This window comes from Streptomyces wedmorensis (assembly GCF_000716445.1).
Classification (GTDB): domain Bacteria; phylum Actinomycetota; class Actinomycetes; order Streptomycetales; family Streptomycetaceae; genus Streptomyces; species Streptomyces wedmorensis.
Genome location: NZ_JNWK01000018.1, coordinates 57,672 through 108,309 on the forward strand (window position 1 = coordinate 57,672; position 50,638 = coordinate 108,309).

Consider the following 50,638-nt stretch of genomic DNA (forward strand, 5'->3'; position numbering starts at 1 on the left):
ACCGCTCGAGCTCGGCCAGGTCCATGACGGTCCGCTGGTTCTCCGCAACGACTGGCGTGCACGGATCAACCAGGCCGCTCATCAGCACCGGCCCGGCGCCGAGGACCTCTCCGTCGAGGAGATCCGCCAGTGGATCGCCAAGGACCACGGCTGGACCGGCCTCGACAAGAACGTCAGCAGCCTGATCATCGCCACGTACGCGCTTCTCGACGACCGTGCCTGGATCTTCCACGGCGGCAGCCCCCTGCCCCAGGCGCCCGACCTGAACGACATCGGGGCGGGCCATGGCCTGCGCGCACAGCAGCTGCCCACGGACGAGGAGTACACGACCGCCAGGGAAAGGGCTGCCAAGATCTTCGGAGTGGCGGTCCAGCCCACCCTCTTCGCGCGGAACGTGAACAAGCTCCACACCGGCGTACGGGAAAAGATCAGCCAGTACGAGCAGGCGGTCTACGGGGTCCGGACGTCTCTGATCCGGCATGCGGAAGCCCTGGGGCTGGATTCGGACACCAGCGCACGGGCGTCGTCCGCGAAGGACGCCGCGGATCTCCTCGCTCGCCTGGGGCGTCACCACGAAGCGACCGCGACGGTCAGGGAACTTGCCGGTGTCTCGTATGCCACATCGGACGCGGCGCTGGCCACGGCCATCACGTCCGCCCCCGAGGTGCTCAAGGCGCTCGACGACGCCGACTGGCAGCTTCTCGACAGTGTCCGTGGCTTCGCCGGGCGGCGGGACAACGTCGGCGAGCGGGCCGAGCGGTTGATCGGGGAGATCGCCGAGGCCGCCGCCGCGAGTGAATTCGAACGCTCGCTGGTCCCGGTCCTGGACTCCATCCGCAGCAAGGCCGTCGCACTGGTCAAGGACGCCGCTCGGCTGGCTCAGGTGGCGGAACCGGTAGTACCGCTGCCCCCTGTCGAGCCGACCCCGGACGATGTCCGCCTCACCCAGCACGGCACACCACCCGTATCGTCCACACGCTCGACGCCGGGACCCGGCGCCTCCGTGGGCACGGGGGGTGCGGCGGGCTCCCGGACCGTACGCCTGCAGCCGAGCCACATGGAGAACGCCCTGAGCAAGGCGATGGACAACCTCTGGGACGAGATCCTCGCCTACTCCGCCGCCAACCCCGGGATGGCAGTCGAGATCACCTGGCAGGTCGTGCCGCCGGAGGAGAGCCGGTCCGCAGGCGCCGAGGCGCAGTCCTGATGGCGGTGCGGCCGCTCATCGACCGCAGAATCGTCGAAGCACTCCTCGAGACGGAGCTGCGGCGGGCCAAGGACCGCCGTCTCCTGTTGGTCCACGCCCGATACGACAGCGCGGCCCCCACCGACTTCACGGTCCGGATCGACGGTCGGCAGCGCCTGGTGCGGGTCACCGACCAGGATTCCGTTCTGGGAATCGTCGACGCGTGGCAGCGGCTCCTGGCCGAGCCCGAGCCCGACAGGCTGCTCGTGGTGACGAGCGATGTGCCGGCCACTGCTCTGGGCTGGGACCTGCGTGCCCATGCCGTCGGACGCCGCAGCCTCACGGTCGACCGGGCCGAGATCGTCAAGCAGCTCTTCGGGGCCGCCGACCTCGACCCTCGCGTGATCCGTGAGGCCTGGTTGCTCGACGCCCTGATCGATGCCGAGCCCGCCGACGGTTGGCCGCGTGACGGATCCGTCCTCACACGGGATGCCGCCGTAAAGGCACTTGTCGGTGAACGTCTGGGGCTGGGTCGTGCAGCAGGGGGGCACGCCCCCGATCTGGACACCAATGCGTTGCTGGCCTGGTCCCGGACCACTGCGGGTCCGGCTCGCTTCCGAGAGCTGGCCGCATCGGAGCGCGACGGGCTGACCGACTGGCTCAGCGGCGTGATCGGGTCGGCCGCACCCACACTTCTCGCGCTCATCGCGGACGGCAGGGGACAGGACGCCTTGGCCCTCGGTGTCCTCGGCTCCGTATTGAGCGCGCCGGATGCTCCGGCCGGAACGAGCTTCGCGCTTGGAGGCCTGTTCGGTTCGACCCTGCGTTCGGTGGACGACCTACCCCCCTTCACCTCCTCTGTGATCGGCACGCTCGCACGATGGATCGGCGAGGCCGAAGCCAACAGCGCTTCGGGCGCCGAAGCACGGCAGCGTGTCTACGCGGTACTCGACCGAGCCGACCAACTCGCGGCCGAAGCCGGACTGGGGCAGGCTCTGCGGGTCGATCCCCTGCTGCCCTCCGGACTCAAGGCGCGCTTGAGAGATCTGGCCGCCGCTCTGGCGACCTCTGCCGAAGAGGCCGAGGCAGCGCTGAACCACGTCCTGGCCCATCAGCTGGCCCGCCTGCACCCGGCCAGCTGCCATGCCGCACGCATGGCGGTGCGCGTCCTGCGATGGCTCGACGGGCCGACTCCTGTCGTGGCATCGGTGGGACAAGGGGTCAGCGAACACTTTGCTCAATGGGGGTGGGTCGACCGTGCGCTTGCCGTCCTGGCGGAGGGTGACCCGCTCGGGGAATCAGCCGTGGGCCAGGCGTACCACCTGCTCATCGGGAAGGCCCGTGACCGGCGCGCGGCCATCGACGAGCAGTTCGCTGCCCGATTGTCGGGTTGGGCCCTGACCGCCTCGACACAGGCGCCGGCGGGCGCTCTCCTCATCGAGGACGTGCTCACCACCCTCGCCGTACCACTCGCCGGAGCGGGCAGGACGGCAGCGGCTCCGCTCGTGCTCGTACTGGACGGCATGAGCGCAGCCATAGCGGCGCAGCTCGGGGACGAGATCGACCGTCGTGTCTGGACGGAGATCGTCCCGGCGCCGCAAGGGGCGGAGGGCGCACGGCGTCAGGCGGCCGTGTCCATGCTGCCGTCGGTCACCACCATCAGCCGGGCCTCGCTGCTGTCGGGGACAGCCACGAGCGGCAAGCAGCCGGCGGAGAGCAAGGGGTTCGCAGCTCTGTGGCAACGGCATCGGCGCACTGCGACGCTCTTTCACAAGGGCCGGATCGGCGGGGTCGAAGGCCACCGCCTTGCCCCTGAGCTGCTCGATGCGCTCGCCGGCGACGGGGTGGTGGGTGTCGTACTGAACACCATCGACGATGCGCTGGACCACGGGCAGGAGGGCGAACGCACCACCTGGCGGCTCAAGGACATCAGTCACTTGCTGGACCTGCTCAACGCCGCTCGCGGCTACGGCCGTCCCGTCCTGCTCGTCTCCGACCACGGCCACGTCATCGACCGTTCGCCCCCGGGCCGCGGACCGGTCAAGGCAGCGGGCGTGCAGAGCGCCCGCTGGCGCACGGGCACAGCCGGGGAGGGCGAAGTCGAGCTCAGCGGACCGCGCGTCCTGGCAGGCGAGGGCTCCATCGTGGCGCCATGGCGTGAGGACATCAGGTACACACCGCGCAAGGCGGGGTACCACGGTGGGGCGTCGATCGCCGAGGTGACCGTGCCGGTGATCGCCTTGGTGCCGTCACAGGAGCTGCTGCCGGCGGGGTGGGTCCTTCTGCCGCCCGAACAGAGCGTGCCGTCCTGGTGGGAACCTCGCACCGAGACCGCAGCCGTCGCGGAGCCGGAGGCTTCGGCGAGCCGCCGGGGCCGGAAGCCCAAGGAAGCGCAGGCCGGCGAGGGACTCTTCGCAGCGGACGACGTGGCACCGGAGACGCCGACGCTCGGCGACAAGGTCGTGCGGACACAGCGGTACACGGCACAGAAGGCGTTCGTCCGCAGGGCCCCGGACGCCAAGGCGGTGGCTGCTGTGATCGACGCGCTCACCGCGGCCGGTGGAAAGCTGACCCCGGACGCGGTCGCCGCCGCCGCGACCGCTGCCACCGGAAGGTCGCAGCGGAACCCCGAAATCTTCGTCACCGTGGTGCAGCGCCTTCTCAACGTCGAAGGCTACGGCGTGATCAATCTGGTGGACGCGGGACGGACCGTTGAGCTGAACGTCCCGCTTCTGCACGAGCAGTTCGGAACGGAGCGTCCGTGACCGGTGTGACGGAGGTCAGCGCGGCCCGCCGCCGCGAAGTGGTGGACGCGCTGAGGCGCGGCACCGTGCCGCAAGCGGGGCTCGATCTGTTCGCGGTCGGTCTCGACCGCTTCGCCGCGGCCCTGGACGATGACCTTGCGACAGCGGCGCGCGGTGGGTCGGCGTTTCACGCCATTCGTGGTGAGTACGGTTCCGGCAAGACGTTCTTCGCCCGCTGGCTCGCCGAGCGGGCCAAGCGCGCGGGGCTGGCCACCACGGAAGTGCAGATCTCCGAGACCGAAACCCCGCTTCACCGCTTGGAGACGGTCTACCGACGTCTCACGGAACGGCTCACCACAGCCACCCATCAGCCCAGCGCGCTCAAGGCGGTGGTCGATTCGTGGTTCTACACCCTCGAGGAGGAGATCCTCGACGCCGGTGAAGTGGCGGACGACGACGAGAAGGCACTTGCCGTGGCCGTCGACGAACTGATGGAGCAGCGACTTGCCGAAGTCGCCCGGACGACGCCTGCGTTCGCGGCGGCCCTGCGCGGCTATCGGGAGGCGCGTGCTGCGGGCGACAACGCGACGGCCGAGGCGCTCATCGCCTGGCTGGGCGGGCAGAAGTCGGTCGCGGCCTCGGCCCGCAGAGCTGCGGGGGTCCGTGGAGACCTGGACCATTTCGGCGCCATGGGCTTCCTGCAGGGCCTGCTCACCGTGCTGCGTGACTGCGGCCACCCCGGACTCCTCGTGGTTCTCGACGAGATCGAGACCCTGCAGCGGGTGCGAGGCGATGTACGCGAGAAGGGGCTCAACGCCCTGCGGCAGCTGCTGGACGAGATCGACGCCGGACGTTTTCCCGGCTTGTTCCTCGTGATCACGGGCACGCCCGCGTTCTACGACGGTCAGCAGGGCGTCCAGCGGCTTGCCCCGCTGGCTCAACGCCTCGCCACCGACTTCACCACCGATCCTCGGTTCGACTCCCCGCGCGCGGTGCAACTACGCCTTGCCGGTTTCGATCTGCCGAGGCTGGGAGAGCTCGGGCGCAATGTCCGCGACCTGTACGCCGGTGCTGCACGGAACCCGGAACGGATCGGAGCGCGTGTCGACGACACGTACCTGAGCGAACTTGCCACGGCGGTCACAGGTGGCCTCGGGGGAAAGGTGGGAGTCGCCCCCCGATTGTTCCTGCGCAAGCTCGTCGCCGATGTCCTGGATCGTGTCGACGAGTTCGACGATTTCGACCCGCGTCGGCACTACGCGCTCACCGTGTCCGGTGCCGAGCTCAACGAGGTCGAGAGGAACGCCGCACGGGCTGACGCGGACGACATCGAGCTGGACCTTCCGTGACCTCTCTCGACGACCTCGATCCCGTATTGACGCATCACATCGTCAACTCCCTGGGCTGGCGTGGCCTTCGTCCACTGCAGGAAGAGGCGATCGAACCACTGATGGCCGGTGAGGACGCGATCCTGCTGGCACCCACGGCAGGCGGAAAGACTGAGGCCGCCTCTTTCCCCCTGTTGTCGCGGATGTCCGCAGGGCGGTGGCAGGGCACCTCCGTCCTCTACGTGTGCCCTTTGAAGGCCCTGCTCAACAACCTGTTGCCGCGATTGGAGACGTATGCCTCGTGGCTCGGCCGTACCGCGGCTCTGTGGCACGGCGATGTCACCGCAGGCCACCGTAAACGCATTCTGAACAACCGGCCCGATGTCCTGCTCACCACGCCTGAGTCGCTGGAAGCCATGCTGGTCAGTGCGAACGTCGATCACAAGGCGTTCTTCTCCGGGCTGCGGACGATCGTGGTCGACGAGGTACACGCCTTCGCGGGGGACGATCGAGGCTGGCATCTGCTCGCGCTCCTCGAGCGGCTGCAGAAGTCTGTCGGGCGTCCGATCCAACGCGTGGGCCTGTCAGCGACCGTAGGCAATCCGACGGAACTCCTCCATTGGCTCCAGGGGTCCGGAGCCGGCATTCGCCCGGCACGAGTGGTCGCCCCCCACCTCGCCGCTCCGAGCGATACGAGTCCTGCGACACAGCCGCCCTCGGGCGACATCCAGCTCGACTACGTCGGTTCCGTCGAGAACGCGGCCCGGGTGATCTCTTCCTTGCACCAGGGAGAGAAGCGGCTCGTCTTCTGCGAGTCACGGCGACTCGTGGAAGAACTGGGCGAGCAGTTGCGTATCCGAGGAGTCACCACCTTCCTCTCGCACGCCTCACTGTCGGTCGATGAACGGCGGCGTGCCGAGCAGGCGTTCGCGGAGGCGCGGGACTGCGTGATCGTCTCGACCAGCACCCTGGAACTCGGCATCGATGTCGGAGACCTGGACCGGGTCATTCAGATCGACGCCCCGGCGACTGTCGCGTCCTTCCTCCAGCGGCTCGGCAGAACGGGGCGGAGGGCCGATACGACGCGGAACTGTCTCTTCCTTGCGCTGACGGAAGACGGACTGTTGTCGGCGGCCGGCATGCTCCTCCTGTGGTCACGAGGCTGGGTGGAGCCGGTCGTCGCCCCACCCGAGCCGCGTCACATCGTCGCTCAGCAGCTCCTTGCTCTCTGCCTCCAGGAACACCAGGTCGGAGACCAGCTGTGGCGGGAGTGGTGGAACGGCCTGGGGCCGTTCGGACAGCCCGCGGAGCCGGTTGTGAAGCACCTCGTGAACGAGGGCTACCTCGATCGTGACGGCGGCATGCTCTTCATCGGCCCGGAGGCGGAACGACGCTTCGGGCACCGGCACTTCATGGGCCTCACGGCTGTCTTCACCGCGCCCCCCCAGTTCACTGTGTTCCAGGGCCGTACGGAAATCGGCCGTACCGACCCGGATCTCTTGACGGAGGAGGTCGAGGGGCCGCGAAAGCTTCTCCTCGCGGGCCGCAGCTGGGTGGTCACGTACATCGACTGGCGCCGCAAACGATGCTACGTAGAGCCGACCGACGGGGGCGGAAAAGCGAAGTGGAGCGGACTCGGATTCACCCGCGCGACATCGTTCGAGCTGACCCGAGCGGTCCGCGAGGTGCTTCTGGGGGCGGATCCGCCGGTGAACCTCACCAAGCGGGCCGTGGCCTCTCTCGCTGACGCGAGAGACCATTTCATGGACGCGGTACATCCGGTCGGAACACTGATCGTGCGCGGAGCCGGCGGATATACGCGTTGGTGGACCTGGGCAGGGCACCGGGCCAATGCCACGCTCGCCAGTTCGCTCAGCGCGGTAGCCGTCCCTGCGCAGCACGTCAACGATTGTTGGGTCCGCCTCAGGGAAGACGTCGATCCGCAGGTCTGGAAGCAAGCACTCGCAGACGCATCAGGACAGCTGTGCCTCCCTGAGGTGGACGCCCGGGCGGTGAAGGGGCTGAAGTTCGGCGAGGCGCTTCCGCCCCGACTTGCCGAATCGACCCTTGCGGCGCGCTTCTCCGACCTGGTGGGGGCGCAGACCGTGTTGGACGAACCGACGCGATTCATGGCGGGCCTGGGTACCTGACATTGTCTGCCGGTCGAAGCCTGTGATGAGAAGAGTGCCTGACGCTCTTCTGAGCGACACGGGGCTCGAGGCGTTTCTCGCCAGGATCCGTGAGCTCTGCGCTCCGTCGCCGGAACGTGGCCGTTCGAGTGGCGCAAAGTGATCGCCCACCTGAGGTGGTGACCGTTCAGGTCGTCTTGTCGACGCTCTATGATCACTGAAGTCATCGCGGCCCGACGGGCTTCCACCAAGGGACAGGCCCCCACCCGCACGAGCTTTCTCGTGTCCTGGGGGATCCCTTCGTGCTTCTGTTGCAGCTCTCTGCGCGGCACCTTCTGAAACTCCACCGTAGGGACCGTCTGTTGCCGCACTTGGCCGCACGCTGGGTTCGGTTCAAGGGGAAGCCGGCCTCTGATTCGGAGCAGGAGGCATGGAGGGAAAGCCTGGTCAGGCTGGCGGAGGAGCTGGTGGACGCCGGGCACGGTGATCTGCATATGTTCGTGGAGTGTCAGCCGCAGGGAGTGGACGGCGCGGCGGACGTGATCCTGGTCGGAGTGCACCCGGAGACAGGTCAGGATTCCCTCCTCGTCGTGGAGCTCAAGCGGTGGAGCTCTGTGGAAGCGACAGAGAATCCTGAGAAGGTGGCTGTGCAGGGCTACAGGAAGCCCAAGAAACATCCCAGTACGCAGGTGGGAAAGGTTGTCGACTTCTTTTCCTCTGATGCGTCGATGAACGGCCTGAGCGTCTCCTACGCGGGAATCTCTTATCTGCACAATGCGCTCGAGGAGTCCGTGAAGCCCCTGCTCGCGGCGGGAACCCCCAAGGGGGCGCATGCCTTCTATTTCACGGATGACACGCGTCTCGATCTCCTGGAAGAGGTGCGTGACCGATTCCGGAGGGAGAGCGGTGAGCCTGCCGCGGGACGGTTGTTGCGGCGGCTCGGGCTGCGCAACGCTCCACTGTTGGAGGCGATGGCGCTCTCTGAAGGGGTGGACACGGCATTCACCCTGAGGGGTGAGCAGCGAAGCGTCTGGCGTGATGTGAAGCGGGCGGTGGAACGAGGGCGGGAGGGTGGCGGCGAAGAAGATGCCGAACGTGCTGTCTTCCTGGTCCGGGGAGGGGCGGGTACCGGGAAGAGCGCCATCGGTCTGCAGCTGCTGAGGCATTTCACGGCGGCCGGCCTGAGCGCACGCTATGCCACTGGATCGATCGCCTTCCATGCTGCCCTGGAGGAGCTGTTTCAACGTGACGCGGTTCTCTCCAAGGAGCAGTTGGCGCATTTCCTGAGTTTCGTCGAGCCACCTACGCCCGCACTTGATCTGCTGATCTGTGACGAAGCCCACCGCGTACGCGAGTTGTCGAATCTGCAGTACTGGTCAGCGGAGAAACGCGGCACCAAGCCTCAGGTGGACGAGCTGATCCAGGCGGCTCGGGTAACCGTGTTCCTATTGGACGACAATCAGTCACTGCGACGCGGCGAGGTGGGCTCCAGTCGGCTCGTGGCCGATGCGGCGCTGCGTCACGGCGTCACTCCGGATATCTACGACCTGCACAACGAGTTTCGGTGCGGTGGAAGCGAAGGGTATCGAAGGTGGGTTCTGGACCTCCTCGGCCTTTCCGGCGAAACACCGCACGTGTGGGAGTGGGACGGGCTCATGCACGTCGAAGTCGCCGACAGCGTGGAGGACCTCGAGAAGGTGGTTCTGGAGGAACAGCGAGACGGCGCTACGGCTCGGATGGTCGCGGGGTTCTGCTGGCCATGGAACTTTCCCGATGAAGAGACCCGTGAGCTTCCGCTCGACGTGGACATCCGGGGCTGGAATCGCCCATGGAACGCGAAAGGGACGCTCCGTCGATACGCGAACGGTGAACCTCCTGCCGAGCTGTGGGGAGTGGACCCGGCCGGCATCGGCCAGATCGGCTGCGTGTACACCGCGCAGGGCCTCGAGTGGGATTGGTGCGGGGTCGTTCTGGGTGAGGACATGGTGCGACGTGGCGACGAGTGGCACTTCAAGAAGGGGAAGGTATCGAAGAAGGACGAGGAGACCGGGCGGCGGGAGTTGCTCGAAACGGGCTCCGTGGACCCTGGATTGCCGAAGGATCCGGACGAGTTCGCTCGCCGCATCCGGAACGCCTATCACGTGCTCCTGACGCGTGCCAGCTCCGCTACCGTTCTCTACTCGGTCGACCCGGAAACCCAGCGTTATCTCAAGAAGATGGTCGCTCCCGTCGAAGAAGAGGGGCTGAGGCCTACGGCTGCAGCACAGTCGGAGCTGCAACGGTTCGAACGCAAGCTTCGGGCGCATGACGCCAAACAGAAGCGAAAGCGGGATAATCCGGGCAGCCGTCAGCTAGGCCTGTTCGACTCGTGAGGGGCCTGGCGAAATGAGGCGGCGGGCCGCGAAGGCCCGCCGCCGTCCACTACCGGATTCCGGTGATGGACGCTGCCATGTGCCCTGCCCAGAGCAGCAGTTCCGTCGCCAGGCCACCAGCAATGCTGAGGGCGAGGTCGTACAACCAATTGCGCCGAGAGGGCTTGTACTTGGCGGGCTCCATGCCAGGCATCTCCTTGAGGAGTCGGATCATTGGCAGGGAAGTCCCCAGCCGGGGCACCAGCCGATCCGAGAAACCGCGACAAGCACACCCCTTCGGGGAAGGGGTGGCAAGCTCCCCAACGGTACCTCGCAACAGCTCCTTTGTGCACAGGCGTAAGGAGGCACGGGGAGGCAAGAAGGCCTTGGCGTGGTGTCGTTTCGACACCACGCCAAGGCCTTCTGGGTTCGGCTGCTGTGCGATTCAGCCGAGGGTCAGGGAATCAGCCGACCAGTTGCTCGTACGCGGGGAGGGTGAGGAAGTCGGCGTAGTCGGCGTCGAGGGAGACGTGGAGGAGGAGGTCGTGGGCCTGCTGCCACTTGCCGGAGGTGAAGGCCTCCTCGCCGATCTCGGTGCGGATGGCGGCGAGTTCCTCGGCGGCGACCTTGCGGGCCAGCTCCGGGGTGGCCTTCTCGCCGTTCTCGAAGACGACGCCCGCGTTGATCCACTGCCAGATCTGGGAGCGGGAGATCTCGGCGGTGGCCGCGTCCTCCATGAGGTTGAAGATGGCGACGGCGCCGAGGCCGCGCAGCCACGCCTCGATGTAGCGCGTGCCGACCTGCACGGCGCTCACCAGGCCCGCGTAGGTGGGCTTGGCGTCGAGGGAGTCGATGGCGATGAGGTCGCCGGGGGCGACGGAGACGTCCTCGCGGAGGCGGTCCTTCTGGTTGGGCTTGTCGCCGAGGACGGCGTCGAAGGAGGCCATGGCGATCGGGACCAGGTCGGGGTGGGCGACCCAGGAGCCGTCGAAGCCGTCGCCGGCCTCGCGGTCCTTGTCGGCCTTGACCTTCTCGAAGGCGACCTTGTTGACCTCGGCGTCCTTGCGGGACGGGATGAAGGCCGCCATGCCGCCGATCGCGTGCGCGCCACGCTTGTGGCAGGTGCGGACGAGGAGTTCGGTGTAGGCGCGCATGAACGGGGCGGTCATCGTGACCGCGTTGCGGTCCGGCAGGACGAACTTGGCGCCGCCGTCACGGAAGTTCTTGACGATGGAGAAGAGGTAGTCCCAGCGGCCGGCGTTGAGGCCGGCGGCGTGGTCGCGGAGCTCGTAGAGGATCTCCTCCATCTCGTACGCGGCCGTGATGGTCTCGATGAGGACCGTGGCGCGGACGGTGCCCTGCGGGATGCCGACGTAGTCCTGCGCGAAGACGAAGATGTCGTTCCAGAGGCGGGCCTCCAGGTGCGACTCCGTCTTCGGGAGGTAGAAGTAGGGGCCCTTGCCGAGGTCGATCAGGCGCTGGGCGTTGTGGAAGAAGTAGAGGCCGAAGTCGACGAGCGCGCCGGGCACCGGGCGTCCGTCGAAGGTGAGGTGGCGCTCCTCCAGGTGCCAGCCGCGGGGGCGCATGACGACCGTGGCGAGCTGGTCGGCGGGCTTGAGGGCGTACGACTTGCCGGAGCGCGGGTCGGTGAAGTCGATGTTCCGCGTGTAGGCGTCGATCAGGTTGACCTGGCCGAGGACCACGTTCTCCCAGGTGGGCGCCGAGGCGTCCTCGAAGTCGGCGAGCCAGACCCGCGCGCCCGAGTTGAGCGCGTTGATCGTCATCTTGCGGTCGGTCGGGCCGGTGATCTCGACGCGGCGGTCGTTCAGGGCCGCCGGGGCCGGCGCGACCTTCCAGGAGTCGTCGGCGCGGATCGCGGCGGTCTCCGGCAGGAAGTCCAGGGTGGACGTACGAGCGATCTCGGCGCGGCGCTCCGCCCGGCGGGCGAGGAGTTCGTCCCGGCGCGGGGTGAACCGCCGGTGCAGTTCGGCGACGAAGGCCAGAGCTGCTTCGGTGAGCACCTCTTCCTGGCGCGGCAGGGGCTCGGCATCGACGACGGCCAGGGGGGACGGCGCTGGTGCGGACATGAACTGTCACTTCCTTCAGCGGACTTCACGGGCGGTGCCAGGCGGCCGCCGGGCGTCGCGGGACGGCACGGAGTGCCGGAGGCGCCGAGATACGGCCGCAAGCGCCTTCTGAACGAGCAGGCGCTTCTGAACAGTGGATACTAGTTTCCTCATGGTGGAAGTTCAATGGTTTGTTGATGTCGAGATTCTCCGGATCGACAGAACATGGCGCGCGGTGCCAGCGCGTTCACTCCAGGTGGGACAGATCCGCCTCCGTGTCGATGTCATAGGGCTCGGCCACATCCGAACAGTCCACCGGGGTGATCGCATCCCGGTGCGCCGCCAGATAGTCCCGGGCCCCCCGGTCGCCCACCGCCGACTCCTCGACGCCCGCCCAGTGTCCGGCGCCGAACAGCACCGGGTGGCCCCGCTCCCCGTCGTACGAGGCCGCCGCCAGCGTGTCCCGCGAGCCGTACGCCGCCCGGACCCGGGCCACCGCCTCCACCCCGATCCCCGGCTGGTCGACGAGCAGCACCAGCGCCGCGTCCACCCCGCGCGCGTCGGCGGCCAGCGAGGAGAGCCCGGCCCGCAGCGAGGAACCCATCCCCGCCGCCCACTCCGGGTTGTCCACCAGCACGCACCCGGGCAGCTCCGCCCGCTCCCGTACGACGTCGGCCGACGCCCCGAGCACCACGTGCACCACCTCGCACCCGGCCCCGCGCAGCACCTCCACGGCATGCTCGACCAGCGGCCGCCCCCGGTGCGTGAGCAACGCCTTCGGCCGTCCCCCGAGGCGCCTCCCGCCCCCCGCGGCGAGCAGCAGTCCGGCGACGACGGGGCTTCGATCCTCTGCAGCTGTCATGGGGACTGCATACCTCATCAGGCGGAATCACACGGTCGCCTGAATTCCGTCCACCAAGGGTGGCGCGGCGGGGTGGCGAAGGAGTTAACTGGCCCGCGGCTCACGGCGCCCGACCGCCGTCCGGGGGGTCGGCTCGGAGTGTCCGGAGTGTTCGTCGTACGGAGTTCTGCGCACAGTGTCGTGCGAGGGGGAGAACCATGTTGCGAAGCGTGGGGCAGAGGCGAGTGACCGGCGAGGGCGTGGACCCCAGGGTGGCCGAACTGCGGTCCGCCGTGTCCCGGCTCCGGCGCGAACTCGCGGCGCACCGGGTCGAGTTTGCCGACCGTGGCATCGCCGAGGACGAGCTCGCCGCGCTCGACGCCATGGCGCTCAGCGGCGACCCCGAGGTACGGCGGCTGCGCCGCTCGCTGCTGCTCGTCGCAGGCTCCGTCGGCTCCGTCAGCGCCCTCGCCGAGGGACTCGCCGGGGTCAGACGCGCGGTCGAGCTCTTCGGGCCGCCGCAGCCCGGCGGGCAGTAGGCCGACGGCCCGGGCACAGCACCGGTTCACGACCCACCACGACCGGGCCCGACGCCGACGACGCTTCCCACGGTGACCGGACCGGATGCTCGCAGGACGCCCACGACGACCGGGCCGAGTTCCTCCGGTGGCCCCTCGGATCCCCCCGGCGGTCCCCTCGGACCGGGACCTTCGGGTACCCAGGAGGGGTTCTCACCGCTCTGTGCGGTGGCCGATTCGGGGAGAAGACTTCCATCCTGAAGGGAGGCCCCTCCCCGGCGGGCCCGGCCGGAAGGTGGTGGTGGAGGTGGAGGACACGGGGGACGAGCTTCCGCGGGGCGTGCCGCTCAGCGGCGGCGCAGACCCACTGGGAGACCCGTTCCTGCGGACCCGGTTCGCCCTGCCGGGCCGCCCCGGCACGTTTCTGCGGCGCGACCGTCTGGTCGAGCACCTCGGGCAGGCCCTGCGGACCCCGCTGACCCTGGTCAACGGCAGCGCGGGGGCCGGGAAGACCCTCCTGGTCGCGGACTGGGCCGCGAACCTCGGGCAGCCGCTCGCCTGGCTGACGCTCGACGCGGAGGTCGAAGGCCCCGGGATGTTCTGGGCCCACCTCCTCCAGGCACTGAACGCGGGTGGCGTACCGCCGCCGACCGCGATCGACCTCCCCGCCGACGCCACCCGGGTCCACCACACGCTCCTGAGCCGGCTCGCCTGGGAACTCGCCGGGCGCGACCGGCCCGTCGTCCTGGTGGTCGACGAGTTCGACCGGATGACCGACCCCGAGGTCGCACGGCAGCTGGAGTTCGTCCTGCGGCACGCACGCCAGGGACTCCGCCTCGTCCTCGTCAGCCGCACCGAACCCCTCCTCCCGCTCCACCGCTACCGCCTCACCGGTGAGATGACCGAGATCCGGGACGCCGAGCTGTCCTTCACCCCCGAGGAGGCGGTCGAGCTCCTCGAACTGCACGGGCTGCCGCTGGCCGTCCCGGTGGCCCGGGCGCTCGTGGAGCGCACCCGGGGATGGGCGGCGGGGCTCCGGCTGAGCGCCCTGGCGGCACGGTCGAGCCCGGATCCCGAGCTCTATCTGAAGGAGTTCGAGGCGGGACAGGGCACCATCGCCGACTTCCTGCTGGCCGAGGTGCTGGAACGGCAGCCCCCCGAGACCCAGGACCTGCTGCTGCGGATCAGCGTGCTGGACCGCTTCTGCCCCGACCTGGCGGACGAACTGACCCAGCGGCGCGACGCCGCGACGATCCTGGCGGGACTGCACCGGGCGAACGCCTTCGTCGAGGACTTCGGGCACGGCTGGTACCGGCTCCATCCACTGTTCCAGGAGATCCTCCGGGCCCATCTGCGCCGCCGCGCCCCCGGTCTCGAACCGCAGCTGCACCGGCAGGCCGCGCACTGGCTGCGGCGCTCCGGCATGCTGCCGGAGATGCTGGCCCACGGCGCCGCCGCGCAGGACTGGACGTACATGGCCCAGGCCCTGGTCGAGGATCTGGCGATCGGACAGCTCTTCACCGGCCTGGGCGCCGGGGAACCGGCGGACTGGTTCGCCGGCATGGACGGGGAGACGCCCGACCCGGCCACGAACCTCGTCCGCGCCGCGTACGCGCTGTCCCGGTCGGACCTCGACGGAGGCATGACGCATCTGCGCCGTGCGGCCGGACAGCCGGCGGTCGACGGCCGCGACTCCCCGGCGGCCCTGCTGAGCCGCGCCCTCCTCGAGGCACTGGCCGGGCGGCTGGCCGGCTCGGCGCGGCCGGGGGAGGAAGCCATCCGGTCGGCCCGGGAGCTGATGCCGCGGCTGCCCTCCCGCCTGCTGGACGGACACCCGGAACTCGGCGCCCTGCTGCTGACCCACGTGGGCTCGTCCCGGCTGTGGGCCGGACGCTTCGACGAGGCCCGGGAGGCCCTCACCGCGGTGACCCGCGGGCCCCGTACGGCCTCCACGGTGCTCCCGCGGCTGGAGGCACTGGAACACCTGGCGCTCGTCGACCACCTCAACGGGTGGCCGGGCGCGGCGGAACGCAAGGTGCTCGCGATGACGGCCGAGGCCCAGCGGTACGGCCTCGCCCCGCCGTGGGGTTCCGGACTGGGACAGCTGGTCCTGGCCGCGGTCGCCCTCGGCCGGGACGACGTGGACCGGGCCGAGGCCCTCCTCGCCGGGACGCCCGGTCCGACGTCGGCGGACCCGGTGGTGGCCGCGGCCGCACGCGCCGGGACGGCCCGCGTACTCCTGGCCCGGGGCCGCACGAGCGCCGCTCTGGCCGTGGCGGCCCGGGCCGTCCCCGCCACCGACGTCTCGCCCTGGGCGGAGGGTCACGCCGCCCTGGTCCTCGCGGAGGCCCACCTGGCCGAAGGCCGCCCGGACGCGGCCGTCGAAGCCCTCCGGGAGTTCGCCGCGGACCAGCCGCCGTGCACCGTCGGCGCGGCACGGGCCCACCTCGCCGCAGGGGACCCCCGCACGGCCGTCCACCTGCTCGACGGCCTCGCGGCCCACGGGCGGTCAGGGCCGGGAGTGGCCGTACCGGCCGCGCTGGTACGGGCCCAGGCGGCGGCGCTGGAGGGAGATCCCGCCACCGCCCGCAGGCTGCTCGCGCAGGCTCTCGTCGACGGCCGCCGCGAGGAGCTCAAGCGCGCCTTCCGGAGCGCCGGGCCGTGGATCGGCCCGTTCCTGGCAGAGCCCGCGCTGCGGGCGCTGGCCGCCGGATGGCTCGTACCCGACCCGGAGCCGCACGGTGGACCGGAGCAGGGCGGACCCGGGCCCGGAGCACCGCTGGAGGAGCTCAGCGGGCGGGAACGCGAGGTCCTGGAGCGGCTCGCCCGGGCGATGTCGACCGAGGACATCGCCGCCGACCTGTATGTGTCCGTGAACACGGTGAAGACCCACCTCAAGAGCGTCTACCGCAAGCTGTCGGTCCACCGGCGCAACGACGCGGTCCGCCGCGCCCGCGAGCTGCGGCTCCTGTGACCGGACGCCCGCCGCCCGGACGACGGACGCCACCCGCGCTCACCCGCGGCGGGTGAGGCGACGGGCGACCGTTTCGGATGTGATGGCGGCGAGGGCGGGCTCACCCCGTCTGCTGCCGCGGGCAACGGCAGCCTGGCCCGGCGAGGTGGCGACCGTGAGGAAACGGCTCGCTCCGATGGTGCTGGGGACGGCCCAGTTCCTGATGGTGCTGGACACCGCCGTCATGAACGTCTCCATCAGCCAGCTGGTCGAGGACTTCGACACCGAAGTGACCGCCATCCAGGCCGTCATCACCCTGTACGCCCTGGTCATGGCAGCCTTCATGATCATCGGAGGCGGGTTCGGGGACATCCTGGGCCGGCGCCGGGTCTTCCTGATCGGCATGGCGGTCTACGGCGTCGGATCGGCCGTGACCGCCGTCGCGCCCCCTCTGGGTCCTGGCCTTGGGATGGTCGGTCATCGAGGGGCTCGGCGCCGCCCTGGTGTTCCCGTCGATGGCGGCCCTCGTCGCCGAGTCCTACCGGGGCCGCGACCGCTCCGTCGCGTACGGCGTCATCGGAGGCCTGGCCGGCGCCGGCATCGCCGTCGGTCCGCTGCTCGTGCTCGGCGGCTGGGTGACGACGTACCTCACCTGGCGCCTGGTCTTCGCGGACGAGGTCGTGGTGGTGCTGGCCGTCCTCCTCCTGCGGCGGGCGATCCCGGAGTCGACCCCGGCGACCCGGCGCCCCGGCCTGGACGTCGTCGGCGCCGTGCTGTCGGCGGCCGGCCTGGGCCTCGGGGTGCTCGGCGTGCTGCAGAGCAGCAGCTGGGGGTGGGTCGAGCCGCGCAACCCGCCCTTCACGGTCTTCGGCTTCGCCCCCACGCTGTTCGTGGTCGGGGCCGGAGCGGTGGTCTGTTCCTCTTCCGGGCCCGGGAGGAAAGGCGGGAGGCCCGCGGCGCCGACCCCTGGTCCACGGGCCCTCCTCAGCAGGCCCACCCTGCGGTCGGGGCTGCTGACCCTGCTGAGCCAGAACCTCATCCTGCTGGGACTGTTCTTCACCATCCCGCTCTACCTGCAGGTAGTCCAGGGACTCCACGCCTTCGAGACGGGACCGCGGCTGCTGCCGGTCTCCGTCACCATGCTCGCGGCCTCCCTCGGCGCGGCGAAGCTCGGCCGCAGGCTGGGCCCGCGGCGGATCGTACGGACGGCCCTGGTACCGCTCCTCGCCTCCATCGCCTGGCTCCTCGGCACCATCGACCCCGTCATCGACGACGCCCAGTTCTTCGGGGCCATGGCGCTCCTCGGCCTGGGCATGGGGCTGCCGGCCTCCCAGCTCGGCAACGTCGTCCAGTCCAGCGTGGGCGAACAGGAGCGCAGCGAGGTCGGAGGACCGCAGTTCACCGCCCAGAACCTGGGGTCCGCGCTGGGCACGGCCCTCATCGGATCCCTGCTGATCGGAGCCCTCGCCCAGGCCTTCACCCGCCAGGTGGAGGACGACCCGAGGCTCTCGGACGAGGCGCGCGAGCAGACGAGCATCGCCCTGGAGTCCGGGATCAGCTTCGTCTCCACCGACCAGGTCCGCTCGGCGGCGGAGAGCGCGGGACTCCCGCCCCAGGAGGTGGAGGCCGTCACCGACTCGTACGCCTCGGCCCAGCTCGACGGCCTCAAGGCGGCCGTCCTCGCGACCGGAGGCATCACCCTCGCCGGCTTCCTGGTGACACGCGGTCTGCCCGGCGTCGGCCAGACCGGAGGAGGCGCGGCCGCGGCCGGAAGACCGCCGGCCCCGACCCGCCGGAGCCCGACCCGCCGGAGCCGAACCGGCCGGAGCCCGGCCCCGCCGGCCCGTGATTCACCCGCGCGGGGTGAGGCCGGCGGAGACACCGAGGCAGACCATGGCGACTAGGGCACGACCGGAGCGAGGACACCAGGGACACGAACCGCACGGTCGAGGACACCAGGGACACGAACCGCACGGTCGGGGACACCAGGGACACGAACCTCATGGACGGGGCCACGAGAGACATGGAGGGCACGACCGGAAGAGGCGCACGACCGGCCAGGTGACAGCCAACCCGGAAGGGCACGCCATGCAGTACGAGATCCGCGTCGACGGGCTCATGTCCGAGACGCTGATCGGATCCTTCCCCGAACTGGAGCACGTGATGATCTCCGGCCAGACGGTGCTGTACGGCCCGCTCGTGGACGAGGCACATCTCTACGGCCTGCTGGCCCGCTTCCAGTCGCTCGGACTGCACGTGACGGAACTACGGCGGCTGCCGGAACGACCGAAGTGATTCCGGCGGGAGAAGGACCCGGAAACGGAGCGGAGACATGGACACACCTACGTACCTCGCCTACGACTATCCGCTGCTCAGCATGTTCTGGACCATGCTGTGGCTCTTCCTGTGGATCCTCTGGTTCATCCTGCTCTTCCGGATCATCGGCGACATCTTCCGCGACGACACCATGAACGGCTGGGGCAAGGGCGGCTGGCTCGCCTTCGTCATCCTGCTGCCGTTCCTCGGCGTGCTCGTCTACGTGATCGCCCGCGGCAAGGCCATGGGCGGTCGGGAGATCGAGCACGCCCGCAAGAAGCAGCAGGCCTTCGACGCCTACGTCCGCGATACCGCAGGCGGCGACAGTCGTCCCAGCCGGGCCGAGGAACTCGGCCGGCTCGCCGAGCTCCGCACCCGGGGCGACATCAGCGAGGAGGAGTTCCAACGGGCCAAGGGCCTCGTCCTGAACGACGACCGCCCGTCCACACCCGCCGGCACCACCACGACCGGTGCCTGAGACGGGCCGGGGAGAAGGAGAGACCGACATGAACGCCACCCGCACCCCTCCCGCGTCATCGGCGAAATACGCCTGGGCCGGGGGACTCCGGGCCTTCGCCGCCGTCATGCTGTCCCTCGCGGGGCTGCTCGGCATCTTCCGCGGGATCATGGCCATCGCCGAGGACGAGGTCTTCGTCACCACGCCCGACTACGTCTTCAAGTTCGACCTCACCGGCTGGGGCTGGATCCATCTCTGCCTGGGCATAGTCGCCCTGCTGGTCAGCTTCGGACTCTTCCAGGCGGCCGCCTGGGCGCGTTACACCGGCATCGGCATCGCCGCCCTGGTCATCATCGCCAACTTCCTGTCGCTGCCGTACTACCCGTGGTGGTCCGTCATCATGATCGTGATGTCCGGGATCGTCATCTGGGCCCTGTGCGTCGCCCCGGCCGATGACGTGGACGTCTCAGGCCGTCCCACCGGTGGGAGGCAGCTGTGAACGACCTGAAGTTCGAGCAGAAGAGCTCCATGACCCGTACCGAGGCCGCCGAACTGCTGGAGGAGCTCGCGGGGGCGCTCAGGGAGGGCGAGGAGGCCGAGCTCCGACTGGGGGCCGGTGTGCTGAGCCTGCGGGTCCCCGAAGAACTCCGCAGCGAGGTGGAGTTCGAGGTCGACGACGGCGAGATCGAGCTGGAGATCGAGCTGAAGTGGCCTATCGGCGGCCGATCGCGCGAGCCGGCCGCCCCCACGGGCAAGGCCGACAAGACCGAGGCCCCGAAGTCGAAGGCCGAGCCCGACGCCAAGGCCGAGCCCGAGGCCAAGCCCGAGGCGAAGAAGCCCGAAGCCAAGAAGCCCGAAGCCAAGAAGCCCGAGGTCAAGACCAAGCCCGAGACCAAGGCCGGGTCGCCCGCACCCGCCGCGCGGGGTCGCAAGTCCGCGTCGACCGCCAAGTCGAAGCGAACCGCCGCGAAGCCCACGTGAGGAGGTTCCCGCTCGGGGGCGCGGGGGCCCGGGTTCACCCACTTGGCCTGGTCGCCGTGCCGGTGCCGCCCGGCACGAGTTGGGTGGGAACCTGGACACCCGAGAACGGAACCTGCCATGTACGAGATGCACATCGCGCCCGACCACTCCAGCGGCCTTCTGGTCTGGCACGTGATCGCCAAGCAGGCGGGCAGCAGCCTCTGCGGTCAGACCGTCGACCGTGACGCCGACGGGGTGCGGACCGACCGGCACTGCCTGCCGTGCATGCGGTCGTTCCAGGACCTGATGGCCGCCCGGGCCGACACGTCGGCCGAGGGCCGGCCGGACAGCCTCACCGCCTGATCAGCCGGCGCGCCGTCGCCGCCGCCACCGCCGCCGTGCGCGAGTCCACGCCCAGCTTCGCGAACACGTGCACCAGGTGGGACTTCACGGTCGCCTGGCTCAGGAACAGGGCCTTGCTGATCTGCTGGTTCGACAGGCCCTCGCCCACCAGCTGGAGCACCTCCAGCTCGCGTTTGGTCAGGGCCTCCGCCGGTGTCCGCATGCGGTCCATGAGCCGGTGCGCCACCGCGGGGGCGAGGGCCGACTGTCCGGCGGCCGCCGTGCGGACCGCCGCCGCCAGCTCCTCCGGCGGCGCGTCCTTCAGGAGGTAGCCGGAGGCCCCCGCCTCCACCGCCGCCAGGATGTCCGCGTCCGTGTCGTACGTGGTCAGGACCAGTACCTTCGGCCCACCGGGCGCCGCCGTGATCGCCGCCGTCGCCTCCGAGCCGTGCATCCCGGCGCCGAACTGCAGGTCCATCAGGACCACGTCGATGTCACCGGCGGCGGCCAGCTCCACCGCGCGCTCGGCGGTGGCTGCCTCGGCGACCACCGCGAAGTCCGGCTCGGTGTCGAGGACCGCGCGCAGGCCCGCCCGTACCACCGGGTGGTCGTCGGCGAGGAGGAGTCGGATGGTCATGCGGAGGCTCCAGTGGGGAGGGGGAGGGCGACGGCGACGGCGGTGCCCTGGCCCGGCGCCGACTCGACGGTGAACGTGCCGCCCAGCGACTCCGCCCGCGAGCGCATCGCCGGAAGCCCGAAACCGCCGTCCGACGAGGGGCGTACGGAAGCGGGGTCGAAGCCCCGGCCGTCGTCGACCACGTCCAGGGTCACCGACGCGTCCATGAACGACAAGGTGATCTCCGCGCGCGAGGCCGAGGCGTGCCGCACCGTGTTCGCCAGAGCCGACTGCGCGATCCGCAGCAGCGCCACCTCGTAGGGAGTGGGCAGCTCGACCGGCGTGCCGCTCACCGAGAAGCGGACCCGGGGTCCCGGCCCGTACGCGCCCGCGTCGGCCGGACCTTCCGGAGCCGGGCCGGGACCGGGCTCGCACAGGCGCTCCAGGGCCGCCGCGAGGGAGCCGTGCTCCAGGTCCGGCGGCGAGAGCGCCCGGACGAAGCGCCGCGCCTCCGCCAGGTTGTCCTGCGCCGCCTCGCGGGCCCGGCCGATGTGACCCGCGGCGGGTGAGTCCGCCGGGAGCACCCGCTCGGCCGCCCGCAGCAGCAGCTGGATCGAGGACAGGCCCTGCGCGAGCGTGTCGTGGATCTCCCGCGCGAGCCGCTCCCGCTCGGCGAGCGTCCCCGCGTGCCGCTCGGCCGCCGCCAGCTCCGCCCGCGTCTCGATCAGCTCCTCGATGAGCCGCCGCCGACGCTCGCTCTCCCGGTACAGGGCGTGGTAGCCGAGGACCGTCGCCACCGCGACCGCCGCGCCGAGCAGCGGCCCGATGAAGACCCCCGGATTGAGCGCGGCGCCGTGTCCCACGTACGAGAGGATCGCGGCCGCCGCCGTGAGGGACACGGCCGGCAGCGACCAGCGCGTGGACAGCAGGTGCAGCTGGAGGAAGTACAGCGGGAAGGCCAGCCAGAGCGCCTCCGGGGTGAGCCAGAGCAGCGCGAGCCAGGACGCTCCGAGGACCGCCAGCCACGCGCCGGCGGCGCGCTGCGAGCTCCGCACGGACGGCAGGTACGAGCCGGCCGCGTAGACCGCGCCCATGACGGCCGCCATGACCGTCCCTGCGGCCGAGTCCGCCCGTACCGCCGCCAGGACGAGCAGGCCCGCCATCAGGACGTGCAGGCAGAGGCGAAGCACGCGCAGCACGGGGGTGAGGGGACGCCGGGCGGGGTGGAAGGGGGAGCGGGGATCCATGATCCCTCCAGCGTAGACAGCGGGAGACAATCCGGACTCAACCGAAAGATTGATTGCGGAGCCATCCGTGGCGCGATGCCCGCGGGGCACCTCGCCGACCACTCTGGTCAGCATGTTCGTGGCATGGAGAGACCTGAGATTCGCCAAGGGGCGGTTCGCCCTCATGGGGACCGTGATCGTGTTGATCACCCTGCTCGTGGGGTTGCTGTCCGGGCTGACCGCCGGGCTCGCGCGGGAGAACGTATCCGCGATCACCGGCCTGCCCGCCGACCGGCTGGCCTTCGCGGCGCCGCCGGCCGGGCAGTCGGTCTCGTTCACCAATTCGACGGTGACGGAGGAGCAGTGGGAGCGGTGGGCGGGGCGGCCCGGGGTGACGGAGGCCGACCCGATCGGCATCCGCACGCTCAACGCCGCCGCCGGCGACCGTACCGCCGCCGTCTCGGCGTTCGGCACGGAGCCGGACGCGGGGCTCGCGCCCGTGCCCGTCGGCACGGGGAAGGCGGTCCTCTCGGAGTCGGCCGCGGAGGAGCTCGGCGTGGCGGCGGGAGACGCCGTCCGCCTCGGCCCCCTGGAGGTCACGGTCACCGCGGTCTCCGGCGACGCCTCCTACAGCCACACCCCGGTGGTGTGGACCTCGCTGGACGACTGGCAGGAGCTCGGCCGCAGCGGCACGACCCCGCAGGAGCAGGCCACCGTCATCGCGCTGAGCGGCGGCGGCACGGACTGGGCGGCCGGCGACCAGGCCGCCGGGACCGAGGCGCGGACGATCGACGGAGCGCTCACCGCCATAGGGTCCTACCAGGCCGAGAACGGATCGCTCCAGCTGATGCGCGGCTTCCTCTTCGCCATCTCCGCGCTCGTCATAGGAGCGTTCTTCACCGTCTGGACCATCCAGCGCAGCGGTGACGTCGCCGTCCTCAAGGCGCTCGGCGCCTCCACCCCGTACCTCCTGAGGGACGCCCTGGGGCAGGCCGTCCTCATGCTCGCCGCCGGCACCCTGCTCGGCACCGGGCTCGCGGTCGGCATCGGCGCGCTGGTCAGCGGCGGGAACGTGCCCTTCGTCCTGGAGCCGCTGACGGTTCTCGGGCCGGCCGCCGTGATCGTCGTCCTCGGTGTGCTCGGCGCCGCCCTGTCCATCCGGCGCATCACCGCCGTCGACCCCCTCACCGCCCTCGGGAGCGCCCGATGAGTCTCGTCCTCGACGCCGTCACCCTCACCTACCCCGACGGCGAGGGCCGGCTCACCGCCCTCGACGCCGTCTCCCTCGACGTCCCGGCCGGTACGCTCACGGCCGTCGTCGGGCCGTCCGGCTCCGGCAAGTCCAGCCTCCTCGCGGTGGCCGCCACCCTGGTGACCCCGGACGAGGGGCGGGTCGTCGTCGCCGGCAAGGACACCGGGTCGCTCACCCCGGCCGCCAAGGCGGAGCTGCGGCGCGAGCGCATCGGGATCGTCTTCCAGCAGCCCAACCTGCTGCCCTCGCTCAGCGCGGCCGAGCAGCTCCAGGTCATGGCCCACCTCTCCGGGCGTCCGCCCAAGGCGGTACGGGGCCGGGCCCTCGACCTGCTCGACGCGGTCGGCCTCGCGGACCAGGCCCACCGGCGGCCGCACCAGCTGTCCGGCGGTCAGCGGCAGCGCGTCAACATCGCCCGGGCCCTGATGAACGAGCCGTCCGTCCTCCTCGTCGACGAGCCGACCAGCGCGCTGGACCACGAGCGGGGAGCCGCGGTCATGGACCTGCTCGCCACGCTGACGGCCGAGCGGGGGACGGCGACCGTCCTGGTCACCCACGACCGCACGCACCTGGCCCGGACCGACCGCACGGTGACGGTCCAGGACGGCCGGCTGACGGACTCGGTACCGGTCTGAGACGCCGGACCGGACCGGACTGGACCGGATCAGGCGTCTCGCGGCATCAGCCGAACCAGACGACCAGCCGGACGTTCTCGGCCCCGTGGGCGGCGGCCCGTTCCCGCATCGCCGCCCAGACGGGGGCCCAGTCGCCGTCCGGCGGGACGAACATGCGGGGCGTGAAGGTGACGGGGCGGTAGACGGCCCCGTCCCGGTGGACCTCGCCGCCCGCCGGCCACTCGTGGGGCATGAGGTCCTCGCCGAAGAGGTCCTCGGCGGCGTCGAGGACCTCGACGGGCGTCCAGGGGGTGGCGTGCAGGGCGAGCGCGCCGTCCGGGCCGGGCCGCCATTCGCCGATGTGGTTCCCGTCGGGACGGTCGCAGAGCGGCGCGTCCCAGTCGACCGCGGCGATCTCGGCCCAGGTGGCGTACGAGTGGCTGTGGTGGAGTTCGTCGTACGTGTCGGGGACCGGCTCCGAGGCGTCCTCGGGGATGCCTCGCCGGTCGAACAGGGGCCGGTCCACCCGGAGGACCCCGCCGTAGCCGAAGAGGCACTCGCGGGCGTGCCGGTCGCGGCGCAGCGCGCTGTCCGGCAGGTCGAGGGAGAACTCCCACCGGCCGCCGGGAGAGCGGACCTCGATCACCCCGTCGATGTCCGCCCCCATGGCGGCGTCAGCCCTGGCCGTTGCCCGAGGTGTTCGCCAGCGCGGCCGAGAGTTCGCGGGCCACTTCCTGGAGGATCGGGACGATCTTCTCCGTGGCCGCCTCGGTGACGCGGCCCGCGGGGCCCGAGATGGAGATGGCCGCGGCGGTGGGGGAGTCCGGCACGGAGACCGCGAGGCAGCGGACTCCTATCTCCTGCTCGTTGTCGTCGACGGCGTAGCCGGTCTCGCGGACCGCGACGAGCGCGTCGAGGAAGCCGTCCGGCGTGGTGATGGTCTTCTCGGTGGCGGCCGGCATGCCGGTACGGGCGAGCAGCGCGCGCACCTCGTCCGCCGGGGTGTGCGCGAGGAGGGCCTTGCCGACGCCGGTCGAGTGCGGCAGCACCCGGCGGCCGACCTCGGTGAACATGCGCATCGAGTGCTTGGACGGCACCTGTGCCACGTACACGATCTCGTCGCCGTCGAGCAGCGCCATGTTCGCCGTCTCGCCGGTCTCCTCGACGAGCCGCGCCAGGTAGGGCCGCGCCCAGGTGCCGAGGAGGCGGGCGGAGGACTCGCCGAGCCGGATGAGGCGGGGGCCGAGCGCGTACCGCCGGTTGGGCTGCTGGCGGACGTAGCCGCAGGCCACCAGGGTGCGCATCAGGCGGTGGATGGTGGGCAGCGGGAGCCCGCTGCTGGCGGAGAGTTCGCTGAGCCCGACCTCGCCCCCGGCGTCGGCCATCCGCTCCAGGAGGTCGAAGGCACGCTCAAGGGACTGGACGCCACCGCTCGCGGCGGAGGGCTTGGCGGCGTCGGTGGTGCTGGCGCTGGACGTCGGCACGTCAACGGTCCTTTCGAGGCAGGCGGGCAAGGCAGCAGCCTACCGGGCCGGCGGCCGGGGCACATGGTCCCGGGCTCGGTGTACGGGCCGGTCAGGGGGTGTTTGTCCGGTGTCGGCGAGGGCCCGGCGGGGTCCGCGTCCGCCCCACATGTGCGGAGCTACGTTCTACTGTACGGAATTTCCTTTCCACTTTGTGGAAACGTCCAAGGCGGGTTCATTGAGGGCCGATGCTGGAAGTGTGCCCTTGACGGCATGTCGTCCGGAAGTGAAGACTCCTTCAACAGTTCGTTGAATTTCTCGCCGAAGTGCTTGAAGAAGGGGTACGGGTGGACGTCGACCTGGTCCTGCGCTCGACACGCGTCATCACCCCCGAGGGGACGCGCCCGGCGTCGATCGCCGTCTCCGGAGGGACGATCGCGGCCGTGCTGCCGTACGACGCCGAGGTGCCCGCCGGGGCCCGGCTGGAGGACGTCGGCGACGACGTCGTCCTCCCCGGCCTCGTCGACACCCACGTGCACGTCAACGACCCCGGCCGCACCGAGTGGGAGGGCTTCTGGACCGCCACCCGCGCGGCCGCCGCCGGCGGCATCACCACGCTGCTCGACATGCCGCTCAACTCGCTGCCCCCCACCACCACCGTGGAGAACCTCCGCGTCAAGCAGGACGTCGCCCGCCGCAAGGCGCACATCGACGTCGGCTTCTGGGGCGGCGCCCTGCCGGACAACGTCAAGGACCTGCGGCCGCTCCACGACGCCGGCGTCTACGGCTTCAAGTGCTTCCTGTCGCCCTCCGGCGTCGACGAGTTCCCCTCCCTCGACCAGGAACAGCTGGCGACCTCGCTCGCCGAGATCTCCGGCTTCGACGGCCTGATGATCGTCCACGCCGAGGACCCCCACCACCTCGCCGCCGCGCCCCAGCGCTCCGGCGGCGCGTACGCCGACTTCCTCGCCTCCCGCCCCCGGGACGCCGAGAACACCGCCATCGAGAACCTGATCAACCAGGCCCGCAGGCTGAACGCCCGCGTCCACGTCCTGCACCTGTCCTCCTCCGACGCCCTGCCGCTCATCGCCGCCGCCAGGGCCGAGGGCGTCAAGATCACCGTGGAGTCCTGCCCGCACTTCCTCACCCTCACCGCCGAGGAGATCCCGGACGGCGCCACCGAGTTCAAGTGCTGTCCGCCCATCCGCGAGGCCTCCAACCAGGACGCCCTCTGGCAAGGGCTCGCGGACGGCACGATCGACTGCATCGTCTCCGACCACTCCCCGTCCACCGCGGACCTCAAGACCCCCGACTTCGCCTCCGCCTGGGGCGGCATCTCCTCGCTCCAGCTCGGCCTCCCCGCCATCTGGACCGAGGCCCGCCGCCGCGGCTTCGACCTGACCGACGTCGCCCGCTGGATGTCCGAAGCCCCGGCCCGGCTCGCCGGACTCACCCGCAAGGGCGCCATCGAGGCCGGCCGCGACGCCGACTTCGCCGTCCTCGACCCCGACGCCACCTTCACCGTCGACCCGGCCGAGCTCCAGCACCGCAACCGCATCACCGCCTACGCGGGCAGGACCCTCAGCGGCGTCGTGACCTCCACCTGGCTGCGCGGAGAGCGGATCGCCGACCACGGCACCCTCGCCGAGCCCTCCGGCCGCCTCCTCGAAAGGAACAACTGACGTGTCGTCCATACCCAGCTTCACCGGTGACGCCAGCCCCTACGGCGGCGGCGACCCGTACGCCGACTACCGGACGGCCGACTTCCCCTTCACCCGGTACGCCGACCTCGCCGACCGGCGCCTCGGCGCGGGCGTCATCGCGGCCAACGACGAGTTCTTCGCCGAGCGCGAGAACCTCCTCAAGCCCGAGGCCGCCGAGTTCGACCCCGAGCACTTCGGCCACAAGGGCAAGATCATGGACGGCTGGGAGACCCGCCGCCGCCGCGGCGTCTCGGCCCAGCAGCCGCACCCCACCGAGGACGACCACGACTGGGCCCTCGTACGGCTCGGCGCGCCCGGCGTCATCCGCGGCATCGTCGTCGACACCGCCCACTTCCGCGGCAACTACCCGCAGGCCGTCTCCGTCGAGGCCGCCTCGGTCGCCGGCTCGCCCTCGCCCGAGGAACTCCTCGCCGACGACGTGAAGTGGACGACGCTCGTCCCCCGCACCGCCGTCGGCGGCCACGCCGCCAACGGCTTCGCCGTCGACGTCGAGCAGCGCTTCACCCACCTGCGCGTCAACCAGCACCCCGACGGCGGCATCGCCCGCCTCCGCGTCCACGGCGAGGTCGCCCCCGACCCGGCGTGGCTCGGCGTGCTCGGCACCTTCGACCTCGCCGCCCTGGAGAACGGCGGCCAGGTCGAGGACGCCTCCGACCGCTTCTACTCCCCGGCCACCAACACCATCCAGCCGGGCCGCTCCCGCAAGATGGACGACGGCTGGGAGACCCGCCGCCGCCGCGACAAGGGCAACGACTGGATCCGCTACGGCCTCGTCGCCGAGTCCGAGATCCGCGCCGTCGAGATCGACACCGCGTACCTCAAGGGCAACAGCGCCGGCTGGGCCGCGCTCTCCGTCGCGGCCGAAGGCTCCGACGACTGGACCGAGATCCTCCCCCGGACCCGCCTCCAGCCCGACACGAACCACCGCTTCGTCCTGGACACCCCGGCCGTCGGCTCCCGCGTCCGCATCGACATCTACCCGGACGGCGGCATCTCCCGCCTCCGCCTCTTCGGCTCCCTCACGGACGCCGGCACGGCGCGCCTGACCGCCCGCCACCAGGAGCTCGGCGGCTGACGCCACCCCCTCCCCGAGCCGGACGCGGCCACGCGGCCCGGCACCCCGAACTGGGCGGGCACGACACCCCGTCCGGCCCGCGAGGGCGCACCGACCCGACAGCACCGGTGCGCCCTCTCGTCTTTTTCCAAGGCTCGGTTCGCCTCCGGGCGCCCGCAGCCGGGGGAACGACCCCGACCGTGCTCGGGGTCGTTCCCCCGGCGGCGCCCTTCGGCTCACTCGCCGGTCCTGGGTGTGGGCGTCACAGGACGGGGCCTGTGGGTGGGCGTTGCTCGGTGGGTTCGGCTCGGTTCAGGTGTCGCGGCCCTGGTGTGCTTCGGCCGTCATCGTTACGCCGCGTGCCCGCCGTCCACCGAGAACTCGGCGCCCGTCACGTAACGGCCTTCCGGGCCGGCGAGGAAGGCGACCATGGCCGCCACCTCGTCCGGGGTGCCGAAGCGGCCGAGTGCCGTCAGGGCGGCCTGGCCCTGGGCGTACGGGCCGTCCGCCGGGTTCATGTCGGTGTCGACGGGGCCGGGGTGGACGATGTTGGCGGTGATGCCGCGGCTGCCCAGCTCCCGGGCGAGCGCCTTCGTCAGGCCTGTCAGCGCGGCCTTGCTCATCGTGTAGAGGCTTCCGCCGGGGCCCGGCACGCGCCGGGTCATGCAGGTGCCGATGGTGACGATCCGCCCGCCCTCGGGCAGTCGCGCGGCCGCCGCCTGGGAGGCGAGGAAGGCGGCGCGGACGTTGACCGCGAGGGTCCGGTCCACGTCCGCGAGGGTGAGGGACTCCAGCGGGCCGAGGACGCCGACGCCCACGTTGTTGACCAGCACGTCGAGCCGGCCCAGGGCGTCCGCCGCCCACTCCACCGCGCCCGCGGCGTCGCCGGCGTCGGCCGCGTCGGCCCGCAGGGGGAGCGCCTTGCGGCCGGTCTCCTCGATGCGTGCGGCGACCTCCTTGGCCCGTGCCTCGTCCTGGACGTAGGTGAAGGCCACGTCGGCGCCCTCCCGGGCCAGCCGTACGGCCGTGGCCGCGCCGATCCCCCGACTGCCGCCCGTGACCAGGACCGCCGTGCCGTTCATCGTGGACATCCCGAAACCTCCGTGTAGTGCTGAGTGGTTGCGGGTTCAATGAAAGTCGGCGGGGCGGGCGGAGACCGGCGGGAATCGGACGCCGACCCGACCGCCGATGACTTCCGCCGGGCGGTGGAGTCGGAAGGGGTGGGACACGATGTCCCGAGAACAGAAAGGGCACCCGACATGGCCACCCTCAGCCTCACCCAGTTCCTCACCCTCGACGGCGTCGTGCAGGCGCCCGGCGGCCCCGACGAGGACCGCAGCGGCGGCTTCGAACACGGCGGCTGGTCCGTGCCGTTCGGCGACGAGGACTTCGGACGGCGCATCGACGAGATCTTCGCCCGGCCGACCGCCTTCCTCCTCGGCCGCCGCACGTACGACATCTTCGCGGGCTACTGGCCCAAGCAGACCGACCCCGCCGACCCCGTCGCCGCCAAGCTGAACGCCCTCCCCAAGTACGTCGCCAGCACCACCCTGACCTCGGCGGACTGGGAGGGCACCACGGTGCTCCGCGGCGACGTGGTCGAGGAGGTCGCCGCCCTCAAGGAGCGGACGGACGGCGAGATCCAGATGCACGGCAGCGCGGGCCTCGCCCGGACCCTCCTCGACCACGACCTCATCGACACCCTCCACCTGCATGTCTTCCCCGTGGTCCTGGGCACCGGGCGTCGCCTCTTCACCGACGGGGTCCGGCCCACCGCGTTCCGCCTCACCGACGCGCGCACCACCGGCGCGGGCGTCGCCCTCCACACGTACGAGCTGGCCGGTCGTCCCGAGTACGGCAGCTACTGATCGGGGCCCGGCGAAAGGTGTAGCCGCCACGCGCCCGTCCGGGTACGGTGATCGCTCCGAGTGCGAGCCGTCGAAGTCTCCACCACGCCCAGAGACTTGGAGAACCGGCCGCAATGTCCTCGATCGCCGCACCCGTGTCCCTCGACGCCCCGCGCCGGGCCTGGCTCACCGACCTGCCCGTGCTGCTCGTCGCCGTCGTCTGGGGTGCCAGCTACCTCGCCGCCAAGGGCATCACCACCACCCACACCGTCATCGCGGTCCTCGTCCTGCGGTTCGCCGTGGTCCTGCCGGTCCTCGTGGCCGCCGGGTGGAGCAGGCTCCGGGCTCTGGGCGCGGCCCAGTGGCGCGGCGCCGTGACCCTCGGCCTGATCCTCGGCGGGATCTTCCTCCTGGAGACGTACGGGGTCGTGCACACGTCGGCCACCAACGCGGGCCTGATCATCAGCCTCACGATGATCTTCACTCCGCTGGCGGAGGCGGCCGTCACGCGGGTCAGGCCGCCCCGCGCCTTCCTCGCCGCGGCCGCGCTCTCCGTGGCGGGCGTGGTCCTGCTCACCCAGAGCGGCGGATTCACCACGCCCTCCCTCGGCGACCTGCTCATGCTGCTCGCCGCCCTCGCCCGAACCGTCCACGTCCTGGCCATGTCCCGGATCAAGGCGGTCCGCTCGGCCGACTCGCTGTCGCTCACCACGGTCCAGCTCGGCTCGGCGGTCGCCGTGTTCGCCGTCATCGCGGCCTTCCCGGGCACCGGCGCGTCGCCCTGGGCCGTGGCCCTCGACTTCGGGCCGCGCGAGTGGGCCGGGCTGCTGTTCCTCTCCGTCTTCTGCACGCTCTTCGCCTTCTTCGTGCAGATGTGGGCGGTCCGCCGGACCTCCCCGTCCCGGGTCAGCCTCCTCCTCGGCACGGAGCCGCTCTGGGCCGCCGCCGCGGGCATCGCCGTCGCCGGTGACCGCCCCGGCGTCCTCGGCCTCGCCGGGGCCGTCCTCGTCCTGGCCGGCACGACGTGGGGCCGCCGCGCCGCCGACGGGGCGGCGACCGGCTGAGTCGTACGCGCTTCCGCGGGGGCGAGGGCTGCCGGTCGACCGTCCGTACGCCCCCGGGGGCGACGGCCGACCGAGCCGTACGCCCCCGGGGGCGACGCGTACGGTCAGGACTTCGGTACGCGGTCCGAGGCGACCATCAGGACCAGGCCGAGGACCGCCATCACGATGTTGGCGAACACCTCCCGGCCCTCGAGGAACCCCACGTTGTCGGTCAGGAAGCGGGTCAGGCCCATCAGCTTGAACCAGCCGTCCGTCAGCTCGCGGATCACCCCGCAGACGCCGAGGACGGTGAGCAGGAAACCGACGACCTCCAGGAATCTCTTCATGCCGTGATCATGGCCGGGGCGGGGGAGCGGCCGCGTCCGCCTCCGGTCCACGGCCACCGCTACCGAAGTATCGACCCGCGCGACTTAGGTAGCGTCCCTGCCGCTCGTGCCCGGTGCGGGCCCCTGGGCTGCGTACATTGCGGACATGACTCGTACGGACCGGCAGCGCTGGCTGCTCCCCTCCCACCTGGTCGAATCGGGCGGGAGCGGGGCGGCGCGGCCCCGCCGAACGGCCCGCGACTGGGTCGTGGACACCTCGCTCTTCCTGCTCGCGGCGTTCGTCGGGCTGCTCGCCGCCGACGCCAGCGCGGAGTACACCAGCGAGACCGTCACCCTCGTCGACCAGCTCGCCGGCGCCGCCGCCTGCTCGGCCCTCTGGCTGCGCCGGCGGTGGCCGGTGGGACTCGCCGTCGCGCTGGCCCTGGTGAACGTCGTGGCCCCGGTCGCCGCCGGAGCGCTCCTCGCGAGCCTGTTCAGCGTCGCCGTACGCCGTCCCTTCCGCGAGGTGGCGTGGATCGGGGCGCTGGCCGTCGCCACCTCCGCCGCCCAGGTCTTCGTCCGCCCCGACCCCACCACCAACGCGGGGCTCAACGTAGCCATCGGCGCGATCCTCATCCTCCTCGTCACCGCCTGGGGCATGCTCGTCCGCTCCCGGCGCCAGCTCGTCGAGGCCCTCCGCGAGCGGGCCCGCCGCGCCGAGGCCGAGGCCGAACTGCGCGCGGCCCAGGCCCAGCGGCTCGCCCGCGAGGCCATCGCCCGCGAGATGCACGACGTCCTCGCCCACCGGCTCACCCTGCTCAGCGTCCACGCGGGCGCCCTGGAGTTCCGGCCCGACGCCCCGCCCGAGCAGATCGCCCGCGCCGCCGGCGTCATCCGCGACAGCGCCCACGAGGCCCTCCAGGACCTCCGCGAGATCATCGGCGTCCTGCGCGCCCCCGGCGAGAACGGGGACGGCGACCGGCCCCAGCCGACCCTCGCCACCCTCGACGCGCTCGCCGCGGAGTCCCGCGAGGCCGGAGCGGACGTCGTCCTCGACGTCGAAGTGGACGACCCCTCCGCCGTCCCCGCCTCCACCGGCCGTACGGCCTACCGCATCGCGCAGGAGGGCCTCACCAACGCCCGCAAGCACGCACCCGGAACGAAGGTCACCGTCACCGTCGCGGGCCGTCCCGGCGAAGGCCTCACCGTCACCGTCCACAACCCGGCCCCCGAGGGACCCGTCCCGCACGTCCCCGGCTCCGGCCAGGGACTCATCGGCCTCACCGAACGCGCCACCCTCGCCGGCGGCCGGATGGACCACGGTCCGGACCCCGACGGCGGATTCGCCCTGCGCGCCTGGCTACCGTGGCCCGCATGACCATCCGGCTGCTCATCGTCGACGACGACCCCCTGGTCCGCGCGGGCCTCACGTTCATGCTCGGCGGCGCCGACGACCTGGAGATCGTCGGCGAGGGCGCCGACGGCGCCGACGTCCCCGAACTCGTCGCCCGGCACGTCCCGGACGTCGTCCTGATGGACATCCGCATGCCCCGCGTGGACGGGCTCACCGCCACCGAACGCCTCCGCGCCCACCCGGGCGCCCCCGAGGTCGTCGTCCTCACCACCTTCCACGCCGACGAGCAGGTGCTCCGCGCCCTGCGGGCCGGAGCCGCCGGTTTCGTCCTCAAGGACACCGCGCCCGCCGAGATCGTCGCCGCCGTCCGCCGCGTCGCGGCCGGCGACCCCGTCCTCTCCCCGGCCGTCACCCGCCAGTTGATGACCCACGTCGCCGGCGTGCCGGAACGGCCCCGGCGTGCCACGGCCGCCGACCGCCTCGACCGCCTCGCCGACCGCGAACGGGAAGTGGCCGTCGCCGTCGGCCACGGCCGCTCCAACGCCGAGATCGCCGCCGGGCTGTACATGAGCGTCCCCACGGTCAAGGCCCACGTCTCGCGCATCCTCGCCAAACTCGACCTCAACAACCGGGTGCAGATCGCCCTCCTCGTCCACGACGCGGGCCTCCTCGACGACGACGGGGACGGCGATGGGGACGGGGGCGGGGGCCAGGGCGGGGACGGCGACCGCGACGGGGGCCAGGGCGGGAACGGTTAGGCCGGTCGTTCGGCCGCCTGCTTCACCGCGCTCAGGAACTGCTCGTGCTGGGCGCGCAGGCGGGCCTCGCCGAAGAAGAGCGGGATGAGGGGAGCCGCCATGGACTCCTCCAGGCGGTAGAGGGTCGCGCCGTCACCGGTGGGGGTCAGGAGGTTGCGATCGACGGCCTTCACGCCCATCGACACGCCCGTCCAGGTCAGTTCGCGCGCGGGGTCGACGACGGCGAAGCGGCTGTGGATGCGGTTGCGGCCGATCGCCCAGGTGAAACGGGCGTCGACGGCCACGCCCTGGTCCAGCTTCAGCAGGCGGTGGCCGGGGCGGATCCCGGCCCAGCCGGTCAGGTCGCTGAGCACCTGCCAGCCCCGCTCGGCCGGGGCCTCGACGCGTATCTCCGAGGCCGAGGTGACGGGCGCCGCCGCGTCGATCCGGCGCCGCTTGGCGTACTGCTCGTGCAGCGCCTCCAGCGACGGTCCTGTGTGGAACAGCTTCGGCATGACGGTCCTTCCGCCTGCGAGAGCGATGCTCTAGTTATGGAGCAATGCTCTCCCGTCGAGTGTCGTCGAGTGTCGTCGGGTCAAGAGCAGTGCTCTCGTTTCGGTCCGTGGCGGCAGGCGCGGGGGGAAGCCGGGGCAGTGGTCGCCGGATCCCGGTCGGATAGTCTGCCGAGATGTCCGTCATCGAACTGGGGGAGTACGGCGCGGACTTCACCGCGAACCCGTACCCCTACTACGCGAAGCTCCGCGAAGCCGGCCCCGTGCACGAGGTGCGGATGCCCGACGGCTTCCAGTTCTGGCTGGTCGTCGGTCACGAGGAGGGGCGCGCGGCGCTCGCCGACCCGCGCCTCGCCAAGTCCCCGTCCGTCATCGGCGTACGGCCGCCCGAGGAGGACATCATCGGCGTCCACCTCCTCGCGGCGGACGCCCCCGACCACACACGGCTGCGCCGCCTGGTCACGGCGGAGTTCACCGGACGCCGCGTCGAGGGCCTGCGGCCCCGTATCGAACGGCTCACCCACGAACTCGCCGACGCGATGGAACCGGCCGGACGCGCCGACCTCGTCGACGCGTACGCGTTCCCGCTGCCGATCACCGTCATCTGCGAACTCCTCGGCGTGCCCGCCGAGGACCGGGACACCTTCCGGCGCTGGTCGCACGAGCTCGTCGTGCCGACCGGCGAGCGGGGCATCCAGGAGGCCCTGGAGGGCTTCGGCGGCTACCTCGACGAACTCATCGAGGACAAGCGGTGCGCCGGACCCGCCGACGACCTGCTCTCGGGCCTGATCGCCGCCCGCGCCGAGGACGGCGACCGGCTCTCCGGCCCCGAACTCAGGGCCATGGCCTACCTGTTGCTCATCGCCGGCCACGAGACCACCGTCAACCTGATCTCCAACACCGTCCGCAACCTGCTCACCCACCCCGAGCAGCTCGCCGCCCTGCGCGCCGACCCGGACCTCCTCGACGGCGCGATCGAGGAGTCCCTGCGGTACGACGGGCCGGTGGAGACCGGGACCTTCCGCTTCACCCGGGAGGACGTCACCCTCGGCGGCAGGGAGATCCCGGCCGGCCAGAGCGTCCTCGTCGGGATCGGCGCGCTCGACCGCGACCCCGCCCGCTTCTCCGACCCCGACCGCTTCGACATCCGCCGCGACACCCGCGGCCACCTCGCCTTCGGCCACGGCATCCACTACTGCCTCGGCGCCCCCCTCGCCCGCCTGGAGGGCAGGATCGCGCTCCGCACCCTCCTGGACCGCTTCCCCGACCTCGCCCTCGATCCCGAGGGCGCCCCCTGGGAGTGGCTGCCCGGCCTCCTCATGCGCGGTGTCCGCGCCCTTCCGGTCCGGTGGTGACGCCGGCCCGGGGCGCCTCCTAGGAGTCCACCCTCACCGGACGCCGCTCCCGGCGCGAGCGTTCGCAGGCCTCGGCGATCCGCAGCGCCGCCAAGGCCTCCCGGCCGTCGCAGGGGTTGGCGGCCTCGCCGCGCACGAGGCGTACGAAGGCGTCGAGTTCGGCCTCGTACGCGGGACCGAACCGGTCGAGGAAGCCCGGCCAGGGCTTCCCCGGCGGGGGAGGGCCCTGCGGTTCGAGCGAGGTGAGCGGCGCGCGGTCGTCCAGGCCGACCACGAGTTGGTCCAGGTCGCCCGCCAGCTCCATCCGCACGTCGTACCCGGCGCCGTTGCACCGGGTTCCCGTGACCGTCACGAGCGTGCCGTCGTCCAGGGTGAGGAGGGCGGCGGCGGTGGCGACGTCGCCCGCCTCCCGGAACATCGCCGGGCCCGTGTCCGAGCCCGTCGCGTACACCTCGACGACCTCCCGGCCGGTCACCCAGCGGACGACGTCGAAGTCGTGCACCAGACAGTCCCGGAAGAGACCGCCGGAGAGCGGCAGGTACGCGGCGGGCGGCGGCTCCGGGTCGGAGGTCACCGCCCGCACGGTGTGCAGCCGGCCGAGCCGCCCCGACCGCACCGCCGCGCGCGCGGCCCGGTACCCCGCGTCGAAGCGGCGCATGAACCCCAGCTGGAGCTCCGTACCCGCCGCCGACACCGCCGCGAGCGCCGTCGCCGTGCCCGGCACGTCCAGGGCGATCGGCTTCTCGCAGAACGCCGGCAGACCCGCCGCGGCGACGCGGGCGATCAGCTCCGCGTGCGCCGCGGTCGCCGACGCGATCACCACGGCGTCCAGCGCGTGCCCGAGCAGCGCGTCCACGTCCGGCGCGGCCTCGGCGCCGAGCGCCCCCGCGACGCCGGCCGCCCGCGTCGCGTCCGCGTCCGCCACGACCAGCGCCCCGACCTCCGGATGCCGGGCCAGCACACCCGCGTGAAAGCTCCCGATCCGTCCCGTACCGATGAGTCCGATGCGCATGCCCCCACCGTGGGGGCGGCCTGCCCGACTGTCAAGGATTTGTCAGGACATCCGGACGTCACGACTTCCCGTCATGAAGCTTCCTGTCCTCCGCTCACCGGGGCTACGCTCCTTCCCGTGTCCAAGCAGTCCGGATCCGCCCTGCCCCCGCTCTCCGTGGACCGCACCAGCCCGGTTCCGCTCTACTTCCAGCTCGCCCAGCAGCTGGAGAGCGCCGTGGAGAACGGGACGCTCGCCCCGGGCAGCCTCCTCGGCAACGAGATCGACCTCGCCACCCGCCTCGGCCTCTCCCGCCCCACCGTCCGCCAGGCCATCCAGACCCTCGTCGACAAGGGCCTCCTGGTCCGCCGCCGGGGCGTCGGCACGCAGGTCCTGCACAGCAGGGTCCGGCGCCCGCTGGAACTCAGCAGCCTCTACGACGACCTCGACGCGGCCGGGCAGCGGCCCGCCACCCGGGTCCTCGTCAACCGGCTCGAACCCGCCACCGGCCCGGTCGCCGCCGCCCTCGGCGTACCCGAGGGAAGCGAGGTCCACTACCTGGAACGGCTCCGCACCGCGCACGGCGAACCCATGGCGTACCTGCGCAACCACCTCCCCGCCGGGCTCGTCGCACCGGACACCGCGCTCCTGGAGACCACCGGCCTGTACCGGATGCTCCGCTCCGCCGCGCTCACCCTGCACAGCGCCCGGCAGTCGATCGGCGCCCGCGCCGCGACCGCCGCCGAGGCCGCGCTCCTCGACGAGCGGGAGGGTGCCCCGCTCCTGACCATGGAGCGCACCACCTTCGACGACACCGGTCGGGCCGTCGAGTACGGCTCCCACCTCTACCGGGCCGCCCGCTACTCGTTCGAGTTCCGGCTGATGGTCCGTCCCTAGGGGGTGCACGGACCAGGGCGGGCCCCCTGACGAGCGCCATGACCCGCATGACCGATACTGCAATGCACGCAGAAGGACACAAAGGAGGGCACGGCCTCGTGACCAGGCTTCGGACCGGAGGGGTACGCGCCGTCGTCGGCGCCGTGCTCGCGCTCACACTCACAGGGGCGCTCGCGGGGTGCAGCAGCACCGGCGGAAAGCGGGCGGAGGACGCCCGCAAGGCCGCCCAGGCACAGGCCCAGGGCCGCGCGGCCGTCGACACCCCGAAGTGGACCTTCGCGATGGTCACCCACTCGGGAGACGGCGACACGTTCTGGGACATCGTCCAGAAGGGCGCCCAGCAGGCCGCCGCCAAGGACAACATCAACTTCCTGTACGCCCACAGCGACGAGGCGCAGCAGCAGGCGCAGCTGATCGACTCGTACGTCTCCAAGGGCGTCGACGGCCTCATCGTGACCCTGGCCAAGCCCGACGCCATGAAGGCCGCCGTCGAGAAGGCCGTGAAGGCCGGCATCCCCGTGATCACGGTGAACTCGGGCGCCGAGCAGTCCAAGGCCTACGGCGCGCTCACCCACATCGGCCAGGACGAGACCGTCGCCGGCGAGGCCGTCGGCGAGGAACTCGACACACGCGGCAGGAAGAAGGCCCTCTGTGTCCTGCACGAGCAGGGCAACGTCGGCCACGAGCAGCGCTGCGCCGGTGCGAAGAAGACCTTCGGCGGCGAGCTCGTGAACCTCTACGTCGACGGCACCAACATGCCCGACGTCAAGGCGTCCATCGAGGCCAAGCTCCAGTCCGACAAGGCCATCGACGCCGTCGTCACCCTCGGCGCCCCCTTCGCCGACGCCGCCGTCCAGGCCGCGAAGAGCGCGGGCAGCAAGGCCGAGATCGACACCTTCGACCTGAACGCCAAGGTCGCCACCGCCCTCCAGGACGGCACCCTCGGCTTCGCCGTCGACCAGCAGCCCTACCTCCAGGGCTACGAGGCCGTCGACCTGCTCTGGCTGTACCGCTACAACGCCGACGTCCTCGGCGGCGGCAAGCCGGTCCTCACCGGCCCCCAGATCATCACCAAGGACGACGCCGCCGCACTCGTCGGCTACGCGGAGCGGGGCACCCGATGAGCTCCACCGCCCCGCCGTCGGACGGCGTCGACCACGTCGACGAACGGCTCCTGCGCACCACCCCGCTGAAGAAGCTGCTCGCCCGCCCCGAGCTCGGCTCGGTCGTCGGCGCGATCGCCGTCTTCGTGTTCTTCTCGGTCGTCGCCGACAGCTTCCTGCGCGCATCGAGCCTCGGCACCGTCCTCTACGCGGCCTCCACCATCGGCATCATGGCGGTCCCCGTCGCCCTGCTGATGATCGGCGGCGAGTTCGACCTCTCCGCCGGCGTGCTGGTGACGAGCTCGGCGCTGGTCTCGTCGATGTTCAGCTACCAGATGACCGCGAACGTCTGGGTAGGCGTCGGCGTCTCGCTGCTCGTCACCCTGGCGATCGGCTGCTTCAACGGCTTCATGCTGACCCGCACCAAGCTGCCCAGCTTCATCATCACGCTCGGCACCTTCCTCATGCTGACCGGCCTGAACCTCGGCCTCACCAAGCTGATCGCCGGCACCGTCTCCACCAAGACCATCGCCGACATGGAGGGCTTCGACTCGGCCCGGAAGCTCTTCGCCTCGCAGCTGACGATCGGCGGCGTCGAGTTCAAGGTCACCATCCTGTGGTGGTTCGGCCTCGTCGCCCTCGCCACCTGGATCCTGCTCCGCACCCGCTTCGGCAACTGGATCTTCGCCGTCGGCGGCGGCGCCGACGCGGCCCGCGCGGTCGGCGTCCCCGTCTACCGGACGAAGATCGGCCTGTACATGGGCGTGGCCTTCTGCGCCTGGATCTCCGGCCAGCACCTGCTCTTCTCCTTCGACGTCGTCCAGTCGGGCGAAGGCGTCGGGAACGAACTCATCTACATCATCGCGGCTGTCATCGGCGGCTGCCTGATCACCGGCGGATACGGCTCCGCCATCGGCTCGGCCGTCGGCGCCCTCATCTTCGGCATGACCAGCAAGGGCATCGTGTACGCCGAGTGGAACCCGGACTGGTTCAAGTTCTTCCTCGGGGCGATGCTGCTGCTCGCGACCCTGCTGAACGCCTGGATCCGCAAGCGCGTGGAGGCCACCAAGTGACGACCGAGACCACCGCCCTGGTCGAGCTGGACGACGTCAGCAAGTACTACGGCAACATCCGCGCCCTCGAAGGGGTGTCCCTGGAGGTCCGCTCCGGCGAGATCACCTGCGTCCTCGGCGACAACGGCGCCGGCAAGTCCACCCTCATCAAGATCGTCGCCGGCCTGCACCGGCACGACGCCGGCACCTTCCGCATCGAGGGCGAGGAGGTCACCCTCGCCAACCCGCGCGACGCCCTCGACCGGGGCATCGCCACCGTCTACCAGGACCTCGCCGTGGTCCCCCTCATGCCCGTCTGGCGGAACTTCTTCCTCGGCTCCGAGCCCACCAAGGGCTCCGGCCCCCTCAAGCGGCTCGACGTCGGCCTGATGCGGTCCACCACCCGCGAGGCGCTGCTCCGCATGGGCATCGACCTGCGCGACGTCGACCAGCCCATCGGCACCCTCTCCGGCGGCGAGCGCCAGTGCGTGGCCATCGCCCGCGCCGTCCACTTCGGAGCCAAGGTCCTCGTCCTCGACGAGCCGACCGCCGCCCTCGGCGTCAAGCAGTCCGGCGTCGTCCTGAAGTACGTGGCCGCCGCCCGCGACCAGGGCCTCGGCGTGGTCCTCATCACCCACAACCCGCACCACGCGTACCTGGTGGGCGACCGTTTCGTCCTCCTCAAGCGGGGCGTCATGGCCGGCAGCCACACCAAGGAGTCCGTGACGCTCGACGAGTTGACCCGGCAGATGGCCGGCGGCACCGAGCTGGAGGACCTCCGCCACGAACTGGAGCGGCCCGCCGCTTCGTGACGCGCCCCACACACCCCACCTGGCAGAATCGAGCCGATGAGTACCTACCGTGACCTGACCCACCGCGGCTCGGCCCGCGGCACGGTCCTGCGGACCGTGGGGACCCGGGAGCGGCGCTCCCACCTGACGGCGCCCCGCGTGCCGACCGTCGGCATCGACATCGGCGGTACGAAGGTGATGGCCGGTGTCGTCGACGCCGACGGCAACATCCTGGAGAAGCTCCGCACGGAGACCCCGGACAAGTCCAAGAGCCCGAAGGTCGTCGAGGACACCATCGTCGAGCTGGTCCTCGACCTCTCCGACCGGCACGACGTGCACGCCGTCGGCATCGGCGCCGCGGGCTGGGTCGACGCCGACCGGGCCCGGGTCCTCTTCGCCCCGCACCTCGCCTGGCGCAACGAGCCCCTCCGTGACGCCCTCCAGGGCCGCCTCGCCGTCCCCGTCATGGTCGACAACGACGCCAACACCGCCGCCTGGGCCGAATGGCGCTTCGGCGCCGGACGCGGCGAGGACCACCTCGTCATGATCACCCTCGGTACCGGCATCGGCGGCGCCATCCTGGAGGACGGCCAGGTCAAGCGGGGCAAGTACGGCGTCGCCGGCGAGTTCGGCCACATGCAGGTCGTCCCCGGCGGCCACCGCTGCCCCTGCGGCAACCGCGGCTGCTGGGAGCAGTACAGCTCCGGCAACGCGCTGGTCCGCGAGGCCCGCGAGCTCGCCGCGGCCGACTCCCCGGTCGCGTACGAGATCATCGAACGGGTCAAGGGGAACATCCCCGAGATCACCGGCCCCCTCATCACCGAGCTCGCCCGCGAGGGCGACGCCATGTGCGTGGAGCTGCTCCAGGACATCGGCCAGTGGCTCGGCGTCGGCATCGCCAACCTCGCCGCCGCCCTCGACCCCTCCTGCTTCGTCATCGGCGGCGGCGTCTCCGCCGCCGACGACCTCCTCATCGGCCCCGCCCGGGACGCCTTCCGCCGCCACCTCACCGGCCGCGGCTACCGCCCCGAGGCCCGCATCACCCGCGCCCAGCTCGGCCCCGAGGCCGGCATGGTCGGCGCCGCCGACCTCGCCCGGCTCGTCGCCCGCCGCTTCCGCCGCGCCAACCGGCGCCGCGTCGAGCGGTACGAACGGTACGAGCGCTACGCCCAGGTCCTGCGCAACGGGACCTCGGGCCGGGCCGCCCGTACCCCCGAGGACCCCCCTTCATGACCGTGCCCCACCAGTCCACCACGCCCCGCGCCCCGCAGGACAAGCTGCCCGAGGACCGCCGGCACATGATCCGCCGCCGCTGGCTGACGGCCGTCATCATCGTGCTGCTCGTCGGCATCCCGGCCGGCTATCTCGTCATCTCCGCCGGCCAGAGCCGCGACAGCGGCCGCGACAAGGAACGCGAGTCCTCCGCGGCCGGCCTCCAGGCGAACCGGCCCTCCCAGATGAAGCGCCGGGTCTTCGAGGTCCCGATCCCCGCCGGCGCCTGGGACGTCGCCTACTACGAGACCAGCAACTGGAAGACGAGCCGGCTGTACGTCCAGTTCACGACCACCGCCACCGGCCTCGACGCCTTCCTGGCCGAGTCCGGCACCAGCCGCGCCCAGCTCGTCCCGGGCCACGTCACCGTCAGCGAACGCGACGCCGACATCGCCGACTGGACCTTCGACGACGGCCCGACCGGCGGGACGGCCACCCCGCCTACCGGCGGCGCGGCGACTCCGGCGACCGTCGGCACCACCGCTCCGGCGACCGTCGGCCCCTCCACCGGTGCGACCGAGGCATCCGGCGGGGCGACCGGAGCCACGGTCTGGGCGGGCACCACCGTCACCCGCGAGGAACCCCGGCCCGACACCGACATCACCGTCGACCTCACCGACCCGGCGTTCCCCCGGGTGTACGCGGTCTCCACCACCAGCCCCTGACCACGGAGCCGGACCCGCCCGGGCTCAGAGCCCGGTGACCTTGCCGCTCGCCGACAGCTCGTACACCAGGGTGACGGTGCGGCGGCCGCCCGGCGGGAGGGCCAGGTCCCAGCGGGCGACGCCCTCGGCGTCGACCACGTCGGGCGCCGGGGAGCACGCGTCCTTGTGGAGACGCACCTCCACCGCCGACACCTCCGAGACGGGGATCCGCTCCCGCAGGACGACCGTCCGCTCGCCGCGTTCCCCGGGCGCGGAGAACCGGGAGACGTGCAGCCGCACCGTGCGGGTGACCACCGTCCGCTGGGTCAGGCCGACGGAGTCGCGGGACTCCTCGGTCCGCCGGACCACCCGGTAGTCGTCCCGGCTGCCGAAGGCCAGCTCGACGGGGGCGCCGACGGCCGTGAAGTCCAGCGTGCCGCGGCCGCCGAACCCGCTGTCGCGGACCAGGTCCACGGGCCCGGCGAGCAGCACGTGGCCGGACAGGTTGTCGCACCGCACCACCTGGGTGACCAGCGGGGACAGCTCCGGCGCGCAGGCGTACTCACCACGCGCCGCCGTGGTGAACGCGGAGAGCGGCACCCGGTGGGCGCGGCCGTCCCCGCGCACCGAGACCGCCGCGGGGGCGCTCAGCACCCGCGCCTCCCCGCCGTCGTCCACGCCCGGCAGGCCGAGCACGGACGCCGGGCCGAGGTCCCCGATCTCCTCTTCGCGCAGCTCCACGTCGACCGTACGGCGCTCCGCCGACGAGCGGTCCTTCAGCGTCAGCCGGTCCTCGGTCAGGCGCGGCGGATCGGTGGCCAGCGCCGACCGGGCCGTCGACAGCGTCAGCCGTACGCCCGACCAGTCCTCACCCGTCCGCTGCCAGACCATCGCGTCGGTCTCGAGGGTCAGCGAGTCGCCGTCGAGCACGGCCCGGTAGGCCGGCCGCCACAGCGCGCACGGGGTGAGGTGGCTCAGCCGCAGCTCCACGGGCCCGTCGGCCGCGGCCTCCACGGTCAGTTCGACATGGCCGACGAGTTCGGCGGGCTCCTCCTCGGAGGCGTACAGCGCCCGCTGGGTCTCCATGGACTCGGCGTCGAGCTCGACCAGCCGGACCTGCACGAGGCGGAGCCGTTCGGCGTACGTGTCGCGTTCGGCGTCCACCCGGTCCAGTTCGGCGGCCCAGCGGGACCGCTCGCTCTCGCCCGAGCCGGCGCCCTCGCCGATCTCGCGCAGCAGGTCGGCGGCGAGCTTGCCGAGGAGACCGAGGCGCGCCCGCAGCCGGTCGCCCTGCCGCTCCAGGGACGACTGCTCCGCTTCGAGGGCGGCCTCGCGCCGGCGCAGGGGGGAGTCGCCGTCGGCGGAGGGCCGCGGCGCGCGCGGCGTCCAGGTGCGGACGATCCGCGCGTCGAGCACGGTCGCGGGGTGCCCGGCGGTCAACTCGGCGTGCAGGGTCCGGTCGACGGCCAGCGCGCTGACGGGGCCGAGGCGCAGCCGCTGGACGCCGGCCGTCAGGTCGAGCACGGCGGTGCGCTCGATGTGGGCGCGGTCCTCCAGGCACGTCACGGCGGTGACGGGAAGGGCGATCGGCTGTGTCGTCGTGGTGGTCGTGGTCATGGCGGTGTCAGCTCCTGCGGTTTCCGCCGACCAGGGCCTTGCCGGTCGGGATGCGGATCTCGTAGCCGCCGTCGAGGGCGGCGGTGGTGCCCGCGGGCAGGTCGAGGCGCCAGACGCGGGTGCCCGGTGCGTGGCGATCGGCCCCCGCGCCCTCATCGGGCGTCGTCCAGTCGGCCCGCTCCTCGATCCGGACGTCCCCGTCGGAGGTGACCGGCACCCGCTCCTGGACCTCGACGGTGACGGGCCTCGCCAGCCGGTTGGCCAGCTCCACGTGGACGCGGTGGTCGAGCACGGTGACGTTGTTCCGCAGGCCTGCGGTCGACTCCCGCAGGTTCGTCCGGCGGGTGACCCGGATGCCCTCGGCGGGCCCGAGCCCCACCCGCCGGACCCCGCCGGGGGCGAGCGTGGGCAGCGCCGCGGTCAGCAGGAAGTCGTCGTCCACGGTGACCTCCACCGGGCCGGCGAGCAGCGCCTGGTCGGTGGCGTTGGACAGGACCAGCGTCGCGTACACCGTCTGCTCGACGGACGGCACGCACAGGTACTCGATGCGCAGACCGACCGCGATCTCGCCGACGGTGACGGTGTGCCAGGTGCCGTCCGACGGGATGTCGGCGCGGGCGGCCGCGTCGAAGCGGTGGTCGAAGGAGCCCGCCGACTCGCGGGGCCACACGGCCTGTCCGGGCAGCGGCAGCTCGGCCACCGCCTCGGCACGGCGGCGGTACTCCGTCGCCACCGGATCGAAGGGCGTGTCGGGGAACAGCCGGCCCCGGCGGCCGCCCTGCTCGTCGGGGCCGCGCAGGACGAGCGCGGCGTAGTCGAGCTCGGCGCCGCTCGGCTGCGGCGGACCCGGCGGTGGCGGCGGCTGAGGCGGCGGCACCGCCGCGCCGGGCGCCCCCGGCATGAAGGGGGCCGCGGGCGCGAGGGAGGCCGGGGGCCCGGCGAACGCCGGCGGGGCGCCGCCGTACGCGCCGCCCGGCGCCTGCGGCGCGGGCGGGACGGCGGGCCGCCGGGCGCGGGCCGCGGGCGCCGGCGGGGGCACCGGCGGCGGAACGGACACGGGCATGGCCACGTCGACCTCGGCCGCGGCTCCGACCGCGACACCCCCCGGCCCGGAGGGCGTGAACGGGCGGGGGCCCGCCGCGTCGTACCCGGCGAACAGGTCCGCGAGCCCGGCCGGCGGCTCGCGCCAGCCGGACGGCGCGGGGGCCTCCTGACGGCGGCCGAGCCGGATCGACCGCAGCTTCGGCAGGTCGGTGCGGCGCCGCAGGTCGGCGGTCGACAGGGCGATGCGCACGCCGTTCCAGTCCTCGTCCGTGCGCTGGGCCACCGAGGCCCGCAGCAGCAGCCGGCCGCTGCCGTCGCCCTGACGGTGCGACAGCCGGTAGGTCGGCACCCAGACGGCGCCCGGCACCCCGTACTCCAGCTCCACTTCCACCTGGACGTCGTCCTCGGCGTCACCGGCGCCGTCGAGGGTCAGAGCCGCGCAGACCCGGGTCCCCACGTGCTCCGACGGCGCGTCGGTGGAGGCGCGGTGGTGACGGTCGGCGGCGACGGCGAACGCGTGCTCGGCCTCGACCACCGCCTCCTCCAGCTCGGCCAGACGCGCGTGCAGTGCCGTCAGCCGCTCGTCCACGAAGTCGGCGAGTTCCAGCCATGCGTCGACCGGGGTCCGGCGGTACGACTCGTCCCGCTTCCGGCCGGGCGCCACCGGGTGGAGTCCCTCGACCTCCTTGATCAGAACCAGCTGCCGGTCCCGCCGGGCCTCCGCCGCGGCGCGCGCGTCCCTCAGCCGCTCGACCTCACGCCCCGCCCCGTCGGGCACCTCCGACCCGAGCGGCTCCGCCTCGACCACCACCCGTGCCTCGGTCACCCGCAGGCCGGACGGGCCGAGGACCCGGGCCCGCAGCGATCCCGGGTCCAGCGACCGGGGCAGCCCCGTCACCCGCACCCGTCCGCCCGGCGCCACCGTCCCCCGCGCCAGCCGGCGGCACACCGCGCCCCGCGCGTACACCACCACCGAATCCAGAGCCGACGTCCACCGCTGCTCCGAACCGTCCGTCATGTACTCCGCCCCCCGTCGCTTTCACGCCAACCGAAGCGTACGCCCCGCAACTGCGTGCCGGGCAGGCGTTTTCGGACGCCGACTTCGCCCGTTGGCCGATTGTCTCCAGGCCGGTTCGAGACATCCCCCGTTCGCTGTAACGTACCGCTGACCCAGCGTTCTCGGGCCTGTCCGAGAGTCCGTCCGAGGGTCTGAGCGGGGGAGCTGCCGGAATGTCGACGATCGGCCTGGCCGCGGCCATCGAGGAGTTGCGGCAGGAGCTGTACGAGGCGCAGCGGCAGGGCGTCGGCCAGCAGTTCGCCTTCGGTGTGGAAGAGGCAGAGCTGGAGCTCCAGCTCGAACTGCGCCACTCCCGGAAGGGCGACGGCAAGCTCTCCTTCGGCGTCGTCACCGTCGGCGGGGGCGTCGAGCGGGTCGGCGTCCGCACCCACACGCTGAGGATCCGGCTGTCCGTCGCGGACAAGGCAGCCGGTGGCACCCGACCCGAGGTCAACGACGACGAGACCGGGTCGTGGGACGACGGGGAGTGACGTGGAGCCGGCGCGACTGGCACTGATCCGCGGCGGTACGAAGGACGGGCCACGCAGCACCGGCTCCGGATATCTCATCGGCCCCCGACTCGTGCTGACGGCACGTCATGTTCTGGTGGACCGCGAGACCGGCGAGACGTGGCCGAAGCTCTCCGTACAGATCGGCCACCCCGCACAGGGCCCCACACGGACCGCGAAGGCGGAGCTGCTGTGGACCCCGCCGGACGAACTCGACGTCGCGCTGCTGCGCATCGACCAGGCCATGGACATACCCGGCTCCGTCCTCTGGGGCCGCCCCGCCGGCCGGGCACCGCTGCCGTACGCCGGACTCGGCTACCCGAAGGCCGCCGCCGTCGAGACGCGCGACGTCGAGAACCTGCGGGGCACGCTGTCGCCCCTCTCCGGCTCCGGCCGCCACTACGTCCTCGACCAGGACCCCGCCCCCGAACCCGGCGCGGACGGCGGGAACGCCTGGGGAGGGGTCTCCGGCGCCGCCGTCTTCTGCGGCCACAGGCTCGTCGGCGTCGTCGTCCAGGAACCCGCGGCTTACGGCGCCAGGAGACTCCTCGCCGTCCCCGCGCACTCCTTCGTCCAGGACGCCGGGTTCCTGAACCACCTCGCCGAGCACGCGTGCGCCCTCTCCGAACCCACCGCGATCGGCGTACCGGCACCGAGGGCCGCGCCGGGCACCGAGCGCACACCCGCGGAACGGACCCTGGAGCAACTGCTCCGCCCGCTCTTCGCCGACCCCGCCGCCCGCACCGCCCACGCCCGGGAACTCGCGGGCGAACTCGGCTACGAGACCGCCGACTACACCCCCACCGCGGCCGATCTCGTGACCCTCCTCCTGGCGCACCCCCGCGCGCACGCCGCACTCGGGCAGGCCCTCGCCGCGCGCGCCGTGGACCAGGCGTTCCGCTCCTGCCTCACCGCGTTCCTCACCCAGGCGAGGGTGCTCGGCCGCGGCCCGTTCCTCGCGCCGGAGGAGTTCGACGACCTCCTGCACCTGCTGCGCGGGATCCGCGACGAGCAGTCGGCGCTGCTGCCCCAGGCCGCCCGCGACGCGCTGCCGTACGCGGCGCTGCCCGACTGCCTGGACCGGCCCCGCATCGAGGAGCACGAACTCGCCGACGCGGTGGAGGCACTCGAGGAACTGCCCGACGGGGAGGGCATCCCCGAGGGCAGCCCGCCCGTCCCGGCGCTCCTCCGCCTGGTCGAGTACGTGGCCGCCGCCGTGGACGGCGAACGACAGCACGAGCTGCGCGCCTGGTCGAAGCGGACGGCCGACCGGATCGGCATCCACGGCGACGCCCTGGCGGAGCGGCGCATGGACGCCGCGCGGTGGGCCGAGCGCCGCAGGAACTCGCTCGTGTCCCGCGTGGTCATGGAACTGGAGCGCGACGGTGCCGCGGACGGCGACCGGTACGCCTGCCGGATCCTGCTGGTCCGCACCGACGGCACCCATCGGATCCTCAAGAGCCCGTCGTCGGAGCCGAAGACCCCGCGGGAGGCGGCGAGCGCCCTCGCCGAGGCCGTCGGCGCCGCACGGCAGGAGCCCGGCGGGCACGACCACGTGCCCTGGGTGACCGTCGTCGTCGACCGGCCCGGCCTCCACCTGGCCGTCGACGAATGGGAGTCCGGGGCACCCGACGACCTCCTCCCGCCCTCGCCGATCGGCGCCGACTACCAGCTCTCCCTCAGCTGCCCGGACCTCGACCGGCTCGTCGCCACCCGGGGCCAGGACCGGGAACGCCGGTGGAAGAAGGGCCGTACGTCGGTCGTCGTCACCGAACCGTCCTGCGGCGACCGGGACAAGCTGATGCACCTGCTCCGCACCGAACACCGCGACACCGCCCGCGTCGTCCTCCACGGCCCCGCCGACCAGCGCCAGGCCTGGCTCGAGACCTGCCTCGCCTACGGGGTACCCGTCGTGCTCTGGGACCGCGACGCCACCGGTTACGACGACGCCGACCGGCTCGGCGAACTGGCGCCCTCCGACGAGCTCGACGGACTCGCCGAGCGGGTACGCGTCTTCCGCAGCCGCACCGCCGCCCACCCGGAGGAACGACGGGCCCGCCCCTCGCTCGTCTGGGAACCCGAAGGCTCCTACCCGAGGACCGAACAGCTCCACCTGAGGGACCCCTGGAGAGGAACCCACGCGTCATGACCACCCCCGAACAGCCGACCGGCACGAGCTCCCCGGAGCAGGCCCCCGCCGGAGACGGCCGGCCCGTCCACGTGGCCGACCCGCGTCTCGCCGGAGACGACTGGCGCCTCTTCCGCGGGAACGGCGAGCGCCGCGACGTCGCATTCCCCGAAGCACCCCCGTGGCGCCGCTTCGACCGCCCCGAGTCCGAGTCCGGGACCGGCGCCAAGGTCCCCTACCCCCGGCCCTACCTCATCGGCCCCGACGAGGCCGACGTGGTCAACGCGGCGCTGCACCTGCGCCGGCCCCTCCTCGTCACCGGTCAGCCCGGCACCGGCAAGTCCTCCCTCGCCCACGCCATCGCCCACGAACTGAACCTCGGCCGCGTCCTCCAGTGGCCCGTGAACAGCCGCTCCACCCTCCAGGACGCCCTCTACCAGTACGACGCCGTCGGCCGGCTCCGCGAGGCCACCCTGCCGCGCGACGCCGACGGCACGGAACCCGACATCGGGCAGTACATCCAGCTCGGCCCCCTCGGCAACGCCCTCGTCGACCGCCGGCGCCCCCGCGTCCTCCTCATCGACGAACTCGACAAGGGCGACGTGGACCTCCCCAACGACCTGCTGACCGTCTTCGAGGAGGGCGAGTTCGTCATCCCCGAACTCGCCCGGCTCCCCAAGGACCACGCCCCCGTCCACGTACAGACCGACGACCCCGACGAGCCCGCCGCCATCGGGCGCGGCCACGTCCGCTGCACCGAGTTCCCCGTCGTCGTCATCACCAGCAACGGCGAACGCGAGTTCCCGCCCGCCTTCCTCCGCCGCTGCATCCGCCTCGACCTCCCCGAACCCGACGAACAACGCCTGCGCGACATCGTCGCCGCCCATCTCGGCCCCGCCGCCCTCGCCGAGGTCGACGACCTCCTGACCACCTTCCTCGCCCGCCGCGCCGCCGGCGAACTCGCCACCGACCAACTCCTCAACGCCGTCTTCCTCCGCAAGGGCGGCATCGGCCTCGACTCCGGTCCCCTCCTCCAATCCGTACTCCACCGCCTCGGCGGAGCCGTGTGACACCGTGATCTCCCACGTCACCGGACTCCTCGCCGCAAGCGGCCTGGACCTCTCCCACGAGGAACTCCTCGACGCCCTCTGGCTCGCCGGAAGGCTGCCCCACCTCACCGGACCCCTCGCCCGCGCCGCCCTGCACCCGTCCCACCCCGGCGTGCCCCAGCCCCACCAACCCGACGGCCCCGACGCGCCGCAACCCGACTCCCCACCCGGCGACGCCCGCCGGGGAGCCCGCCAGGAACACCCGCTGCTGGCCGCCCCGCAAGGGCGCCGCGCCGACGGCGACCGGGCCACGGGCTCCTACCCGGCCCACCCCGTCGGCGTCCCCGACCACCACTCCCTCGGTCCCGGCCGTCTCCGGTTGGAGAAATCCCTCCGCCCCCTCAGACAGCGCTTCCCCGACCCGCGCCGCCGCTCCCTCGACATCCCCGGCACCGTCACCGCCATCGCCGAGACGGGCGTGCCCGAGACCGTCACCCGGCCCCTCCGCACCCGCTGGCTCACCCTCGCCCTCGTCGTCGACGACGGCATCTCCATGCTCCTCTGGCAGCGCCTTGCCTCCGACATCCGCGCCCTCATGGAACGCGCCGGCTCGTTCCGCGACGTCCGGGTGTACGGACTCGACACCCGCGACGCCACCCCGACCCTGCGCAGCAGCCCCTACAGCCACGGCACCCGTCCCGAGTCCCCCAAGGCCCTCTGCGACCCCACGGGCAACACCCTCGTCCTGGTCGTCAGCGACGGCGTCGGCCGTGCCTGGCGAGACGGCGCGATGCTTCGCGTCATGGAACGGTGGGCCCGATCCGGCCCCACCGCGATCATCCACGCCCTCCCGCCCCGCCTCTGGCCGAGCACCGGCATCGACGCCCGCCCCTGGCAGGTCACCACCCCCGGCCGCGGCGGCCCCACCCACGCCTGGCACGTCACCGACCCCACCCTCCCCCCGGAACTCGTCCGCTTCGACTCCGTGCCCGTCCCCGTCCTCGAACCCACCCCCACCGCCATCGCCGACTGGGCCCACCTCATCGCCGCCCCCGGCGGCACCGCCCACCTCCCGCTCTGGGACACCGCCCGCCCCCCCCCCCCCCAGACGCCCGGCGCCGTTCCCGCCCCGCGGACCCGCGGCGCCGCCCCCGACCCCGCCCCCGACCC

General features: G+C 72.2%; 45 protein-coding genes and 1 pseudogene (1 of these 46 running past the window's edge). 33 read left to right on the forward strand and 13 right to left on the reverse strand.

Annotated elements, in window-relative coordinates:
* The 5 genes from OO54_RS16745 to OO54_RS16765 all read left to right on the forward strand — a co-directional run.
* A protein-coding gene (locus tag OO54_RS16745) for a BREX-2 system ATPase PglY family protein (protein ID WP_033203941.1) crosses the window boundary here: on the forward strand, window positions 1-1,207 show its final stretch. 2,654 nt of this gene lie to the left of the window's left edge; 1,207 of the gene's 3,861 nt are visible here — the last part of the coding sequence; the start codon falls outside the window, past its left edge; the stop codon is at window positions 1,205-1,207.
* Window positions 1,207-3,951, forward strand: coding sequence for a BREX-2 system phosphatase PglZ (gene pglZ, locus OO54_RS16750; RefSeq protein ID WP_033203942.1), 2,745 nt, complete (start codon window positions 1,207-1,209; stop codon window positions 3,949-3,951). Before OO54_RS16745 ends, pglZ begins: the two co-directional genes overlap by 1 nt.
* Window positions 3,948-5,279, forward strand: a complete 1,332-nt coding sequence (gene brxD, locus OO54_RS16755; RefSeq protein WP_033203944.1) for a BREX system ATP-binding protein BrxD — start codon at window positions 3,948-3,950, stop codon at window positions 5,277-5,279. Before pglZ ends, brxD begins: the two co-directional genes overlap by 4 nt.
* On the forward strand, window positions 5,276-7,408 hold the full coding sequence (locus tag OO54_RS16760; protein ID WP_033203946.1) for a DEAD/DEAH box helicase: 2,133 nt from the start codon (window positions 5,276-5,278) through the stop codon (window positions 7,406-7,408). Before brxD ends, OO54_RS16760 begins: the two co-directional genes overlap by 4 nt.
* A gap of 281 nt (window positions 7,409-7,689) precedes the next feature.
* Window positions 7,690-9,759 carry a DUF2075 domain-containing protein gene (locus OO54_RS16765; protein WP_033203948.1) on the forward strand — a complete coding sequence of 690 codons (2,070 nt, stop codon included), beginning with the start codon at window positions 7,690-7,692 and terminating at the stop codon, window positions 9,757-9,759.
* A gap of 49 nt (window positions 9,760-9,808) precedes the next feature.
* Here the strand turns inward: OO54_RS16765 and OO54_RS48320 are convergent, their stop codons facing one another.
* The 3 genes from OO54_RS48320 to OO54_RS16775 all read right to left on the reverse strand — a co-directional run bounded on the left by OO54_RS48320 (window position 9,809) and on the right by OO54_RS16775 (window position 12,666).
* Window positions 9,809-9,943, reverse strand: coding sequence for a hypothetical protein (locus tag OO54_RS48320; protein WP_267888954.1), 135 nt, complete (start codon window positions 9,941-9,943; stop codon window positions 9,809-9,811).
* A gap of 259 nt (window positions 9,944-10,202) precedes the next feature.
* A complete protein-coding gene (aceB, locus tag OO54_RS16770; RefSeq protein ID WP_033203950.1) occupies window positions 10,203-11,825 on the reverse strand; it encodes a malate synthase A in 1,623 nt (540 codons plus the stop codon).
* Window positions 11,826-12,051: 226 nt separating this feature from the next.
* Window positions 12,052-12,666, reverse strand: coding sequence for a nucleotidyltransferase family protein (locus OO54_RS16775; RefSeq protein WP_033204013.1), 615 nt, complete (start codon window positions 12,664-12,666; stop codon window positions 12,052-12,054).
* 197 nt (window positions 12,667-12,863) lie between these two features.
* On the opposite strand from OO54_RS16775, the gene OO54_RS16780 reads away from it, so the two are divergent.
* From OO54_RS16780 to OO54_RS16815, 9 genes and pseudogenes are all read left to right on the forward strand, one after another.
* A complete protein-coding gene (locus OO54_RS16780; RefSeq protein ID WP_017236867.1) occupies window positions 12,864-13,184 on the forward strand; it encodes a DUF5955 family protein in 321 nt (106 codons plus the stop codon).
* Window positions 13,185-13,464: 280 nt separating this feature from the next.
* Window positions 13,465-16,137: a winged helix-turn-helix domain-containing protein gene (locus tag OO54_RS16785; protein WP_051786993.1), complete on the forward strand. Its 2,673-nt coding sequence runs from the start codon at window positions 13,465-13,467 to the stop codon at window positions 16,135-16,137.
* Window positions 16,138-16,360: 223 nt separating this feature from the next.
* A pseudogene (locus OO54_RS48325) lies at window positions 16,361-16,498 on the forward strand (hypothetical protein); the annotation flags it as partial.
* Window positions 16,499-16,580: 82 nt separating this feature from the next.
* Window positions 16,581-18,020 carry an MFS transporter gene (locus OO54_RS41570; protein ID WP_267888955.1) on the forward strand — a complete coding sequence of 480 codons (1,440 nt, stop codon included), beginning with the start codon at window positions 16,581-16,583 and terminating at the stop codon, window positions 18,018-18,020.
* Window positions 18,021-18,204: 184 nt separating this feature from the next.
* Entirely contained in the window at window positions 18,205-18,411 is a 207-nt protein-coding gene (locus OO54_RS16795; protein ID WP_017236864.1) for a hypothetical protein, read from the forward strand.
* A 37-nt stretch (window positions 18,412-18,448) separates the two neighbouring features.
* A complete protein-coding gene (locus tag OO54_RS16800; RefSeq protein WP_033203951.1) occupies window positions 18,449-18,910 on the forward strand; it encodes an SHOCT domain-containing protein in 462 nt (153 codons plus the stop codon).
* Between the two features lie 28 nt (window positions 18,911-18,938).
* Window positions 18,939-19,388 (forward strand): DUF7144 family membrane protein, encoded by a 450-nt coding sequence (locus OO54_RS16805; protein WP_033203954.1) that lies wholly within the window; start codon window positions 18,939-18,941, stop codon window positions 19,386-19,388.
* Entirely contained in the window at window positions 19,385-19,870 is a 486-nt protein-coding gene (locus OO54_RS47420; RefSeq protein ID WP_033203956.1) for an amphi-Trp domain-containing protein, read from the forward strand. Before OO54_RS16805 ends, OO54_RS47420 begins: the two co-directional genes overlap by 4 nt.
* Before the next feature lie 117 nt (window positions 19,871-19,987).
* Window positions 19,988-20,212: a hypothetical protein gene (locus tag OO54_RS16815; RefSeq protein ID WP_033203957.1), complete on the forward strand. Its 225-nt coding sequence runs from the start codon at window positions 19,988-19,990 to the stop codon at window positions 20,210-20,212.
* Here OO54_RS16815 and OO54_RS16820 read toward each other — a convergent pair.
* Both OO54_RS16820 and OO54_RS16825 read right to left on the reverse strand, forming a co-directional pair.
* On the reverse strand, window positions 20,202-20,828 hold the full coding sequence (locus tag OO54_RS16820) for a response regulator (protein WP_017236859.1): 627 nt from the start codon (window positions 20,826-20,828) through the stop codon (window positions 20,202-20,204). The genes OO54_RS16815 and OO54_RS16820 overlap by 11 nt on opposite strands.
* On the reverse strand, window positions 20,825-22,054 hold the full coding sequence (locus OO54_RS16825) for a sensor histidine kinase (RefSeq protein ID WP_033203959.1): 1,230 nt from the start codon (window positions 22,052-22,054) through the stop codon (window positions 20,825-20,827). The genes OO54_RS16820 and OO54_RS16825 overlap by 4 nt, the downstream gene beginning before the upstream one ends.
* 112 nt (window positions 22,055-22,166) lie before the next feature.
* Here OO54_RS16825 and OO54_RS16830 point away from each other — a divergent pair, with 112 nt between their 5' ends.
* Both OO54_RS16830 and OO54_RS16835 read left to right on the forward strand, forming a co-directional pair.
* Entirely contained in the window at window positions 22,167-23,243 is a 1,077-nt protein-coding gene (locus tag OO54_RS16830) for an ABC transporter permease (protein WP_051786994.1), read from the forward strand.
* Window positions 23,240-23,920: an ABC transporter ATP-binding protein gene (locus tag OO54_RS16835; protein WP_033203962.1), complete on the forward strand. Its 681-nt coding sequence runs from the start codon at window positions 23,240-23,242 to the stop codon at window positions 23,918-23,920. The genes OO54_RS16830 and OO54_RS16835 overlap by 4 nt, the downstream gene beginning before the upstream one ends.
* Window positions 23,921-23,966: 46 nt before the next feature.
* On the opposite strand, the gene OO54_RS16840 is transcribed toward OO54_RS16835, so the two are convergent.
* A complete protein-coding gene (locus tag OO54_RS16840) occupies window positions 23,967-24,566 on the reverse strand; it encodes a hypothetical protein (RefSeq protein ID WP_033203964.1) in 600 nt (199 codons plus the stop codon).
* 7 nt (window positions 24,567-24,573) lie between these two features.
* The gene (locus OO54_RS16845) at window positions 24,574-25,383 is read right to left on the reverse strand and encodes an IclR family transcriptional regulator (RefSeq protein WP_026057778.1); all 810 of its coding nucleotides are present in this window, start codon (window positions 25,381-25,383) and stop codon (window positions 24,574-24,576) included.
* A 326-nt stretch (window positions 25,384-25,709) separates the two neighbouring features.
* On the opposite strand from OO54_RS16845, the gene allB reads away from it, so the two are divergent.
* Complete coding sequence (gene allB, locus OO54_RS16850) at window positions 25,710-27,044, forward strand: allantoinase AllB (RefSeq protein WP_033203966.1); 1,335 nt, start codon at window positions 25,710-25,712, stop codon at window positions 27,042-27,044.
* A gap of 1 nt (window position 27,045) precedes the next feature.
* Window positions 27,046-28,161, forward strand: a complete 1,116-nt coding sequence (alc, locus tag OO54_RS16855) for an allantoicase (RefSeq protein ID WP_033203968.1) — start codon at window positions 27,046-27,048, stop codon at window positions 28,159-28,161.
* Between the two features lie 329 nt (window positions 28,162-28,490).
* Here the strand turns inward: alc and OO54_RS16860 are convergent, their stop codons facing one another.
* Complete coding sequence (locus OO54_RS16860; protein ID WP_033203971.1) at window positions 28,491-29,231, reverse strand: SDR family NAD(P)-dependent oxidoreductase; 741 nt, start codon at window positions 29,229-29,231, stop codon at window positions 28,491-28,493.
* A gap of 168 nt (window positions 29,232-29,399) precedes the next feature.
* Between OO54_RS16860 and OO54_RS16865 the strand changes: the two genes are divergently transcribed.
* Window positions 29,400-30,008: a dihydrofolate reductase family protein gene (locus tag OO54_RS16865; protein WP_033203974.1), complete on the forward strand. Its 609-nt coding sequence runs from the start codon at window positions 29,400-29,402 to the stop codon at window positions 30,006-30,008.
* Between the two features lie 113 nt (window positions 30,009-30,121).
* Entirely contained in the window at window positions 30,122-31,051 is a 930-nt protein-coding gene (locus tag OO54_RS16870; RefSeq protein WP_033203975.1) for a DMT family transporter, read from the forward strand.
* A 104-nt stretch (window positions 31,052-31,155) separates the two neighbouring features.
* Here the strand turns inward: OO54_RS16870 and OO54_RS16875 are convergent, their stop codons facing one another.
* Window positions 31,156-31,377, reverse strand: a complete 222-nt coding sequence (locus tag OO54_RS16875; RefSeq protein ID WP_033203977.1) for a hypothetical protein — start codon at window positions 31,375-31,377, stop codon at window positions 31,156-31,158.
* A 145-nt stretch (window positions 31,378-31,522) separates the two neighbouring features.
* On the opposite strand from OO54_RS16875, the gene OO54_RS16880 reads away from it, so the two are divergent.
* Entirely contained in the window at window positions 31,523-32,734 is a 1,212-nt protein-coding gene (locus OO54_RS16880) for a sensor histidine kinase (protein WP_033203979.1), read from the forward strand.
* Complete coding sequence (locus OO54_RS16885; RefSeq protein WP_234439404.1) at window positions 32,731-33,468, forward strand: response regulator; 738 nt, start codon at window positions 32,731-32,733, stop codon at window positions 33,466-33,468. The genes OO54_RS16880 and OO54_RS16885 overlap by 4 nt, the downstream gene beginning before the upstream one ends.
* Here the strand turns inward: OO54_RS16885 and OO54_RS16890 are convergent.
* Window positions 33,465-33,962: an SRPBCC family protein gene (locus tag OO54_RS16890; RefSeq protein ID WP_033203983.1), complete on the reverse strand. Its 498-nt coding sequence runs from the start codon at window positions 33,960-33,962 to the stop codon at window positions 33,465-33,467. The genes OO54_RS16885 and OO54_RS16890 overlap by 4 nt on opposite strands.
* A 173-nt stretch (window positions 33,963-34,135) precedes the next feature.
* Here OO54_RS16890 and OO54_RS16895 point away from each other — a divergent pair, with 173 nt between their 5' ends.
* Window positions 34,136-35,314 carry a cytochrome P450 family protein gene (locus OO54_RS16895; RefSeq protein ID WP_033203985.1) on the forward strand — a complete coding sequence of 393 codons (1,179 nt, stop codon included), beginning with the start codon at window positions 34,136-34,138 and terminating at the stop codon, window positions 35,312-35,314.
* Between the two features lie 19 nt (window positions 35,315-35,333).
* On the opposite strand, the gene OO54_RS16900 is transcribed toward OO54_RS16895, so the two are convergent.
* Entirely contained in the window at window positions 35,334-36,326 is a 993-nt protein-coding gene (locus OO54_RS16900) for a Gfo/Idh/MocA family protein (protein WP_033203987.1), read from the reverse strand.
* 156 nt (window positions 36,327-36,482) lie between these two features.
* Between OO54_RS16900 and OO54_RS16905 the strand changes: the two genes are divergently transcribed.
* The 6 genes from OO54_RS16905 to OO54_RS47425 all read left to right on the forward strand — a co-directional run bounded on the left by OO54_RS16905 (window position 36,483) and on the right by OO54_RS47425 (window position 42,085).
* A complete protein-coding gene (locus tag OO54_RS16905; protein WP_033204016.1) occupies window positions 36,483-37,202 on the forward strand; it encodes a GntR family transcriptional regulator in 720 nt (239 codons plus the stop codon).
* A gap of 98 nt (window positions 37,203-37,300) precedes the next feature.
* Window positions 37,301-38,326: a sugar ABC transporter substrate-binding protein gene (locus OO54_RS16910; RefSeq protein WP_033203989.1), complete on the forward strand. Its 1,026-nt coding sequence runs from the start codon at window positions 37,301-37,303 to the stop codon at window positions 38,324-38,326.
* Window positions 38,323-39,378 (forward strand): ABC transporter permease, encoded by a 1,056-nt coding sequence (locus OO54_RS16915; protein ID WP_033203990.1) that lies wholly within the window; start codon window positions 38,323-38,325, stop codon window positions 39,376-39,378. The genes OO54_RS16910 and OO54_RS16915 overlap by 4 nt, the downstream gene beginning before the upstream one ends.
* Complete coding sequence (locus OO54_RS16920; RefSeq protein WP_033203992.1) at window positions 39,375-40,169, forward strand: ATP-binding cassette domain-containing protein; 795 nt, start codon at window positions 39,375-39,377, stop codon at window positions 40,167-40,169. Before OO54_RS16915 ends, OO54_RS16920 begins: the two co-directional genes overlap by 4 nt.
* A 36-nt stretch (window positions 40,170-40,205) precedes the next feature.
* Window positions 40,206-41,381 (forward strand): ROK family glucokinase, encoded by a 1,176-nt coding sequence (locus OO54_RS16925; protein WP_033203994.1) that lies wholly within the window; start codon window positions 40,206-40,208, stop codon window positions 41,379-41,381.
* Window positions 41,378-42,085 carry a hypothetical protein gene (locus OO54_RS47425; RefSeq protein WP_037944563.1) on the forward strand — a complete coding sequence of 236 codons (708 nt, stop codon included), beginning with the start codon at window positions 41,378-41,380 and terminating at the stop codon, window positions 42,083-42,085. Before OO54_RS16925 ends, OO54_RS47425 begins: the two co-directional genes overlap by 4 nt.
* Window positions 42,086-42,109: 24 nt before the next feature.
* Here OO54_RS47425 and OO54_RS16935 read toward each other — a convergent pair whose 3' ends face one another.
* Together OO54_RS16935 and OO54_RS16940 are read right to left on the reverse strand one after the other, a co-directional pair.
* Window positions 42,110-43,681: a mucoidy inhibitor MuiA family protein gene (locus tag OO54_RS16935; protein ID WP_033203996.1), complete on the reverse strand. Its 1,572-nt coding sequence runs from the start codon at window positions 43,679-43,681 to the stop codon at window positions 42,110-42,112.
* Window positions 43,682-43,688: 7 nt separating this feature from the next.
* Complete coding sequence (locus OO54_RS16940) at window positions 43,689-45,743, reverse strand: DUF4139 domain-containing protein (RefSeq protein WP_051786995.1); 2,055 nt, start codon at window positions 45,741-45,743, stop codon at window positions 43,689-43,691.
* Window positions 45,744-45,955: 212 nt separating this feature from the next.
* Between OO54_RS16940 and OO54_RS16945 the strand changes: the two genes are divergently transcribed.
* From OO54_RS16945 to OO54_RS45075, 4 genes are all read left to right on the forward strand, one after another.
* A complete protein-coding gene (locus OO54_RS16945; RefSeq protein ID WP_033203998.1) occupies window positions 45,956-46,273 on the forward strand; it encodes a trypco2 family protein in 318 nt (105 codons plus the stop codon).
* Between the two features lies 1 nt (window position 46,274).
* Entirely contained in the window at window positions 46,275-48,440 is a 2,166-nt protein-coding gene (locus OO54_RS16950; RefSeq protein ID WP_033204000.1) for a VMAP-C domain-containing protein, read from the forward strand.
* Window positions 48,437-49,489, forward strand: coding sequence for an AAA family ATPase (locus tag OO54_RS16955; protein ID WP_234439405.1), 1,053 nt, complete (start codon window positions 48,437-48,439; stop codon window positions 49,487-49,489). The genes OO54_RS16950 and OO54_RS16955 overlap by 4 nt, the downstream gene beginning before the upstream one ends.
* A 4-nt stretch (window positions 49,490-49,493) precedes the next feature.
* Window positions 49,494-50,638: SAV_2336 N-terminal domain-related protein (locus tag OO54_RS45075; protein WP_033204002.1), on the forward strand; the 1,145-nt coding region annotated here is incomplete at its 3' end.

Excerpts from the sequence above, each read along its gene's own strand:
- pglZ (WP_033203942.1), top strand. The coding sequence starts at position 1,207 with ATGGCGGTGCGGCCGCTCATCGACCGCAGAATCGTCGAAGCACTCCTC.
- OO54_RS48320 (WP_267888954.1), bottom strand. The coding sequence starts at position 9,943 with ATGGAGCCCGCCAAGTACAAGCCCTCTCGGCGCAATTGGTTGTACGAC.
- aceB (WP_033203950.1), bottom strand. The coding sequence starts at position 11,825 with ATGTCCGCACCAGCGCCGTCCCCCCTGGCCGTCGTCGATGCCGAGCCC.
- OO54_RS16775 (WP_033204013.1), bottom strand. The coding sequence starts at position 12,666 with ATGACAGCTGCAGAGGATCGAAGCCCCGTCGTCGCCGGACTGCTGCTC.
- OO54_RS16780 (WP_017236867.1), top strand. The coding sequence starts at position 12,864 with ATGTTGCGAAGCGTGGGGCAGAGGCGAGTGACCGGCGAGGGCGTGGAC.
- OO54_RS16795 (WP_017236864.1), top strand. The coding sequence starts at position 18,205 with ATGCAGTACGAGATCCGCGTCGACGGGCTCATGTCCGAGACGCTGATC.
- OO54_RS16800 (WP_033203951.1), top strand. The coding sequence starts at position 18,449 with ATGGACACACCTACGTACCTCGCCTACGACTATCCGCTGCTCAGCATG.
- OO54_RS16805 (WP_033203954.1), top strand. The coding sequence starts at position 18,939 with ATGAACGCCACCCGCACCCCTCCCGCGTCATCGGCGAAATACGCCTGG.
- OO54_RS16815 (WP_033203957.1), top strand. The coding sequence starts at position 19,988 with ATGTACGAGATGCACATCGCGCCCGACCACTCCAGCGGCCTTCTGGTC.
- OO54_RS16820 (WP_017236859.1), bottom strand. The coding sequence starts at position 20,828 with ATGACCATCCGACTCCTCCTCGCCGACGACCACCCGGTGGTACGGGCG.
- OO54_RS16825 (WP_033203959.1), bottom strand. The coding sequence starts at position 22,054 with ATGGATCCCCGCTCCCCCTTCCACCCCGCCCGGCGTCCCCTCACCCCC.
- OO54_RS16830 (WP_051786994.1), top strand. The coding sequence starts at position 22,167 with ATGTTCGTGGCATGGAGAGACCTGAGATTCGCCAAGGGGCGGTTCGCC.
- OO54_RS16835 (WP_033203962.1), top strand. The coding sequence starts at position 23,240 with ATGAGTCTCGTCCTCGACGCCGTCACCCTCACCTACCCCGACGGCGAG.
- OO54_RS16840 (WP_033203964.1), bottom strand. The coding sequence starts at position 24,566 with ATGGGGGCGGACATCGACGGGGTGATCGAGGTCCGCTCTCCCGGCGGC.
- OO54_RS16860 (WP_033203971.1), bottom strand. The coding sequence starts at position 29,231 with ATGTCCACGATGAACGGCACGGCGGTCCTGGTCACGGGCGGCAGTCGG.
- OO54_RS16865 (WP_033203974.1), top strand. The coding sequence starts at position 29,400 with ATGGCCACCCTCAGCCTCACCCAGTTCCTCACCCTCGACGGCGTCGTG.
- OO54_RS16870 (WP_033203975.1), top strand. The coding sequence starts at position 30,122 with ATGTCCTCGATCGCCGCACCCGTGTCCCTCGACGCCCCGCGCCGGGCC.
- OO54_RS16875 (WP_033203977.1), bottom strand. The coding sequence starts at position 31,377 with ATGAAGAGATTCCTGGAGGTCGTCGGTTTCCTGCTCACCGTCCTCGGC.
- OO54_RS16880 (WP_033203979.1), top strand. The coding sequence starts at position 31,523 with ATGACTCGTACGGACCGGCAGCGCTGGCTGCTCCCCTCCCACCTGGTC.
- OO54_RS16885 (WP_234439404.1), top strand. The coding sequence starts at position 32,731 with ATGACCATCCGGCTGCTCATCGTCGACGACGACCCCCTGGTCCGCGCG.
- OO54_RS16890 (WP_033203983.1), bottom strand. The coding sequence starts at position 33,962 with ATGCCGAAGCTGTTCCACACAGGACCGTCGCTGGAGGCGCTGCACGAG.
- OO54_RS16895 (WP_033203985.1), top strand. The coding sequence starts at position 34,136 with ATGTCCGTCATCGAACTGGGGGAGTACGGCGCGGACTTCACCGCGAAC.
- OO54_RS16900 (WP_033203987.1), bottom strand. The coding sequence starts at position 36,326 with ATGCGCATCGGACTCATCGGTACGGGACGGATCGGGAGCTTTCACGCG.
- OO54_RS16915 (WP_033203990.1), top strand. The coding sequence starts at position 38,323 with ATGAGCTCCACCGCCCCGCCGTCGGACGGCGTCGACCACGTCGACGAA.
- OO54_RS16925 (WP_033203994.1), top strand. The coding sequence starts at position 40,206 with ATGAGTACCTACCGTGACCTGACCCACCGCGGCTCGGCCCGCGGCACG.
- OO54_RS47425 (WP_037944563.1), top strand. The coding sequence starts at position 41,378 with ATGACCGTGCCCCACCAGTCCACCACGCCCCGCGCCCCGCAGGACAAG.
- OO54_RS16935 (WP_033203996.1), bottom strand. The coding sequence starts at position 43,681 with ATGACCACGACCACCACGACGACACAGCCGATCGCCCTTCCCGTCACC.
- OO54_RS16940 (WP_051786995.1), bottom strand. The coding sequence starts at position 45,743 with ATGACGGACGGTTCGGAGCAGCGGTGGACGTCGGCTCTGGATTCGGTG.
- OO54_RS16945 (WP_033203998.1), top strand. The coding sequence starts at position 45,956 with ATGTCGACGATCGGCCTGGCCGCGGCCATCGAGGAGTTGCGGCAGGAG.
- OO54_RS16955 (WP_234439405.1), top strand. The coding sequence starts at position 48,437 with ATGACCACCCCCGAACAGCCGACCGGCACGAGCTCCCCGGAGCAGGCC.